Consider the following 57,671-nt stretch of genomic DNA (forward strand, 5'->3'; position numbering starts at 1 on the left):
ACGGACTCACCCGTGTCCACACCTACGAGCATCCTAACAGCCTCGGGCTCTTTTTCGCGATCGTCACGGAGTACCTCGGCTATCGGATGTTCAACGGCGAGGGGAAGGTGATGGGGCTCGCACCCTACGGCGACGATAACCCGGCAATCGAACGCGCGCTGTGGGAACTGATCGACACCGGGGCCGACTACGACGTCACCGAACTGACGAAGAGGTGGGGCACCGGCCACGGCGTCGCCCTCCTCGAGGAGACCTTCGATCGGCCGCGCAACGAGACGCCGGGCGAGTTCGACCAGTGGGAGAAGGACCTCGCGCACACGGCACAGAAATTGCTCGAGGAGACTGTCGTCGACATCGCAGAGTCTGTGGTCGAGCAACTGGGGACATCGAACGTGGCCCTCGCCGGCGGCGTCGCGCTCAACTGCAAACTGAACAAGCACGTTCGCGAGTCGCCGCTGGTCGATGACGTCTTCGTCCAGCCGGTCGCCCACGACGCGGGGCTCGCACTCGGAGCGGGCTGGTCCCAGCAACGGCCGGCCGCAGTCGACCGACAAACGACCGTCTATCTCGGCCCCGAGTACGAGACCAGCGAGATCAGGGAGCTCCTCGAGACGAACAAGATCGCGTACACGGAACCGGACGATCTCGAACGGTACGTCGCTGAACGGATCGCGGATGGCCAGCTCGTCGGCTGGTTCCAGGGTCGCATGGAAATGGGGCCGCGAGCGCTCGGCGCCCGGAGTATCCTCGCCGATCCGCGCACGGCCGAGTCACGGGATCAAGTCAACCGATTCGTCAAACACCGCGAGGAGTGGCGACCGTTCGCGCCGTCGATGCTCGAGGGCGCGGCCTCCGACTATCTGGTCGACGGCGGCCCGGCACCGTTCATGATCGACGCGTACGATGTCGACCCCAAGCAGACCGACGACCTGGAGGCCGTCTTGCACCCGGCCGACGACTCGACGCGCCCCCAAACCGTCCGCGAAGACCAGCACCCGCGCTATCATCGTCTCATCTCCGAATTCGGCGATATCACCGGTGTGCCGGTCATCCTCAACACCTCGTTCAACGACCACGCCGAACCGATCGTCCGAACGCCGACGCAGGCGCTCAAAGACTTCTACGGGATGGGACTCGACGTCCTCGCGATCGAGGACGTCGTCGTCGAGAAGACCGAGAGGTAACCCGGACTGATCTGGACTGTCCCAAACTAATTTTGCTCTCCGAGGCTGTCGTACCGGCCTATTCCTCAGTTCCAGCGTGCGTTTCGAGGACGTCGACGAGCGTGTCGGCAGACTGGAAACCGTGGTCGAGTCGGTTGACTTCTTCGCCGTCTTGCAGGACGACGAGCGTCGGGACGCGTCGCACGGTGAACTTGTCGGCGAGGTCCGGAACGAGTCCGGCGTTTACCGTCGCCACCGCACCGGGCGCACTGCGCGCAACGACGCCGAGCACCGGTTCCATGGAGGCGCAGATGCCACAGCCGGACGTGACGAACTCGAGGAGCACGAGATTGTGGCTCTCGAGCAAGTCGTCGTACTCACTTGTTGCCTCTAACTTGATCGGTGTCTCCGGCGCGTTCCCTCCACCGTCCGTCGTTTCGTGTACCGTGTCAGTCATCAATATCTCTACGCACCGCAGGTATTTGAGTATTGTGCAATAAAAGCAATATAATGTGTCGCCACCGTTATTTTGCGTTGCTCACCGAAGAACGGCCGGAGACAATGACCGACGGCACCGATCCCGAGGGTGCAACAGCCGATCCCGGACGTGAGATGGGACAGGACACGTCAGAGCTGAGTACGGTCTTCGGCGACGTCTATCGTGGCGAGTTGGATCGTGAAACGACCTGGCGATCCCGACTGGATCAGACGACGACCTGGAGCGTCACGATTATGGCTGCGATCCTCACGTGGACGTTCTCGAGTCCCGACAACCCACATTACATTATCCTCGTTGGCGTACTGGCTGTCGGTCTGTTCTGCTGGATCGAGGCTCGCCGGTATCGCGACTACGACGTCTACCGCGCACGCGTCCGACTGTTCCAGCAGGATCTGTTCGCGAGCGCACTCGACCCGTCCTTGGATGCCGAACGCAGTGAGTGGCGAACCGAACTGGGTGAGGACTACAGACACCCGACGTACAAGATTACGATGTTCGAGGCCGTGTCGAACAGGCTTCGACGCATCTACTTCGCGCTGTTGCTCGTTCTCGGTCTGGCGTGGCTCTTTCGCGTGACGGCGTTCGTCCCGGACGCCGCTCTCCCCGACGCTGCAGCAGTCGGAACGGTCCCCGGAGCTGTCGTTCTCGTGATCGTCGGCGCGTTCTACGCGGCGTTGTTCGCAGTGATGCTCTGGCCCCACGAACGCGAGGCCGAAGGGGAGTTTCGTGACGTGGAGGCTGGCGAATGGAAGGACACAGAGTGATCACGTTACGTGGTGATCGTCGGTCACGCCCGTGACGCACACGTCGGACACGACCGTCGGTGACGAACGTAAATCAACCCCACTAGCAGTGTGACCGAGACCACGCCGAGCAGGGGCCGCAGCGGATCGACGTACGTCATAAGCGCGGACGAACCGAACAACGCCAACAAAATAGCGTTACAAACCGGACAGCTGACTGCCAGGAAACCGCCGATCAGGCCGCCAAACGCCAGTCGGTCCGAATGGGCTTCGTCATCGTTCTCACCGTGGCGATGATTGTGGTCGTAATCGTGAGCCTGAGTGGAATCGTACTGGTCCGGTTCACCGTTTCCACCCCGTTCGTCAGGTTCACCTTCGCTGGCGCTGTGAACGTCCGTTGCGAGTCGTTGAGCGACGTAAATGCCCGCCAGAATCGCAGTCAGCGTGAGAAACAGGTAATCGAAGCCCGTCCGCGGGACCATCCGAACGAAGAGCGGGTTCGGGATAAGTTCGGTGACGAGCCCGAACAGGGCGAACACACCCGTCGACGTAGCGGCTCCCCAGGCGACTGCCCGCCGGTTTGTGCCGAGTAATCGGTTGCGTCTCCCACCCGTCATCGTGCTCCCTCCGGCGAGAGAACACACTGTTCGGGATGGCCCGCACGTCCGAGAAAGAACCCCAGGAGCGCGAGACCGCCGATCTGGAGGAGCGTACCGTCGAATGGCAACAGCGTGAGCCCACCGGCGAACCCGAGAAAGGCGAGCAGTCCCGCGCCACAGCTCGCACAGCCGGATGCGACGAGACCCGGAAGGACGCCGGACACGCTCGTCGCGCCCGAGAGCCCGACGAGCCGGAGTTGTGCGACGGCGTTGACGACGGCGATACCGGTTAGGAACGCGTAGGAGACAATGATCGCGAGCCCCGTGATGCCGTCGGTCAGGTAGACGGACTCCGTCAGGGAGACGAGGACGTAATCGAACCAGTGGAGTCCATCGCCCAATAACTGTAGCGCGAACTCCGGCATCGTACTTAGGATCAACAAGCTGTAGGTACCGACCGTGACGAGGACGAAACCGGCCGTCCCGCGCCAGGATTCGAACGGATACCGTATCGCATCCGAAAGGTTCTGGCCGAATCTAGCGACCGGGTCGGTCCAGTTCATAGCCCCTCCATCCAGTTCGAGAATCGATCTCTTCCGACCACCTCGAGCCTGAACTGCGGGGTCGAATACGATGGAATGGTCCGACTCGACCAGCCAGTCGACACCTGGAACGGGACGCGTGTACTCGGTACCACGAGTAGGTGTCTCGTCGCACGATTCCCACAAAGGTGCAACTCCGTTTTGCTGACCCAGCAAATCGACGCGTCGGTTACGTGGAAAGGATGTGAACCAGGAATCGAACACGAATGTCGCTCGATCAGACGACCCGTCGTGCCGTACTCGCCGGTTCGACCCTCGCGCTCGGTGGCGGTGGTGCGTACTATCTCTCTCGCTCGGCCGATACTGACGGCGGCTCCCTTTCGCCGACGATGCACGCGAGCGAAGAAAGGTCGGCCCTCGGCGTCGACCTGGCGGGAAAACCGATCGTAGGCGATCCGGACGCACCGCTCGATATTTACTACTGGACCGACTTCCAGTGTCCGATCTGCGAACAGTTCGAACGGGAAGTGCTTCCCGAACTCGTCGCAGACTACATCGAGTCCGGGGAGGTACGGCTCGTCTTCATCACGCTCCCTTTCTTCGGCCCGGATTCGATGACCAGCGCTGTCGCCTCCAGATGCGTCTGGGAGCAGGTCCGCGAGTCGGATCCAGCTGCCTACTGGGACTGGCACGCTGCGGTCTTCGACGAACAGGGAGAGCGCAACTCGGGGTGGGCTGGGGCGGACAATCTGCTCGAGATTACCGACTCGGTCCCAAACGTCGACGCCGACGACCTCGCAGCCTGTCTCGAGGACGACCGCACGGCATTCGAAGCCGACGTTGAAGCCGATGCAGCGCAGGCGCGGTCGTTCGACATCCGCGGGACGCCGACGTTCGTTGTCTTCGACCCGGACGCCGAAGCAGCCGGAACGCTGGTCGGAGCCCAACCACCGGAGCGGTTCGGGGATGCGCTCGAGCAGATCCGAGAAGCGTAACTCGAGGGCGTCCACGGCCGAAGCGTCGAACGGATGCAGCAACGGTCGGTGTTCCGTTCGTTCGGTTTTCTTACGTCGGTCAGCACCAGACTCCTCGCCACCTTGCACTCGATAGCAGCGCACGTATTTTTGTCACTATGGGACCACGATCATGTCCGCTCAATCTGAACGTTGGTTCGGACTTCGAAAAACGGCGAAGCCGCTCGTTCAAGCGGGCGTCGTCCTCGGAATCGGTCTTGGTGGGTTCTTCGACGGGATCGTTCTCCACCAACTCCTCCAGACGCACCACATGCTGTCGGCCCGAACGGACACGACCGACCTCGGCCAGTTGCAACTGAACGTGCTCGCTGATGGGCTCTTCCACGTCGGCACCCTTCTGTTCACGATCGCCGGAATCGTATTGCTCGTGCGTGCGTGGCGTCGATCGGACGTTCCCCCGTCGTACAGGACGCTCGTCGGATCGGTGTTCGTGGGGTGGGGCAGCTTCAACCTCGTCGAGGGGGTCGTGAACCACCACCTCCTCGAGTTGCATCGCGTCTGGCCCGACGGGCCCGGTGGGGCACTCGTCTGGGACGTCGGGTTCTTGCTGTCCGGCGTCGTCTTTCTCGTCGGCGGCTACGTCGTCGTTCGCACTGACGAAGCCGTGGCGCCGTCGTCTCACGGTGGGAACGAGACGACCGATAGCGAACACGTGGACACGACCGATAGTCGGTCCGAATGACCACTGTCGCGGTGGGTGGTTTTTACCGACTGTACAGACTCGGCCGGTTCGGTGAGATCTGGCGGTTCGGACGGGAGTTTCGGATCAGTGGTCCTCCTGTGTCGAACGATGCCCAGGGAACGATGGCTGGGATGACTGACAGTCAGGTTGTATTATGTATTGTATAGTATTGGGAGCTACGGAAAATACTTTAGCCGTACCCGACCGATTGTCCGTGTATGGCCAATACGTTCGTCGGTATCGGTGGTGACGCAGCGGGAATGAGTGCTGCGAGCAAGGCAAAACGAGAGAATCCGGAGTTAGACGTCGTCGTCTTCGAGAAAGGGGAGTGGGTATCGTACGCAGCCTGCGGGATGCCGTACTACGTGAAGGGAGCGGTCGACGAGTTAGACGACCTCGTCACCATATCGCCCGACGAGTTCCGGAGCGAGCGAGATATCGACCTGCGAACGAATGCAGAAGTCGTCGCCATCGATCCGGACGCTGCGGAGGTAACGGTCGACGCCGACGGCGACACCTATGAACAACCGTACGACGACCTCCTGATCGCAACCGGCGCGAGCGCGATCGAACCACCGTTCGACGGACTAGAACTCGACGGCGTCTTCACTATCCACGATATGGACGAAGCTGACGCCATCGAAGACTACGTCACGCAACACGAGCCCGAGACCGCCGCGATCGTCGGCGGCGGATACGTCGGAATCGAGATGGCCGAGGCGCTGTCGGCCCGCGGCGCCGACGTCCACCTCTACGAGATGCTTCCCCACGTCCTGCAGCCGTTCGGCGAACCCGTCGCGTCGGTCGTCGAGGACCACCTTCGCGAGCACGGGGTCGAACTCCACCTCGAGACTGCCGTGTCCGGATTCCGCGGCGACGACCGCGTCAACGGCGTCACACTCGAGAACGAATCCGTCGCTGCCGACATCGCGATCGTCGGCGTCGGTGTGAGCCCGAACGTCGAACTCGCTGCCGAGGCCGGTCTCGAGCTCGGTCCAACGGGTGCGATCGCGACGGACGAGTACGGCCGGACGAACGTCGAGAACGTTTACGCGGCCGGAGACTGTGCGGAAGCGCGCCACGTCGTGACCGGCGATCCGGACCGCGTTCCGCTGGCGTTGACGGCGAACCGTGCGGGGCGAGCGATCGGACAGACGGTCACCGGTGATCCGACACCCGTCGGCGACATCGCGGGGACCGCGATCGTGAAGGCGTTCGATCTCGGGGCCGCTCGAACGGGCATCGTCGACGAGGAACGGGCACGAGAGGCGGGCTTCGATCCCGTTTCGGTCTCGATCTCGGCCGCGTCACGTGCTCACTACTATCCCGACGGATCGGAGCTCACGGTGACGCTGGTCGCCGATCGCGAGGGCGAACGGGTACTCGGCGGCACCGTCGTCGGTCGCGAGGGTGCCAAGCGAATCGATACGATCGCGATGGCGCTACACGGCGGGCTGACCGTCTCCGAACTACAGAACGCGGATCTGGCATACGCACCACCGTTCAGTCCCGTCTGGGATCCGATCCTCACCGCAGCGAAAGTTCTCGATGGCAAACTCGAGTAAGCTGGGCGATTCTCTCCACGCGTTCGTCGGCTGCTCGAGGATTCGGCCACACTGTGCGAAACGCGATTGCATCTTGATATCGCGGCGGGATTTTCCGTAGATTCCAGTTATGAATACGATTAGTCAGAATTCGTGTCTCTATTTTGAAAGAGACCCTGTCGGTGTGTAACTTCAGGGGCAACCCAAATTCGACGGTCCTCGGTGTAGACTTAGAAGTCAGGCACCGTCCAATCGTAGTAGTCGGCGACAATATCTATCGCCCCGTATGCGACCGCCAAGGTTATCGCTGTCCCAATCAAGAAGAGAATCAGTGCGATAGACAGGATATACGTTAGCGTTCCAGAGTCCATACTACCCATCGGGTGCTCACTGATAAAAACATGGTGACACTCCACCTCTGGAATAGCACAGGCCCAATTGTCCAGTTTTGCAGGCCAGTTTCAGCCCGCTTTCCCACCCGCTATATTCACTACACATCTGTCACTCTGCGTGATACTGGAACGGTTTCGAGTGCTCGGTTCTGCCAGTCTGTTCGATCACACTAGGGAATCCCACAGAATAATCGCGTCGCCGTCGACGGCATCTCTGACCGACTCGACAGCTGGCTCGTTCCTCCCGTGCTGGTACTTGTTGGTAGCTACGGATCGTAACTGGAGTCGTCGTCGTGTGAACTCCTGCCTCTCCGCGAATGAAGACCCTCGAGCGTGAGTGGCGCCACGGAACCGTCGATGTCCAGTCGTCCTCCACGAGCCGACGCAGTTCGGACTATCGAGACGCGGATGAACTGAGTGCAGAGTGCGTCTCTGACAGGTCCCTCGCAGTCTCTCGAGCACGAGGGTAATAGGTTATAGTATTGGAACCACAATACACATCCATGAGTCCACAACAGTCCGACTCGTCGGTCGACAGTATCGGAATCGTTCTCGAGACGGCAGATCCAGAGCGCGCCTGGAACGCGCTGCGTCTGGGGAGTACGGCAGTCGAAGACGGACACGACGTCTCGGTGTTCCTGCTGGGCGACGGTGTCGAGGCCGAGGAGATCACCGACGACCAGTTCGACGTTCGAGACCGAATGGAAGCGTTCGTCGACGCTGGCGGCGACCTGCAGGCGTGTGGGACGTGTCTCGAGATTCGCAACAGCGAAGAGAGCGAATACTGCCCGATGTCGACGATGTCGGATCTGCTCGAGATCGTAACCGAGTCCGATCGCGTGTTGACGATCGGGTAGGGAACGGTGTGTCTCGCCGCGAGCGAATTCGTCCCGAGGTCGGCGACAAGAGGAATCGACGACAGCAGTCCGTATCAGTACCGACGAGAGTGAAGTACCTCGGGGTCAAGCCCCGAGGCTTCCCCGTCTTGGGGCCGCACCGCGCCCGCAGGCGAATTTAATTCCCCTCGACCTTCCCTGACAGGTCGGCTGGAATTAACACCCGAACACGCCGATGTGTCCGTGAGGGTCGGCCGCTCCACCACGGCCCGACAACTCCCGTCTCACCCACCATAGCAGCAGGGTTTTGAGAGGAGCCGCATTTCCAAACTGTCGAACGACCAGCAAAGGAATTGAGGTCTTCAATTCCATGCTTTGGGGGTTGTTTTCTGGCCGTTACAACCCTATTTATCGCCAAGTGTATTAAATACCATCCTATCGGAGTGAAAGTGAAAATGAGCGTACGGCCTTCACCCTCGGGGTCAAGTGGTTCGAGACGCGAAGCGTCTCGTCATCAAGCGAGACCGGAGGTCTCGCGGAAATCGCGGAGTCTGGCGGGGCGTACGTCCCGCTGACCTCGCGGGAACTTCGTTCCCGCTTAGCTTCGCTCCGCTCAGTCACGGAAGATCATGTCTTCCGTACGACCCCGAGGCACTCGGCCTGCTCTATCTGTAGACGCGGCTCAGTTTGCTCCTGTCACGAGCGCCGCCGATGGACGTCCGGTGTCCGTCGCCCGGTCGTCGGCGAAGAAGCGCTCAAAGACTTTTTGCTGGCCGGCTCGGAGGTGCTGAAGGTACGTCGACTGGCAGACACCCATCCGCTCTGCGAGTTCCTCGCCACTGGACTCGCGAGGCCACTCGAAGAACCCGCCGAAGTGAGCCAGTTGCAACGCCTCGAGTTGGCGATCGGTGACGCTATCTTCGACTGTGGAGCGGAACTGACCGCGAGTTTCGAGTTCCCGGTCACGTTCGCACTGCCCCACGAGGTCCGCCCCGGGATGGGACTCGGAGACGGCCTCGACGACGCTGCGGACGTCGGCCGTCTCGGCGAGTTCGGCGACCAGCGTGCTCTCGGTTCCGTCGGCGGTCAGTGACCGGACGCTGGCACCGTATCGTGCAAGCGTGGCAACCACGGTGGCGTCCGTCACGGCGAGACGCACCAGCGACTCGTCGCCGTCACGTAACACCTGTGCGTCCGCGATGCCGTCTGCACCCGCGACGTAGTCGAGGACGTCGTCGCCGCTGACACCGCGGACCGTGACGAACTCGAGGAAGCCACCGTCGGAACCCTCTGTCACGCGCTCGAGGTCGAGTTCACACTCGAGCGTCTCGGCGAGCGACAGCAGCGGATCGTCGCTGGGCGTCAGATCGAAGGTGAGTTCGGTGACGCGGTCGGTGATCAGCGACCGCTGGCTCTCGGCGGCGGTGATCACGTACGCGATCGTCTCGCCGAGTTCGTCGAGGACGTCGGGGTCGAGTGCGTCCGTGGCGTTGTCGTCGTCGGTATGAAGCACGAGCGCCCCGTACTGGGCGTCCCGATAGGAGAGCGGAATCGCGACCGTCGCGACCGCGTCGGTGGCGGCGTGGCACGCACAGTCCGTGCGATCCGCCCGGCAGGCACGAGCGACGTGCGTCGTGTCGGTCTCGAGCGCTCGCTCGACAACCGTCTCGCGGTTGCCATCGTTGACTGCGGTAACGACGTTCGTGAGGGCGTCCTCGTCGATGCCGACGCTCGTGTTCGCACGGACGGTGTCGGTCGCGGCGTTCCGGGCCGCGAACCACGCCGACTCGTAGGGGGCGGCGTTCGCGAACTGCTCGCAGGCGACGGTTTCGACCTCGGCTTTCGACTCCGCCCGGAGCAGTTCTCGGTTAACGTCCCGAATGACCTCGTTGGTCGTGTTCAACAGCTCGAGGCGGTCGTGCTGATCGCGGATCCGGAGTTCGCGCTCCTTGCGGTCGGTGATGTCGGTTTCGACCGCGACGAACTGCTCGACGGTTCCCGTCTCGTCGGTGATCGGGGCGATCGTGACGTCGGCCCAGCAGAGTTCGCCGTTCTTGCGCCGGTTAACGAGCTCGCCGTCCCAGACGTTGCCGTCGGTGATCGTTCCCCAGAGATCGTCGTAGAACGCGTCGTCGTGCTGGCCGGAACTCCACAGGTCGGGCGTCTCCCCGACGACGTCCGCAGAGTCGTATCCCGTCACGGTTTCTGTCGCGGGATTGGCGTACTCGATCCGGCCGTCGGGATCGGTGAGAAAAATGGCGTGCCCGGCGTGTTCGACGGCTTTGCGGAAGCTACGGAGCCGCTCGTTCGCAGCTGCCAACTCCGTCGTGATACGGTTCTCCTCCTCGACGTACTGGGAGAGATAGTAGACCGTCGCGAGGGCAAAGCCGCTCACGATAAGTCCTGGAAGTTCGGAGAGACCGTCGCCACCGACGGTCTGGAGCGTCCAGAGCTGGCGCAACGCCATGAGACCGAGCATCACGGTCAGGAAGGCAAATCGTCGGTCGCCGCTCCGGCGGAGCAGCAGAATCGAGTAGCCAGTCCCGACGAGACGGAGCAGGACCGAGGCGACGAGCAACAGGCTCATTGCGTCCACCTCGAGCGGCGGGATCGTGGCGTCGGGACTGGGAGCATAGTTGTACGTACCAGTCACCACCAGATATGAACTGGCCGTATTCCTACGCGGTTGGAATCAGCGGTTGTGGGCCACAACTCGGCTCAATTCAATAGATCTCGTCTTCGGGATCGAGCTGGCGAGAGCGCTCGACCGACGCGGTCCCCAACAGTATGGGTAGTCAGTCTAAGCGGGGAATCGAGACCGGAATCCGACCCCAACAGTATGGGTAGAACGCTCAGTCCCCTGGGGACCCTCGGTATACATGTATGACCTCGAGACACCACATCCTGCGACGGTCGCCGGCCGGTGATCGGCGATGAGCGCCGATGGACCGATGCCGGGTGTTCCGGAGACAGGGTCGGATGCCGAGACGTACGACGCGATGGTCGACGTCGAAGCGACCGATCCGCGGGACGAACTCGCGAAGACGACGTATCGGACCGACCTGGGCGTCAAGATGGCCGAGGACGCACGCAAGGTCAGCAACGGCGAACTCTCGAGCGAGGCCTACTGGACGAAGTACGACGCGGAGGCGGCCGCGGAGTTCGGCGACGCCTACCGTGAGACGCCGAACCCGGCCGTCGACTGCGCCGAGGGGACGATCGGCGACGAGACCGCCGAGTCGCTCGGCTGCTCGGTGGGGACGATGGCGAGCATCGCAGAAGGGCTCGAGGAGTCGGACAGGAAGGGAGAGACGGACGACGAGGACGACACGCGCTGGGGAATGGTCATCGACCTCCAGAAGTGCATCGGCTGTGAGTCGTGTACGGTCGCGTGCAAAGCCGAGAACCGGACGCCGCCGGGCGTCTCCTACAACGTCGTGTTAGAGCGCGAGGAGGGGGAATTCCCGAACGTCACGCGGACGAACGTTCCGCGCCCGTGTATGCAGTGTGAGAACCCGCCCTGCGTGCAGGTGTGTCCGGTCAGCGCGACCTACAAGATGGACAACGGCGTCGTCAACATCGACTACGATCGGTGTATCGGCTGTCGGTACTGCATGGTCGCCTGTCCGTACGACGCACGCTACTTCGACTTCGGAGAGAACTACGACGGCGAGTTCACAGAGGAGGGAGCGGTAACCAGCCCCGAGTACGGAATGGACCGCGGGCCGCGCGAGGACGGCGAGTCGCCGGTCGGCAACGTCCGCAAATGTAACTTCTGTCACCACCGCTTAGAGCGCGGCGAGGAACCGGCCTGTGTCGAGACCTGCGTCGGTGACGCCCGCTACATGGGCAACCTCGAGGATACGGACAGCGAGGTGAACGAACTGGCGTCTTCCTCCCGAGCGTTCCAGCTCAAGGAGAAGGAGGGCACCGACCCGAACGTCTACTACCTCAAGTGACCATGTCGACGAAAACACACACCCTGACGGGCAGGCTGGGACGAGGGCGCCTCCGGATCGCCTGGTACGTCCTCCTGATCGGCGTAATGGCAGTCGGATCGTACGGCGGCTATCTCCGGCTGACCGAGGGCCTCCAGTCGACGAACCTCTCGAGTTCGGTGCCGTGGGGCGCGTGGATCGCCTTCTACATCTACTTCGTCGGCCTCTCGGCGGGCGCGTTCCTCGTGAGCACGCTCTCGAACGTCTTCGAGGTCGAGGGAATGCACGAGATCGAACGTGAGGCGCTGTTCGTCGCGATCGTCTCGATGATCGTTGCGCTCACGTTCGTGCTGATCGACATCGGCCGAATGGAACGGCTCTGGCACGTCTTCGCCTGGCGCCAGCCGCTGTCGGTCCTCTCGTGGGAGGTCCACGCGTACCTGCTCTACATCGGCGTCCTCGCGGGCGAGCTGTACTTCTCGATGCGACGGGACCTCGTCGAGACGAGCGACGACGCAGACGGTCTGACGGGACGGCTCGCCGGCCTGCTCACGCTCGGGCGGACGGAGACGAGCGACGACGCGATCGAGACCGATCGAACGTGGCTCAAGCGACTAGGTATTCTGGGGATCCCACTCGCGATCATCTTCGTTCACGGCGGCACCGGCAACCTGTTCGCCGTCGCCGCCGCTCGAGAGTACTGGTTCAGTGCGCTGTTCCCGGTGATCTTCATCACCTCGGCGGTCGTCAGCGGAATGGCGCTGGTCGCGTTGCTGTACGTGGTCCGGGCGCGGCTCTCCCATCGGGCCCTCGATCCGGCCCTGCTCGAGCGCATGGCCACGTTGCTCGCCGGTTTCATCGCCCTCGACGCCTCGCTGAAGGTACTCGAGGCGTTCATCGGGCTCTACAGCCTCCATCCGGGCGAGGTTCAGGCGTGGCTGACGATCATGACCGGCGAGATGTGGTGGTCGTTCTGGATCGTGATGGTCGGGATGGGATGGATCGTCCCGCTCGTCTTGCTCCACCGCAGCGAGTGGCGACGGAAGCCAACGGTCGTCGCCGCCGCGGGTGCGAGCGTCGTGCTGGGCGTCGTCGGAACGCGGTTCAACATCGTCGTTCCGGCCCAGCTCGAGCCCGCGCTCGAGGGACTATCGATGGGATATTACGTCCCCTCGACGCCGGAGTGGCTGCTCTCGATCGGCGTGATCGCCTTCGGCGTCCTGCTGTACACGATCGGTACGGAGCTGCTGCCACTCGTTCCACGAGGTGAGGATCATGACTGATACGAATACGACTGAAACGAATCCGGAGACGGACACGGACACGCCAGACGCGGACGGAGAAGCGGCTATCGAGCGACGAGACTTCGTCAAGGCAGTCGGCGGCATGGGGGCGCTCTCGCTCTCGGGCGGCATCGCGAGCACCCTCCTCGATGTCGACTGGTTTGGCGGCGACGGCAACGGCGTTGGCACCGAGTACGGCGAGTACGAAGGTTCGGACGTCATCCACACGACCTGCGGGCAGTGTAACACGTTCTGTCCGATCAAGGTTCGGCTGGCCGACGACAGCGGCAGTGGCGAGTACAGTTCGCTCGTGCGTAAACTCGCGGGCAACCCGTACTCGTTCCTCAACACCCAGCCGTACGCACAGGTGCCCTACGGCAGCGATCCCGAACAGGTCGCGACGGGCGACCTCGAGGGGACAGGCGAGGTCGACGTCAGCAAGTGGTCGCTCTCGGGCGGCCGGATCTGCCTGAAGGGCCAGGCCGGCATCCAGACGGCCTTCGACACCTACCGGGTGCGAAAACCGATGAAACGCGTCGGTCCACGGGGGAGCGACGAGTGGAAGACCATCTCCTGGGAGCAGGCCATCGAGGAGATCGTCGACGGCGACGACGAACTCGGGCACGACGGCCTCCGCGATATGTGGGGCTACGCGCCCGAAGACGAGGTGATGGACGACTGGGAGGCCGTCCAGGAGGGCGAGTTGAGCCACGAGGCGTTCGACGAGCGCTACGAGGACGTCCTGATCGATACCGACCACCCGGACCTGGGTCCGAAGGCCAACCAGATCGTCGACGTCGGCGGCTTCCGGCGCAACTTCATCCGGAATCGGCTCTGGCATCAGGGGCTGGGCTCGACCAACAGCATCCACCACGCCGGCACCTGCGGCGTCTCCGGCGTCGTCGGCTTCAACCGCTCCCACGACGGCCAGAAACAACGGCAGTACCCCGACGTCGAGAACTGCGAGTACCTGCTCGTCTGGGGGACCAACCCGATGGTCGCGAACAAGGGGCCGACGTGGCTCGCTCCGAAGCTCACGAACGCGATCCAGGATGGGATGCGGATGGACGTCGTCGATCCTCGGCTCTCGAAGACGGCCGAGAAGGCCGACACGTGGGTGCCGGTCAAACCCGGCGCTGACGCCGCGCTCGCACTCGGGATGGCCCGCTGGATCGTCGAGCACGAACGGTACGACGAGGAGTACCTCCGCAATCCCGGCGAGGACGCCGCAGCCGACGACGACGAGCCGACCTGGAGCGACGCGACCCACCTCGTCCTCGTCGACGAGGACGACCGTCCCAAGGCCCGCGCGGCGGATCTGGGCCTCGAGGCGGACGACCCGGAGTCGTTCGTCGTCATCGATGCCGACACCGGCGAGCCGGCGCCCGCTGACGAGGTCGAGGAGGCCGTCCTCGACGTCGAGATCACGGTCGACGGACGGGAGGTCGCGAGCGTCTGGACGCTGTACCGCGAACGCGTCTTCGAGTATAGCCTCGAGGAGTACGCCGAGATGGCCGGCGTCGACGTCGACCTGATCGACGAACTCGCCGACGAGTTCACCAGCCACGGCAAGCGCGCGGCGATCATGGCCTACCGCGGGCCGAGCAAGCACACGAACGGGTTCTACACCACGCGCGCGATCTCGACGCTGCAGCACCTGATCGGCAACTACGACTGGAAGGGCGGGCAGATCTCGCCCTACGCCGGCTACGAGACGATGAGTGGCCGATACGAGCTCGGACAGGTCCCTGACGGCCACGAGCCGTGGGGAATCCCGATCCTGCGTGGTGGCGTCAACTACGAGGACACCTCGCTGTTCGAGCGCGACGACGGCTACCCCGCGAAGCGACCGTGGTTCCCCGTCGCGCCGCCGATGGCAACCCAGGAGCTGTACGGCAGCGCGGCCGACGAGTACCCCTACGGCGTCGAGGCGTTGTTCATCCGGCCGTACTCGAACAACCACATCATGGCTGCGGCCGGGGGCGACAAGATCCCCGAGGTGCTCGAAGACGAGGACGCGATCGGCCTGATCGTCTCCTCCGACACCGTGCTGGGCGAGATGAGCCGCTACGCCGACTACGTCCTCCCGGAGCCGACCTACCTCGAGCGCTGGGAGAACTTCGGCACGTATCCGAACAAGCGTCTGGCCGACGAGAAGATCAGCCAGCCGACGATCAAGGTCGTCCCCGACGCGCGGCCGTTCGAGGAGGTGTTGATCGACATCTGGAAAGAGCTGGACCTGCCGGGCGTCGGTGAGGACGCGATTCCGGACGCCGACGGCGACCTGTGGTCGCTCGACAGCTCCGAGGACTTCTACGTCAAGCTCGCGACCAACATCGCCTACGACCGCGAGCCCGTGCCCGACGCCGACGACGAGGAACTCGAGCTGTTCCGGACGGCCCGCGAGAAGGGGCTGGGCGAGCACTTCGACCTCGAGGACTGGCGCGGGGCGGTGACCGACGAGGAGTGGCGCAAGGCCGTCACCGTGCTCAACCGCGGCGGCCGGTTCGAGGAGCCGATCGACGGCTACGAAGCGGCCTTCGCCGAGCGCGGGCACGACTACGACTACGCCGGTCGCCACCCCGAGACGAACGCCTACGACGGCGACCACCTGCGCTATCAGCTCGGCACGCGGGTCAACTTCTACGACGAGGTCGCCCCGACCGGCCGCCACGCCTACGACGGCGAGCGGTTCGATCCACTCCCTCGCGTCGAGGACGTCGTCCACTACAACGGCGAGGTGCAGGTACCGGTCACGAGCGACGACGACCCCGAGCGGCCGCTCCAGTTGACCAACTGGAAGCCCCGCACCCAGGGGATGCACCGCACGACGGGCTCAGCGTGGCTCCGGGAAACGAAAGGCGAAAACGCGGTCTGGATCAACCCCGCGGACGCCGACGAGCGCGGTCTCGAGAACGGGGACCGCGTCCGGCTCGACGCTGGCCGCCGATCCGTCGAGGCGACTGTCCGCGTTACGGGCGGGATCCGGCCCGGCGTCGTCGGCACTGCCTGGGGCTTCGGCCGTCAAGGCGGCGGTGCGACCGACACTGAGGTCGATGGCGAGCGGACGCCGGCTGCGACCGAAGGGGACGGTCATGCCGACCACACGTCTAACACGCCCGGCGAGGATACAGGTGGCTACGCCACGGGCCGTGACGCCGGCTTCGCGGTCAACCACGTTCAGCCGCTCGACGCCGAACTCGGCGACGTCGGGCTGAGCGACCCCGTCGGCGGGAGCAACGCACAGTTCGCAGCCTACGTGGAGCTCGAACGGGTGACCGATCGATGAGCACGACCGACACACCGACCGCTGCGGCGGTCGCCGACGCTCGTGCCGACCTGTACGGGCTGCTTGCAGCGGCCCTCGACGGCGAGACAGACGTCCTCGCGGCAGCGATGCGCGACGGCTCGCTCGTCGACGTCGCGGCGACGCTCCCGGTCGGGGTCGACGCGGCTCCCCTCGATCGCGAGGATGTCGACGAGGAGGCGTTATCGATTGCCTTCGATAACCTGTTCGTCGTCCCGGGACCGCGGTACGTGCCGCCGATGGCCTCCGCACACCGCGACGACCCCTCGGAGTCGTTCGAATCCGACTCGCCGTTCCACGAGGAGGGTACGGCCGGCGAACTGCTCGGCGACCCTGCGTCGACGATGGCATCGCTGTACGAGCGCGCGGGATTCCGGCCCGACCGCGGGGACTTCCCCGACCACGTCGCCGCACAATTGGCGTTTCTCGAGGCGACTGCGCGAGCGGCGACACAGGCGCTCGAATCCGGCGACGACGACCGCGCCGCACAGTTCCGGTCGCTCCAGCAGAAGACACTCTCTCGGCTCGGGTGGCTCGACGCGTTCCACCGACACGTCGCGGACGCCGACACTGACGGGGCCTATACGGCACTCGTCGCACTCACTCGGACCGTCGCGGCCTGGCACGCTCGAGACCTCGAGTGATCGGGAGATCGAGTGGCAGTGACTGGAATCGAAGCCCGCGTCGGTACTACATCCGCGGCGGGACGAGCATCACGTTCCCGTTCGCTCGAGCGACGAGATCCTCGGAGACGCTGCCCAGCAGCAGTCTCCGAAGCCGACTGTGACCACGCGAGCCGACGAGGATCGTCGTCGGATCGACGGCGTCTTCGACGGCGAGGATTTCGTCGGCGGGGTCGCCCTGTCGAACCTCGATTCGCGTCTCGATGTCCCACGCCTCGAGCTGGTCGGCTAGCTCCGCCAGCCGTCCTTCGGGGTCTGTGTCTTCCGCGAGTCCCGGATCCTTCGGCGTCTCGACGTGGACGAGTGTCGCCTCCTGGGTCGCGTGACGGAGATACGAGAACGTCTCGAACGCGCGCTCGGCGTTCTCGGAGAAGTCCGTCGCGTACAGCATGCGCTGGAAGAGGTGTTGTCTGACGACGGCCGGGTCGTCGGCCTCGCGCTCGATTCGGTTGACGAGCAGCGGCGTTTCGGTCGTTCGCGCAAGGTTGCGCGCCGTCGAGCCGATAACGCGGTTCTCGAGCGGGCTCTTTCCGCGCGAGCCGACGACCGTGAGACTCGCGCCAATCGTCTCGGCGATGCCCCGGATCCGCCGATGGGGTGTCCCGCGAACAACGTGCGTCTCGACGTCGAATCCCGCGTCCCCGATGACGCGTTCGTAGTTCGAAATCGCGTTTCGACGGCGCTTTTCGAAATCGATGCCGGGCATGCCCGCGTGGACGTTCGAGGGAATGACCGTCACGAGGTGCATCTCGTCGACGCCGATTCGACCCAGACACTCGAGGCAGGTCTCGTTCTCGATAGTTGCCTCGCTGGCGGCCGAGAGGTCAGTGGCGAGTACCGCTTTCATACTCGTCGTACGCGCCGACGATATAATATTGTTTGGGTATCCCAATACCAAGAGTGGGGTGCGGAGGGAACGGCCGATCGCGGCGGAGACATCTATATCGCGCCTTCGTGCCGTCTGACCGGGTTGCCAGCCGAAGTCTCTCGTGATCGTGGGTAGTGGTTGCACTGATACGCACACGAGCTGAAAGACGTGCGTCGATAGCGAGTGCGGCGGACAAACATAACGCGGGCGACACGCTGTTCCGGCGTAAATCGGGCCGATATCGATCCGCCGATATCCGCATAACGTACTCGAATATTCTCGTTGGATAGCCGTCGCATAGTCTGCAGTAATATTGTACACGAGTCCCAAAAGCGTTATACATGCCCTCCGGGTAGAGGATAGTGAGCAGAAATCCATGATCCGCACACAATCGAACGTCGACGGAGGCTCGGACGCATGATCGAATCCGTGGCGCTTCCCGCACCGGTACAGGCGACGCTCCTCGTGGGCGTCATTCTCGTCCAGGCGATCGCTCTCTACGCGGGCTATGGCGTCCTCGAGCGAGTTGCAACACCGCTGATCGAAACTATCACGGACGCCTAATCAATGGAGATACTGGGACTCAGTCCGGCCCTGCTGGCGCTGTTCGTGAGCTTCGGCTTCATGGTCGGGGTGCTGTTCGGCTTCTTCGGGATGGGTGGCTCCTTCCTGATCACGCCGACGCTGTTGCTCCTCGACTACCCTGCCCCCGTCGCGATCGGCAGTGGACTGGCGTTTTACTTCGGCACCTCCGTGATCGCCGTTCTGAAACACTACGACGTCGGCCAGGTCGACTACAAACTCGGCGCGATCCTGTTTGTCGTCCTCTCGATCGGGATCGAACTCGGCAGTCGGCTCGTCTTCGGCCTCGAGGCGCTGGGGATCGCCAACCTCGTGACGGGCGTCGCGTACGTCGTCCTGCTGGCGGGGATCGGAGCGCTGTTCCTGCGCCGAGCCGCAAACCTGGACGACGAGGACGCGGACGACGAGGACGTCGACGACGAAATACCGGCGATCGGCCAGAAGATTCAGTCGTACACCGTCCCGCCGATGATCTCGCTGACGTCGGGTGGCCGGGCGTCGCTGTGGACGATTTCGGGCGCCGGCGGGAGCGTCGGCCTCGTCTCGGGACTGATCGGGGTCGGCGGCGGCTTCATCCGCATGCCCGCGATCTACTACCTGATCGGGACGCCGCTGACCGCTGCAGTCGGGACCAGCCTGTTCGCCGGGCTGTTCTCGGGCGCGTTCGGAACGTTCACCTACGGGATGTCCGGCAGCGTCGACCTGACGGTGGTCTCCCTGCTGCTGGTTGGGAGCGCACTCGGCGCACGTATCGGCTCCGCAGCGACGACGATCGTCGAGGAAGACGACGTGATCGTCTACTTCGGGCTGATGATGGTGCTCGCGAGCGCCGGTATCGCGCTTTCGGAACTCGCAAACTGGCTGGGCACGGGTGCGCTCGATCTGGTGAGCGTCTTCCTGCTCGTCGGCTCGTCGTTCGCCGTCGCCTTGATGATTCTCTATCAGGTCGTCAAATCGTTCGACGGAGACGACGCGGGCGTCCAGCCCGCTGCCGACGGAGGTGACTGATACCCGTGGCAGCTCGACGGTACCGTTTCGAACTGCCCGCGCTGGGCGCGCTGCTAACGCTGTATCGTGAACGGAACTCCCACAGCGACACCTACACCCATACCCATACCCATACCCATACCCACACCGACAGCCGGCCATGATGCTCGTTGCCACCGTCGCACTCGTACTCGCCCTCGGCGTCGCTTCCCGCGTCCTCGCGGATCGACTACGGATTCCGAGCGTCCTCTTCCTGATCGTCGCCGGGATCGCCATCGGGCCCGAGGTACTCGGACTCGTCTCACGGGAGACCTTCGGCGGCGGCCTCTCGGCGATGGTCGGCGTCAGCGTCGCGATCATCCTCTTCGAGGGTGGCTACCACCTCCATCTCGACAAGCTCCGGGAGAGTCCGACCGCCCTGACCCGGCTGGTCACCGTCGGCGCGGCGATCACCTGGCTCGGCACGGCCGCCGCCGTCGTCGTCTTCCTCGAGACGAGCCTCGAGGTCGGCCTGTTAGTCGGCGCGCTGTTGATCGCGACCGGCCCGACCGTGATCGGGCCGATCCTCCAGGTCGTCACCGTTCGGGACCACGTCGCCAGCGTCCTCGAGGGCGAGGGCGTGATCAACGACGTCACCGCGGCGATCCTGGTGGTCGTCGTCTTCGAAGTCCTCGTCGCCGGGAACGGGACGCCGGCCGCACTCGTTGGTGATTTCGCGATTCGGCTGTTCGTCGGCCTCGTGTTCGGCGCGCTCGTCGCCGGCGTCGTCTGGCTGGTGCTCGATCGCGCACGATCCAGACCCTGCGCGGCACCGCTGCACGCACGGTTGATCGTCCTCGCCGGTGTCGTCGTCGCCTACGCCGGCGCCGAGACGATCGCCAGCGAAACGGGTATCGCCGCCGCCGCGATGGCCGGCTTCGTCCTCGGGAACGTCGAGCTCCCCTACCACGAGGACGTGATCGACTTTCTCGACGACCTCTCGGTCGTCGTCCTCTCGTTTATCTTCGTCGCGCTGGCGGCGTTGATCGACTTCGCGGACATCCGCGCGCTCGGGCTGGCCGGCCTCGCCATCGTCGTCGCGATCACGCTGGTGCTTCGCCCGGCCGTTATCTACCTCTCGACGACGAGCGAGCGGTTTACGCACAACGAACGGCTCTTCCTCAGCGCCGTCGGCCCGCGCGGAATCATTCCCGCAAGCGTCGCGACGCTGTTTGCCGTCGAGTTGCAGGCACTCGGCCGGACACAGGAGGCTCAACTGCTCGCCGGGACCGTCTTTCTCATCATCTTCGCGACGGTCGTCCTCCAGGCCGGCCTCGCACGACAGATCGCGGACTACCTCGAGGTATCACCAATGCGTACGATAATCGTCGGCGGGGGACGGGTCGGCCTGTCTCTCGCAGAACGGCTCGAACAGGACGGAGAGAACGTACTACTGATCGATCTCGACCCCGATGCGGTCGAGAAAGCCCGCAAACGCGGTCTCACCGCGCTTGAGGGCGACGGCACCGATGCCGACGTTCTCGAGCAGGCGGGCGCTGACGACGCGAAAACGGTCATTGCAACCACGCCCGACGACGACGTCAACCTGCTGGTCTGCCAGCTCGCGAAGACGACATACGACGTCGAGAGCGTCGCCTCTCGGGTCAACCAGCCTGACAACGTCGACGCGTTCGAATCGCTCGGCGTCCACGCGATCGACCTCTCGATGGCGACCGCGTGGTCGCTCGAGAACGTCCTCGAGCGTCCGTCGCTGTCGGCGTGGATGAACGAACTCGGCCGCACCGGCGACGTCCAGGAGATCGAGGTGACGGCGACGGACCTCGTCGGGAAGACGATCGCCAATCTCAACGCGGAAATCCCCGACGGCGTCATCGTCGGGTTGCTCACCCACCGGAACGGCGCGACGGAAGTTCCGACAGGCGATCACGAACTCCGGGAGGGTGACCGTGTGACGTTTCTCGGCCAGACCGACGCCGTCGATCGCGCCGTCAAGCGGTTCCACCCACACGACTGAAATGAAAGGCGTACCGATACACCGATGCAGACACTGTTCATATCGCGGTCGCACCCGAAATAACTGCCTGTGTTGGAAGCTTCAGTCAGCGTCCTCGTCGCTCGCCAAACTAGTATTGTACGATACGCACAAATCTTATGCCAGCGCGCCGCTTACGTTCGAGTATGACTAGGCAGTCGTCGATAACCGATCAACTGGAACGTGATATTGCCTGTGAAGGGCTGCTCGAATGCTTACACGGGCTCAAACCACTCGACAGGGATTGCTACCGCGTGATGGTCGAGAGCAACGACCCGCTCACCATCGACGAGGTTGCACACCGGATCGACCGCGAACGCTCGACCGCGTACCGCTCGATCCAGCGGTTGCTGGGACGTGGCCTGCTCGAAAAAGAACAGATCAACTATGATCAGGGCGGCTACTATCACGTCTACTCCCCGACTGATCCCGAGCAGATTGCGACTGGTATGCGACGCCAACTCAATGACTGGTACGCGAAGATGGGCCAGCTCGTCCAGGAGTTCGAGGACAAATACGACTCCATCGACGAACCGACGCCAGATGAGGCGTTCTGACTGACTCCATGTCCAGTCGCGAACGTCCGCCCGAAATTCCTCGGGAACGGCTGGTTGAAACGACGCTCGACCTCGTCTCCTTCGATACGTCGAACCCGCCAGGTGATACCCGCGAAATCGTCGACTGGATCGAATCGGCACTCACCGACCTCGGTCTCGAAACCGAACGGGTGGCGACCGATCCGACGAAACCGAACCTGCTTGCGACGCTCCCCGGCGAACGATCGACGACGCTGCTTTACAGCGGACATCTCGATACGGTCCCGTACGATCCCGACGGCTGGTCGTACGACCCGCTCGGCGAGCGCATCGATAATCGCCTCTACGGGAGAGGGACGACGGACATGAAAGGCGGAGTTGCCGCAATGCTCGAACTCGCCCGCACTTACGTCGTGGCCGACCGACGCCCGCCCGTGACGCTCGCGTTCGCGTTCGTCAGCGACGAAGAAGTGGCCGGCGACGCCGGATTACAGGCGGTACTCGATGCAGGCCGACTCACGGCCGATGCCTGCGTGATCGGCGAACCGACCGGTCCACTGAATGCCCCGTCGATCACCGTCGCCGACAAGGGTAGCCTCTGGTTGACGCTCGAAGCTACCGGTGAGGCGGCCCACGGTTCACGGCCGATGCTCGGCACTAATGCGATTGATGCGCTCTGGGACGCCCTCGAGACGATTCGGGCACGACTCACAGACTATCCCATCACAGTCCCCGCGCCGGTCGACCCGATTCTCGAGGAGTCGATCGACTACTACGGAGAGTCAATGAACGAGGACACAGCCCGACGCCTGTTCGATCAGCCGACAGTAAACCTCGGTACGATCGAGGGCGGGGAGACCGTCAATAGCGTCCCTCGGTTTGCTCGCGCGGAGCTTGACATTCGGCTTCCTGCAGGGGTAGACACGGAAGCCGTGCTCGAGGACGTCAGGGAGTGGCTCCACGAGGCCAAGGACGTCTCGATCACCGACGCCAGTTGGAGTGTTGGAACGTACGAAGCACCCGAGTCACCGCTCGTGGACGCAACGACGACTGCAGCGACTGCAGTTCTCGATGGCCGAGTCTATCGACGGAGCGCAACCGGCGGTGGCGATGCGAAGCGACTCCGCAACGCTGGGATACCTACTGTCGAGTTCGCCATCGGGACCGATACGGTCCATGCCTGCGACGAATACACGACGGTCGACGCACTCGAGACGACGGCAGCGGTGTACGCTCGGCTACCGAACGCACTCGCACGCCGAGACGTCGGCGAGTGATCGGCCCGGAACCGACACGCTTTGATCGTCCGTTCTCCGTCCGACCCCGTTCCTGTCGCTGCTCGAGGGCAATCGTTCGCCGACGCTGAACGTCGTGATGATCAGTCGTGTGAAAAACGAGTCTCTCCCGTCGGAGAATGCCACTGGATTGCCTGTTTAGGCGAATGGAACCATTTCCGGTAGCGGGAGCACGGGTACCATGAACAGGCCTGCGATGGTGACCAGCCCCATGAGGATTGGGACGAGGACGAGTGCGTAGTTCGTCTTCTCGAGAACGCGACCGAAGTCACTACCCATGCTGGACAGCGACGGCGTCGTACTCTGGCGAAGAATCACCAACTCGAGAGCGAACAGGATGACCGTTGCTGCGGCAGACACCATACAGAACGGGCAGATCTCACCGATGACGCCCAGTTGCAGGTAGACGAAATACGCCGAGAACGCGACGCCGCTGGCTGTGATCGGCGTCAGGATCTTGATGATCAGGGGGTGGCGCGTATCGAACCACCAGAGTGCGAGTCCGATCGTCGTCAGGTAGTAGAATCCGCCGAGAGTCGCGAGCGGGATGCCCAAGACGTACGCCCACTGACTGGTGATCACTTCGATGCTTCCCTGGACTGGTGCATCGGATGGTATTGCAGGGATTGCGAACAGGTGGATTGCCGTCAGGATGACCGTGACGAGCCAGCCGAGAACCGCGACGAGCGTGAATACTCCGAACAGCTCCGTTACCCGCGGAGAGTACTCCCACTCGTAATCGAACGCCATTGATCGGGATGTTTCTGTTGACATGCAATACTGTGTTGAACGGAGGGGTACAATAGTGTTGTGCGTTGTCCCCAATTCTGTGGAAACACACTGAAGAGGATCGCTGTAGCTCCCAGTACTCGACCGGTACCGAGAGAGTGCCGGTAGTACAAATCGCAGTTGTATGGGAATTACAGCCGCTATCCAGACTTTTGTACTAGGGGTGTTGGCTGACGTAGCTGTCAGCACAGATGTTTTTGCCGCACTGTATTGTATAAATAACCCAAATCTATTGTGCGGCCAGCGCTTTCCATTCGACATGGAGTTGTCCACGACAGGGCTGATTCGATGCTAACGCCGACAGAACTCCGAGCTGATATCCCAACACTACAGGACGCGACGTATCTGAATTACGGCGCACATGGGCCGAGTCCGCGGTACGTAGTCGAGGCTGCAACGGCGTTCGTTCAACGACACGAGTACGACGTGCCTGCGGTGGGCGACCCGTACGAAACGGCGTTCGGCGAGTTTGACGAAACGAGAAACCAGGTCGCTTCGTTTATCGGCGCACAACCGGACGAGATCGCCCTTACAGAGAGTACGTCCGCCGGAATCAACGCAATCGCCGGCGCGATCGACTGGCAACCCGGCGATATCGTGGTTCGTACCGACCTCGAGCATCCGGCCGGGATCCTCCCCTGGCAACGCCTCGAGCGGGAGGGTGTCGAGGTCCGGACCCTCGAGACCAGCGATGGGCGTCTCGATCGCGAGGCATACACCGAGGCAGTTGCCGACGCGAGACTCGTCTCGTTCAGCGCCGTCACCTGGACCCACGGAACGAAACTCCCGGTATCGGAACTCGTCGACATCGCGCACGATGCGGGCGTACTCACGCTCGTCGACGCCGTACAGGTTCCGGGACAGCTGCCGATGGACATCGCCGAATGGGATGCAGATATCGTTGCCGCTGCCGGGCACAAGTGGTTGCTCGGTCTCTGGGGGAGCGGCTTCCTGTACGTCGATCACGACGTCGCCGAGAAGCTCGAACCGCGGGCGGTCGGTTACCGAAGCGTCGAGACGCCCACGGCAGCCGAACCAACTTTCGCTGCTGGTGCTCGGCGCTTCGAGGTCGGGTCTGCGAATCCGGCCCCACACGTCGCGCTGCAGGAGGCCATTCAGACGGTCTCAGACGTCGGTCTTGACACTATCGAACGCCGAATCCAGAACCTCGCTGATCGATTGGCATCGAACGTCCCCAACAACCGCCTGCTCAGTCCGGCGTCCCCCGAGTCAGGTCTCGTAACGATAGACGTTGATGCACCCGACGAAACCGTCAGTCGCCTCGATGACGAAGGGATCATCGTCCGAGCGCTTCCGTCTCCGAACGCAATTCGGGTCTCGGTTCACGCCGTCAACACGGCTGCCGAAATAGACGCGGTTCTCGAGGTGCTTGCCGGTGAGTGGTAATAACGCTAATAGCCGGGCAACCAGCGACGACACATTTCGGCTGTTGGAGTCAATCGTCTGGCTTCACCGCTGAGATTATCGTTTATTAGACTTGCGCAATATTCACACAACCCTTATACCAGCGCGGCCCCTATCCCGAAATAGGATAATGGCTAATTCGATGGCAGAACAACTCCAGCAGGACATGGAGTGTGAAGGGTTGCTGGAGTGTATTCACGGTCTCAAGCAACTGGACAAGGACTGTTTCCGGGCAATGGTTGAGAGTGACGAGCCACTGACGATCGACGAGGTCGCGGACCGAGTTGACCGCGAACGCTCGACCGCCTACCGATCGATTCAGCGGTTGCTCCAAGCGGGATTCATCCAGAAGGAACAGATCAACTACGATCAGGGGGGATACTATCACGTCTACTATCCGACCGATCCGTCCCAGATTGCCGACGACATGCAACGCAAGCTAAACGACTGGTACGCGAAGATGGGCCAACTCATCCAGGAGTTCGAGGACAAGTACGAATCCGTCGACGAGAGCGCAGTTGCTGCCGAGAGTTGAACGGGTCCCTGCCGTTGTCCGATTATGCATTGTGACCTTCGAATAGGCAAATATCGTGTTAACACGACCCGTGCGAAGTCAAAATCAATAATGAGGTGTGGAATCCGGGAAAACGAGTTGTCTTGTGAACTTGTGTTGCGGTTCGTGAAGGTTAAATAACATCGTCAGGATCGTGGATGTCTGCCATACGCTGGGCTTCAGCAGCGTACTGCTCTCGCAGATCGGAATCGTTGACGGTGCCGAGGTTATCAGAGTCGGCGTCAACGGCGGCAGTCGTGTCGCGAACGTCGGTGAAAGAAGTGAGTGCGCGCTCCTTACGGAAGTATCGCTCTCCGTCGGCGGTGGCGTACGTGAGGATAATCAGGTTTTGCTCGTCGTCGGAGTACGTCCGTTCGACGAGCCACACGCGAACGCCCTCGTCGGAATCGGTTGTCATATGTTCTCATTTTGGAGGCGGACAGAAGTGGTTTCTCCCACTGTCCTACTGTTATTCATGAACGCAGGTTTCGCTACTTGTACTGTTTGTGAACCGCCTCCGGGTCAAGCCCCGAGCCACTCGCCTTGTTCCCTCTGTAGATTGTTCCTGAATTCAGTGGCCACAAAACAAGTATCTCTTCTGTACTGAAGGGATCTGACCCCTCAATTCACACCGACGATTCTGGATCAGGTTCCTCTAGTTCGTCCTGTGACCTACTGCGTTCGATTGTACTGACTTGCTCGTTCTTCGTGGTTGATGACCTCACCCTTCAGTAGATTTTGCCAATAATTCAGTCTCAACGAACGACTGTAACGCCCGACGTGTATTCTCATCAACTCGATAGCTTCGTCATCTGAGATCCATTTTTGGCCTCGGACAAATGGCTCTCGGTGCTTGCCTCTTTCACGATTTGTCTGATCGCCGGGTTAGTTATCGTTGATCCACGACCGATGCCCAACCCCTATACTATATTGTGCAATACACACAAAACCTTTAAACACTGCCGGGCTCTACAGTGGAGTGATGGCAACTGACGCATACTCCGAATCGAACGACGACCCGCTTCACGTCGAGGGTGGAGACCACCTCGAGGCGATCGTCGACGAGTACGATGTCGTGCTCGTGGATTTCTACGCCGACTGGTGTGGCCCCTGCAAGATGCTCGAACCCGTCCTCGAAGAGTTGGCGCGTGAGACCGAGGGCGTGATCGCGAAGGTCGACGTCGACGAACACCAGCAACTTGCAGGTGCGTACGGCGTTCGCGGGGTACCGACGCTCGTGCTCTTCGCGGACGGCGAACAGGTCGAACAACACACCGGCGCACTGCCGGCGGACCGACTCCGCGACCTGATCGAGGGCTACACTGAATGAACGAGGACACGAACGCACTCGTCCACGACGTGGTGATCGTCGGCTCTGGCGTCGCCGGCCTCTCGGCTGCGGTCTACGCCGCACGGGCCGATTTCGAGCCGCTCGTGCTCGAGGGCCCGGAGCCGGGCGGCCAGCTGACGCTGACGACCGACGTCGAGAACTTCCTCGGCTTCCCCGAGGGCGTCGGTGGCATGGAGTTGATCCAGCGCGGGAAAGAACAGGCCGAGCGCTTCGGCGCCGAGTTCGTCCACGGAACCGTCGAGGACGCGACGCTCAACGATCGGCCGTTCAAACTCGCTCTCTCAAATGGAAAGACACTCCGAACACGCGCCCTGCTCATCGCGACCGGCGCGAGCGCTCGCTGGGTCGGAGCCGACGGCGAGGACGAACTGATGGGGTACGGCGTCTCAACCTGTGCGACCTGCGACGGCGCGTTCCACCGTGGCGACGACGTGCTCGTGATCGGTGGCGGCGACAGCGCTATGGAAGAAGCGCTCTTCCTGACGAAGTTTGCCGACAGCGTTACGATCGTTCACCGTCGCGACGAACTTCGCGCCTCCGAGGTTATGGCCGAACGCGCTCGCAACCACGACGCAATCTCGTTCCGCTGGAACACCGAACTCCTCGAAATCCAGGGCTCGCAGGACGAGGGCGTCACCGGTGCAACCCTGGTGAGCCACCCTGACGGCTATCCGAAGCAGAAACTCGAGACGAACGCGGCACACGGCGGCGTGGCAGATCAAGCGGCGAAGACGCGAGATGTTGGTGAGGTCGAACGTGAGACCGTCGACATCGGCGGGATCTTCTACGGCGTCGGTCACGTTCCAAACACGGACTTTCTCGAAGAGACACCGGTCGAACTGGCTGACACCGGTCATGTTGAAACTAGGGAGGGAATGACGACGAAGACAACTGTCGAAGGCGTCTTCGCCGCGGGTGATGTGATGGACCCCGACTACCGACAGGCAATCACGTCCGCTGGTACTGGGAGCATGGCTGCCCTCGATGCCGAGGACTGGCTCGAACAGCAGACCGTCCGTGGGGCGGCAGCGACTTCCGAAGCGATAGCTGACGACTAATCCCAGATACCAACAGTCCTGTAATGATGAACTGCCCAATGGAGGCTGATAGGATGACAGTTTGCTAGGTTTCCGCACATAGCTAACACTGGAAAGACAAAGGCTAACAACTAGCCAGTCCACCCACATCCTAGTTTTCGAAATGATATATGTCTTTTAAAGAGTAGTATATGACCTATTTATGTGCGAATAATAATAATAATAATAATATACATGCGAAAATCAACTCCCTGGTCTACAAGTAATTCTCTAAGCAGTTAGTTGAATAATTCATATACGTCTGTTCTCATATTTTGAACTACTGTGGCACACGAATTGACGCCTACGGTGGATGATGATGCTCCCGCGATGGCAGGAGCAATCGTCTATCATGCGAAAACGCTCTGTGACTAAGTTGATACACTCTGGCGACTTCTCAACCGGGTCTCGATTCCAGTTGCTGAACTCACGGATACCCGCAATCAGAATAAAGCAACCTTTAGCACCGAGTCGATGGCACGACTCTACATCTACCAGACGGTTCACGACTTCTCCCAAAGCGAACTCGCGGATCGTCTTGCGAATCGCCCAGCACTATTGAAGCGCTTCGGGATGCCCAAGCCACCGACTCAACAGAACATCTCGTATGCTTGGAGCCAGTTCAGCGAACAGACGAAAGTCACGCTTGAGGCCGCATCACGCGGAATACTCTTGGAAGCCCACGATCAGGGGCTCATCACCGACGTACTGCTACCACCACAACCCGACGAGAACGACATCGAAGACACCGAAGATCAGTCAACAGCGACACGCAAGTATGTACACGAGTATGGCAGCAAGGTCGTCGAACTCGCTCGCCGACACGGCTTCGCCGAGTTCAGATCCGACAGAGCCGACAACAGAGTTTACGAGGACGAACAGATCCTCGATCTGTTTGCCAACGCATGCCTGACACAGGGAAGTGCCCACTCTGAAGGGGAAGCAGGGTGGTTCCTCGATAAGAACGACGTCTGTGACGATTCGACGTTTCTGCGAGTGATCAAGCAGTTCTCGATGTCACCGGGTCAGGAGCTTCCAAAACCATTTCAGGAGTACAGCATCGGGGATGTTGTCGCTTTCACCGAGGAATTTCAGAAGACGCTGATGGAGTCGTTCGACGCTGCAACCGAGAACATTCTCAGCACGATTCGCCACGAAGATCCGTTCGATGACCGCCACGTGGCAGCAGCTATCGACTTCACACACGTCCCCTACCACGTCTGGCCGTGGATCGACAAGGACAGGCAAATCCCGAAGGCAGACTATCCGCCGATGGTCAGCGGGTACAAAGGCGACGGTGAAATCAAGCACGGGTATACGTTCGCGACGATTACGGTCGTCGGGAACGACGTCCCGATCATCTTGGGTATTGAACCAGTCAAAGAATGCTCTGCGTGGGAACCAGAAGATGCTCCAGCCGATTCGAAGGCGGATGTGGTCGACCGATTGCTGGCGACTGCCCAGCAGTACATCGATCTCGACGAAGTGCTCCTCGATCGAGGATTCTACAGTAACGACGTGTATGCGACGATCCACGACCGTGGGCTGGTGTACATGACGCCAGTACCGAAGTACGAAGACGATTATGAGTCGATTGCGAAAATCAAGAGCAAGGAAGGAGTTGACGCCGGTGTCAAGCATGATGTCCCGTTTGCCATCGACGGAGAACTTCACCACACCGCTAAATTCCTGTACGTGCCAGCAACTGACGAGGAGGCAGACAGCAATTACGCCGTGTTCGTGACCAACCGTGACCACGTCGCTCCCAACGAGATCATGCACGTCGCCAACAGCTACAGCCGACGCTGGGACATCGAAAACCAGTACAAGTCGGTGAAGGCGTTTCTCCCGAAGACGTCCTCGAAGGACTACCGTGTGCGGTTGTTTGGCTTTACGTTCGCAGCCCTGCTGTACAATCTCTGGCGACTCACTGATTATCTGGTGAAAGTCGAAATGGACCGTGATATTCGCTCCCCACCAGTCGTAACCGCCAAGACGTTCGTCCGAGCGATCGGAAAATATCTTCGCGAGGGCGGCTGAAGCTGCGGTTGCGGTCCGTAGGCCGCTCTTCGAGAGCTGCAGCACTCGTACTCTCTGCAAAATCTGGCATGGGAAGCCGTTGTTTGCTAGATATCACTGGTCATCGATGAACTACACCAGCCGATCCAGATACAAATGCCTCAAATCGAGCTAACTTCTCTCTGATCTCGTTTGTAGCGGTGGTAGATCCCGAAAACGTGATAACTCGGGAGAGCCGCTCGAAAGTAACAATCTCAACTCGCAGAAAGTCCGTCCTGAATAAGACCGTGGCAAACTAGTCCTTCTCGGACTGGCTTCTGGATTTTATTCTCGTACAAGCGAATCGACTATCGATTCAATCTCAGTGACATTGCGTAGTGCAGCATCGAACCAGGCCTCGTGGCGAGTAATCTGTCTGGATTGTGTTTGAACTCCGGCCACGGTGTCTCCGTTCTGGGTGCTCGAGCGCTCCCAATCGAAGACCACCCAGTGAAGGTGGAACGGATCGAGTTCCTCGCTTAGAGTTGGAAACTCGGCACGGACGTCTCGGCACAGTTCCTCGTACTGGCGGACATCATCCATCGACGGATAATCATCCAGTCCAAGGACGCGAAGCGCGTTGCCGTCGATACACATCTTCTCCGTGTAGCCGAGCATCGAAAGGATGAATGGGGCCTTGACCGTCCCGATATAATCGAGTTCGAGGGCGGTTTCGTGGGCGCGATCGACAGCGCCGTTTTGCAGGGCGACCGCGATATCTTCCCACACGTCGACCTCACCAAGGCTTTGTCGCATGTACTTCCGCTTCTGTGTGTGGTAGTTGACGCTCGCCATCGCCGTCTCGAGGTCGTCGCCAGCCACGAGACGAGCGAGTGCCTCGTCCTGTCTGTCTGCAGGTGTTCGGATACTAATGACGGCGTTCACGTAGGACAGTTTGAGGCGCGCGATTTTGCCGTCAAGACCGGTCTCTTCGAACTGGTCACTGACCGTCTCGAGATTCGTCCAGATTCGATTGTACGCGTCGGTGTGTGCCCGGTAGTGAGAGACGATCTGTTGTCGGGTTTCAGTTTCGACCCTCATCTGTTGGCTGTCCGTTCCCAACCGTACACCGACGCGTTTGATATCACTATTCCACAGGGAATACTATTTCTGCACGCATGTTATATTTTTATTAGAAATGGAGGAAGATGGTCGGTTCTATCGGACACTCTCCAGCAGCGATTTGTATATTCCAAACTGGTCACGTCATCAGCAACTTCACTAACGAAGGGGCTCCTGAGGCAACCAGAGTTCCGAAAAATACCGATGTAGGCGACCCAATTGTTAGTTTTCTATACTGTAGCTACTACTGGGGGTACAGCGGTTCAATGTACAAAGCAACCTGTCCCCCCTGTAGTCGGAAGGTAATCGTCGCTGAGAACCATGCAGTGATCATCTTATCGACAGAAGAGGGAACTGTAGCCGATGTTCCAAGAGGTGACGACGATCTCTGGCGGACGGCTTCAATTGCAATTCGGCATGGCGGCAGAGACGAGATTGCTGAGCTGTACTCATCGGTTAAGTCGACATCCAGCCAGATACGGGACAGATAACAAATAGTACACTCGATGGAGAGTCCCGTAAGATGGACGACCTTACCGGGTTCCAACGCGACCTCTTGTACGTGATTGCGGGTGCCGACCAGCCGTCGGGGCAGGACATCAAAGACGAGATCGAACAATACTACAGCTCCGAAATTAACCATGGACGGCTCTATCCGAATCTTGACACGGTCGTCAACAAGGATCTAGTTGAGAAGGGGCAACTCGATCGCCGGACGAATTACTACGATATCAACGATGCAGGGCAAACTGCAATTGAGGAACGGCGAGAGTGGGAGTCACAGTACGTGGATTAACCAATGGAGACCTTGTAGTAGTCAGTGTATTTTACGAGGTCACACTCCTGGAGTCCATCCGCAATTGTACTGTCGACAGAGACGTCGATGTTTTCGGTGAGAATCGGGAACTCTTCCTTCGCGTCTTCGGCCAGCTCATCGTAGTGACAAACTCGGGAATCAGAGGGGACATCTTCAACCGGCTCAAGTGTGAGGGTAGGGCTCATGGTATACCATACCAATTGCAGCGTCTTCAATATTTTTGTGATGATAATCTATGACCGTCAATTTGGAACCGGGTTTCTGGGGATAGAGCTTGACATTTGTCTAACAATGATATTCGCGAAATCTGTACCACTCGTAGTCGGAGGCTGCTTTGTCGAGTATATCGGGATCGATATCGAAGACCCCGGCAGCTTTCGTGTGGTCAGCTGTGAACTCGAGCGACTCGTAGACGGCAACTGCCATTTGGACCCGGTCGCTGTACTCCTCTGTGAGCGGCTCAGGCATGGACTTGGCCTCAGCCATCTCAAGGACCAGCTCACCGGTCTGGCAGGCGTCTGTCATCGGCTACCCGACCGTCATCATATGGACCACAACGAGTACCCCGGCGATCATCACAAGTGTGCTCACGACGACGTTTGCAATTGTGTTTGGGTGGATCGGTCCAGCTGACCACTCGAGGGTCACGGCAGCGCGGAGCTCGAAGAGTTCGCACGATCGGAAGTTGAGCACACGCAGATGTTACACACGGATCTCGACTTCCGATAATTACCGGCCACCACTCCTAAATACATATCATTAGTTAGAACACTCTATGACTGGTACCGAAGGCCAAGAGCGGGAACCGAGCCCTGCTATGAAGCGCGAAAAGAAGCGCAAAGATGGAGAAAAGGCCTGGCACTGGAGACCAAAACTCGGGTTGCGGCTCGGCAGGTTTGCGATCATCCCTACGTTCATTGGGGTACTGATGATGATGCAAGTGATGACTGTTGAGCAGGGTGAAGAATTCGCCATCTTAGGGATCGCAATCGTCGCAACGTCCTTCTTCCTGTTTGCACTTGTCTGTCTTGTCGGAGCGCTCTATCTACGGTCCTGATCTACCCTATAGTTTATATCGGATGCCGCGGCCAACATCGGCGATGCAAACCACACAGGCAGAAGACGTCCTCACGGTAATCGCACTGCTCCGCCTCTCGTTCGAACTCGGAGAAGCAGAACCATACATATCCGACCGAGCGTACTGGCTCGCCAAAGGGATCGCAGAAGAACTGGATTAGGTGAAATCCTCGAGCGTATCCTGCGCGTGGTCTCGAGGGTTGAACTTCCGTCGGACCTCGTCCTGCTCCTTGACGCCGACGTACTTCGAGTACTCGCACAGGGGATGCTCGAACGATCGTAGCGTGAGTTACTTCCCATCCCAGTACGGGAAGTCCAGACCGAACTCCTCGAAGAGTTCCTCCTGTTGATCGACCATCCAGCCAGCCACGACTCCTGGACCTCGTTGAAGATGATCATCAGCCCGGACGAGACACCGGGATCAATATTGACGGAATCGTTCTCCGAGAACGGCAGCAGCTCGTAATTCAGGCCGGTGACAATCACATACGCCAGAAACATCTCCACACTGTCCAGCTTGCATAAGACCCCGAATGCTTCTGTTCACTCAGTCGCTAACGAGTTCATTGCGGGCTGGAATCAGTCTCCATCCCCTTTCTCAAGTAGTACTTCGTCGGCTTGTCACGCTACCTGATGGAGAAACGTTGATTTCGAGGCATCTCCCATGGCCCGGTCGTACTCTCCTATAATTTCATCGGTACTCCACACTTCCGAATCGTCGACGGACTCGAGGTCACCGTCGTACCACTGGTAGAGATGGCGCACTGTCGCCGATTCGTTCTGATTGTCGTAGTGCTCTACTTTCGAGATCGTGACGCCTTGTCCTGGATCTTGTACGAGGAAATGTTGGCCCTCTTGCACAGCTCCGTCTGGATCTTCGACGAAGTGAATTCCGTTGACCCACAGATGCAGCGGTGAATCATCTACTAACACGAAGTCCGCTGCGGGGAAGGCGTAGTTAGCCGCCTCTTGACTTCGGTCGTTCTGGCTGATCAGTGTTCTCGGCTTGTTAGTCGATTGTTGGTTCATGTGGTTACTCAAGCTTGCATTGGTATTCAAAACCGACAGTGATAGATCTTGATCAGAAGAAAGGCCGGTAATCGCGACGAGCATACGTGAACACTACACAATTCAAGGCAGTCCAGAGGTGAGATGCCACTCTCATATTAGATCGGGAGCGTCGAGCAGCGACTCTTGATCTCGGGAGCGAGCGAAATTACCTGGGCTTTCCGACGGAGTTCCTTTCGCCGCGTCTCAATCCGGTCTTCGAGTTTGGACAACCGACGTCGTTGGCCTCTGATCGCGATGTCCATATCGGATCCCGCCTCCGCTCGCTGCTCGTACTCGGCGATAAACTCCTCGACTCGATGATCTCTCATGCTATCAACTAACTTTTTAGTCTCTAGCTTACTTTCTCCTAATAATGAATGATTCAGAGGACAGTTACTCGCTCGAAGATGTCAAGAAGAATTTGAACGTTCTCCGTGAGGTTCCAGGGCGGGTTGTAAATGCAATCGAGAATGCGGCCGAAGAACGTGTACTCGACTATCTCATCAGGGAGCAGCAGCTTGATACACTCCACGACGGAAAGCGGGGGATCGGACAAATTCGCCGAGCCGTTCTCAAGTCCGATCTCGCTTCCGAGGATCTCAAGCGTCTCGTTATCACGAGGAACGACAATACTCCAGAAACAGTTCTCGTTCCAGACGAAGTATATCGGAACGCGAAAGTCGCACTGAAGACCGGAAAACCGGTCGTTCTGTATGGACCGACCGGAACTGGGAAGACAACCTTCGCGAAGCAACTCGCTCTCGAGCACTCAATCGGCTACTCACTCAACACGGCCACTCCATCGTGGACAGCGAAAGACATCATCGGTGGGATCGGACCGAATTTGAGCGGGCATCGGCTCAATTATCAAACGGAACTCGGGTGCGTTTCCGAGGCGGTGAAACGCTCCGAGGATTTCGATATCGACTACACGGTCATTCTCGACGAGATCACTCGCGCTGACATCTCCAAGATTTTCGGCCCGCTCTACACCGCGATCGAGAATCCGCAGCAGGAACTCATCGAAACCGACGACGGAGAGCCGATTACCCTGAAAGAGAACGTGAACATCATCTGTACGATGAACATGTCTGACCGGACGGTAAATGAGTTAGACAACGCGATCACCCGTCGGTTCGCAATGATCGAGGTCGACCAGTACAGCGACGATAGCCGTCGGAGGCTCTTCGAGAAATTCATCGACGAGCACATCGAGAAGGCCAACTCGTCCGGTTCGCCACAGATAGAGGAGTCGCGGCTTCGGGAACTCTTCGAGATGGACTACCTCGGCATCAACGAAGGAAATGACCAGACGTCACAGGGCCCGATCATGCGGTTCGGTCCGATGCACTACGAAGACGTCACGAAGTTCATCGGCGAATCGACGAACGATCCGGCGTTGTACCTCGACAACCCTGGAGAAGCAGTCGGGCAAGCGTTCCGAACGTACATTGTCCCGCGCCTCCTGAACTCGGCAGCATTTCCGCAGATCGAACGGATCGAAAACCACTATCGCGAGCTCAACGACGAATTCGGGGAGTACGATCTGACCCCTGCGGCCGATCTCGCTAAGCGCGAACTCGAGGCCGAGCAGCGTCAACTGGGATCCTATGAGTAGTGACGACGGGCACTACAGCTACGGTTCCAAGACGTTCGACGTTCCAGAGCGTGGCGAGATCTGTATCGAAGACTGTCCGGAGTCGATCGTCGAGCAACTCGAGCGGGCCTCGTTCGAACGCGTCAGCCCGAACGTCTTCAGGAAAACGCAGGAAACATTCGACGAAGACACCGAATATACGGTCCTCACGGCCACCGTCGACGGGTCGATGCTCCGAGTCGAAGCACGGGACGTTGTGGGTATCGTCAGTCTCACACCGACGGCGAAGGTGCAGATCAATCCAAAGATCGACTGGGAACCGGTTTTCGACATGGTGCTCGCTGTCTACGATCAGAACCGATCGCTCGAGTATCGCGGCGTTCCGCTGGAGAACTTCCTCGCGGACGACATCGAACTCTCGGATATCTTTTTGATCCTCGCGCTCAATTACTTGGAAGGAATCGACGTCATTCACCGGAGCGGATTCATCCGCGATCTCGAAACTCGGCGGGCGGATCTCGACGATGTCCGTGGGGAGATCGACGTCGAGCAAACCCTCGTAAACCGCGCAGAAGGACGTACACAGCACCATTGTGTTTTGAAAGAGGTCGAGTACGATAACCCAGCGAACTCGCTGCTTCATTATGCCGGAACAGTGTTGCTCCGACTCTTTCGAGACCATGCCGACGAGTATAATTATCCTGGATACAATCACATCTTCTCACAGGTACATCGAGAACTACGCAAACTCGAGGATCTCGGAGTGTCCAGCTCCCCACGACGGATCGGGGAGTATCGCTCGTTCTCGGTATACGACCTCCCGAGGGAACGCCACTACTACCGGAAGGCACTGGATGTCTCGAAGGCGATCGCCACCTCGTCTCTCAGTCGGCAGCTCGAACGGGGGCAGCGTGAGTTGACGATCGACTACGTCATCAATATGGAGTCACTGTTCGAACTGTATTCGCAAGTCGTCCTCGAACAGCAACTCGAGCGGATCAAGACATACGATCATCGCAACGATCTCGTCGACGTGACCGCTGTGCGGTCGCCGTCGGTAAAGCCGTTCGACGACGAGGCCGAGATCTACCATCAACCCGATCACGCGATCCAGCGGGGCACCGAGACGCTTGCGATCCTGGACTCGAAGTACTACGCTGACGGTCACGACCCAGTCAAAGAGTCACCGTCGCGATCGCGGCTGTTCAGTTACGCGTATCTGCTTCAGGCCACGTCTCTCGGGTTCCTGTGTCCCTTGCTCGAACCCATGCGGCGGACGGTTGCACAGACGGGTGCAGAACTACAGATCGTTGCACCTGACGACGAGCGGTTCACCCTCCCATCGTACAAGGATGCTATTTACGAGTACCTCTACACTGTTCTCGTTGCGGAGTACCCGGAACTCGAGCCGTTCCGTGCGGTCGACGATAATGAACTCTGTCTCGATGGTATCGACGAGACCGATCTCGGTCGGGCCCGGGAAATGAGTAGTCCATTCGCGTTCAAAGACACGAGGGAATTTTCCCTGCGGGTTGTCAAAGCAGCGGCCGATCAACACTCGTGGAACGTGCGCAATCGGAAGGATCTAGAGCAGGATGGCGAGTGGACGCGCGAACAGATCGAGACGAGGTGCGGCGAACAATACAAACACACGACGACCTGTATTCCGGTGTTCCGTTGGGACGATGGTGCGGAGTGGATTGATCTCTACTTCCTCAATAACGGGACCGGAGACATAGAGCGAGAGCAGCCGCTTAAACTGCTCGAACGCTGAGTTAGACTCGTACCGTTCCGAGAGGATCGAGATGCAATTGGTACGTCTAGAGCAGCGTGTCAGTCTGCGTTCTACTCAGGTTCGTTGCAACAGGGTGGCGTTTGTATTACAGATACTGATATTCCGACTGTTCGTACATTATTTTCGCGCATCCATTAGCAAATGTATAGTCGCACACCGTGGTCCGTTAACAGTACCCTATGGAGGTCACCACAACCGTCGATGACGAGACCCGCCGACGGATCACTGATCACTATCGGATCGTACGCTGAGACGCATCAACAGATCTGGTCACAGCTCGAGACGATTCACGATCGGTTCAGCGCGACCGATCGGAACGGAAAGATTGCGTATCTCAAACTATCGTATATAAATGCTGTAATCAGTATCCGGACACCGGTCGACACGCATGAAGAAGCGCTACAACGGTTCATGACCGGTAGTGATCTCGAAACGGCGATGGAGTCTGTGAATTACCATCCACGGAAACGGGAGAGTATTCGCCAGATGATCAACGGTACTGACGTATGGCACGATATCTCATCTGTACTGGAGACTAGTGATCTGTATACGGTCCACGAAATAGCACTGAACCGACTCAAATTTGTTGGGACTGTGAAAGTGCCGTTCCTGTTCGCGAAGCTCGGGTACACACAGAAAATGTGTATCGACGGAAATGAAGCAAATCTTCTTGGGACGGATCGATCGCCCCAGATGAACGACATCGATCGCTACGAGCAACTCTGTCAGAAAATTCGTGATGAGTTTCCGGTATTGAGTGACGAATTAGAGCCGTTTCATCTCCACTGGGTGATTTTCGATCGACAGCGCTACCCGGATACTACTGGGTCCCAGAACGGGTCCCGACAATCCGAACCGGTTACGCACCACGACGCGTGGTTCGACGCCGCACTGCGTGACGAAAGCGAGATTCGACAACGCATGGAGACGATCGCGTAGCGTCGCATCACGGATCCGAAATCCGAACTGTGGACCAATCGACTTCAGTGCGGTCTATATTAGAACGGAGCGATCAGCCAATCTCCGTTCCCTTTCCGATCGAGTTGTGGGCCGAAGACGTCCTGTAGTGGATACAGTTCGCCGTCGTACCTCAGATCATAGGTTTTCCCGTTCCGATGGAACGACCCCTCGACGACGAATTGAACCGTTGGGTTCTGGTACTCCAAGTCAGTCGCTCGCTGATCCATCGATCGAGATAAGTTGGCGATCAAGTCAGCATTTTTCAGAGCCACGTCCAGTCCAACGACACTGACCTTGTCCGGAACGTCGTCGGTCTCAAGTTGCTGGACGAACCCCTCGGTCGGCATCTGGTGCTCGAACGTCTCGTACGCACCCTCAACGACGATGTTATACCGTCCCGGAATTTGACCTGGTCCTGCCATGGTTAGTAACTCGTGATGTCGCGATCGCCGAGGACGCGAGTGTAGGTGCCGTCACCGGTGACGTCGGCGAGTCGACCGGCAAGTTCGCGGAGATCGTCGTCAACGTCCCACTTGTCAACGTAGTTCTGGACCGCCTGTCCTTTCTCGTAGCGATACCGAAGGAACTGGAGTTTATCGAGGTTCGAGAGGTGATCGCCGCCGTCGCCGTTGGTTCGCTCCTGGATGTACGCTTGACGCTTCTCGTTGTCCCACGTGCCGAGTTCGAAGCCGTCGTCCTGGTTGTAGAGGTGTGTCTCCTTGAGGTCCTCCGGCGTGGCGTTGGTCCCGCGGCAAAGCTTGTTGACGTCGTCGAACGAGGGGCTCGATGTGTCGAGCAGGTCGATGAACACGTCCTCGACGCCGATGTCGCTGGCCTCCTGGATGATGCCGTAGATCTCTCGGACGACCTCCTTCGCGGTCATGATCTCGCCATCGCGCTGCACCTTCCCGTGGTGTTTGGAGTATTCTCGGAAACACGCGCCCATCTCCATCACGCCAATGTCGCCACGGGAGAGCTCGCGGTTCTCTTCGAGTTGCTTACGGGTGCGGCGGGCTGTGCGGTAGATGTCGCGGCGGAGCGAGTTCCAACTCGTTGAACCGCGGTCGTTTGCTGGTCGTGCAACGATGACGATATCAAACGAAACAGACTCTCCTAGAACTAATTTATTGAGATCTGCCGAAACAGGGTACGCAGCAGTCACTTCGAACCCAACTTCGCAAAGTGATTCTAACAGTTCACCCCAGGAATCCGAATCACTGTGGTGATAAGTGAAACAAAACACCCCGTCTTCCTTTAACGAATTTCTGACGGTAGCGAACGCTTGTTTGATTTCCTCCTCAAACTCCTCAACACCTTTCCCCTGTGACGGATTAGCTACAATACTGTCTGTTTTAGGAGTCTCGGTCGGTTCGAAGTGCTCGTACTCACTTTGGAGCACGACTCTGAGCCAAACGTAGAAGAAGTCAGAAAGTTCTGAATAGATGATATTGTCATAATACGGCGGATCAGAAATGACTGCATCAAATTCGTTTTCTTTATCGATGGTTCTGGCATCACCATACCGAAGTGTAGTATTTTCACCAATTGGTTTTCCAAATTCGGAAGATTCAATGCTTTCCCCATCTTCGACATACCTCTCAGTCGGTGCCGAGGAATACCTGATTCCCCGCAGAAGCTTTCTCCACGTGGATTCGAAAGTACCTCTGCCGTACTCTGTCCCCCAAACGTTATTCTCGACGAAGTCCATTTGGGGATCAAATGCATTGCTCTTAAATACCCCCTCAACCTTGTTCGCAGAGAGATTGTAGATAGTGAATGTATTCTGAAACATCAGGGAATCGGAGAAGGCGAGCAATAGGTACTCTTTCAGATTCTGATTCTCTATTTCAGAGATTGATTTCAGTAATTTCGACAGTACGAGCTTCTGCCGATCGTTAAACATATCTGACCACTTTTCGTATCCATGTTCGAACACATCACTTCCGTCGATAGACGACGACTGCGTTTTGGACCCCTCAGGAATGGGCAAGTCCGGTACGAATTGAGCCAATTCTTCTGATTCTTTCCATTCCTTCTCTGCAGCATCAGCCGACTCTAAATCGCTAGGTAGTGCTTCCCTGTAGCCCTTTACCTCGGAACGGTCTAGTCCGTCGGTGTCACAATGTTCACAGTAGTACTCCAAGGCATATAGACGCGTTCTGAATTCGCCCTGTTCCCCAATCGCGTCGGTGATGTCATACTTCTGACCACAATCAGGACAGTTGTACTTCCCACCACGTGAGACGTTCCCCTCCTTCGGAACGAAACCGTGTCCACAATCGTCGCAGACACTCTCAGACTGCCAGTCGTCCACCAGCGTAACAGTACCGCAGTCCGGACAGAAAACGTTATATTTGTCGTCGTCCTCGTAGCGTCCCTTTGCCACCCGGTAGTCTTTGAACAGCGGAACCGTATGCCCGCAGGAGACGCAGTCCAATTCCTTTACCCAAAAGTTGTACATCACGTCCGCATCGTGGTCACCATTGGGACAGGATGTCTTATAGTACTGCGTAATCTCATCAGCGACGTCTTCTTTTACCTGTGTGAAGGCCTCTTCCAACTCTTCGATATCGGTCTGGCCTGCTTCAAGTTCCTTCTTCGTGACAAACCACGCGACGGGGTTGAGGTCGTTGCCGACGGCCTCTGCGCCGAAGCGCGAGGCCTCGACGAGCGACGTCCCTCCGCCCATGAACGGATCGAGGACCTTCTTGTCCTCGACGCGGACGTCCTTTGTGTAGAGTTCCCAGAGGCTTTCGGGATCGCTCATATCGACGCGATCGATGATCGAGGTGATGTCCAGCTCCGTCTCGCCGTCACCGTCGCCCCACCCGGCGAGCGTTTCGTCCTCTTGTCCCGGTTCGAAAACCTCGACCTTCTCGGGATCGTCGAGGAGGGTGTACAGCGAGATCGTTCGGAAGACACAGCCCAGCCGGCGTGCCCACCACTTGTGCATCGTGTAGATGGGGCGATAGTACATCTTCGCCCGGCCCTCCTTCTCCGCAATCTCGTTCACGCGCTCGATTGGGAACCCCCGTTCGATCGGCAGTTCCGTCCGTTCCGACTCGTCATCTGACTGCTGAATTTCCTTGGACATCGATTTACTCGAAGCTAATTTCGATTTTCAGACTGCTCGCCCCGTCCGGCATCCGCTCGAACAGATCCTGGACCCTGGTGTACTCCTGTCCCGATCGGAGCGTCAGATTCACCTGCGTGCGCTCGACCTCTGCGGTCCCCTGCAGCGTTCCGGGCACGCCCTTCTTATCCGGGAGCATGAACGTCACGTCGCCGTAGTCGATGGCACCGCCCTGTTTCTCGTCCCGCCACTTGCGACGTAACTCCGCGACGTCGTCGCCGGTGAACTCGAATCGCCACCCATCACTGCCGCTATCGGGAACACGGAACGGATAGCCCGGCACCCAGTCGGCTGGATCGTCCGACCCTGTTGGCCCGACGACGTACGTTGGGTCGTCTTCGCGACCGAGATTCTGGAGCAGGAACGTCTCCACCATATCCTCGGTGACGGTGCTATCAAACCGATCGCAGATCTTGTTCACCGTGAACTGGCTCCCCGCCTCGAGGTCCCCGATGTACTCGAGAATCTTCGTCCCAATCCGATCGGATACCGTCGGCACGAGCTTGACGGTCGTCGGGTCCCGATCGCCCAGCGTCTCGAGGTACCGTCCACCAGCCTCCAGGACGTACTCGTCGACCAAGAAGTCGTTCACCGCCTCGCGGGCCGCGCTCTCAGTCTCGTCCGGCGGCAGGAAGACCGCCTCGTCGGCGCGGATCTCGCCGATAATCGTCTCGAGGGGGGCGTATCCGTCCTGGTCGATCTTCGTTTTGATCTGCTCGGAAAGCTGTGTCGCACCAACCTCCGCCGCACCGCTGATGTCCCGCAGCGTCGCATCCGACTGTGGCTTCTCGAGGATTTCGTTCCCACGAATGATAACGTACTGGTCCTCATGGCCCAACCGACCGATTGCCCGCATCACCACGTCGTGGCTGTCGCCGTCGATCCACACCTCGCCGTCCTCGAGCAATTCGAGTTCGAAGTCGCCGATATCGATCGCCGTGGTACCGCTACCGAAGCGCTGTCGAAGTTCCTGTTCGACGTCGTCCACGTCCCACGTCTTCACGGCGCCCTTCCGGATGAGCATCGTGTCGAGCGAACTCCCCGAAAGATCGTTACGGAATCCGCCGGAATCGCGGGCCAGCACCGGCTTGTCTTGTACCCCCTCGACGGTCGCGTTGAGGACGTCGTTCGCGCTGCCCGGAATCGGCAGTTCCGGCGTGCGCAGGAACTCCTCGTAGACGCTCTCGATCGAGATTTCGCCCTTCCGATCGAGCAGGTCCTCGGCGATCGTCCACACGTGACTTCGGAGGTCGAAGGGATCGGCAGCCGCTGCGTCAGCGATATTCGCTGCGTTGAGTTCGTCATTGTCTCCGACGAACACGTCGAGATCCATCGGCGCGGCCAGGTCAAACTCGTTCAGAAGGTCGTTTCCGTCGATGGTCTCGCCGTAGAGGAGTTGCAGCTCTTCGCGAAGCTCGTTCTCCTCCTGTGCCTTCATATCGCGGATGGATTCCCGAATTTCGTCGTCGAGGGAGTCGTCCGCGAGCACCTGGCGCGCCCCCTCGATGTATCGCGCCTTGTCGATGTAGCGCGTTCCTGACTCGATCGCCTTTTTGCCGGACGGCTGGACGAACACGAGTGTATTTCGCCACTCCCGGCCGCGCCCGTCGTTTGTGATGACGCGCTTCACCTCGTCTTGCGTCCACTGGCTGTCCTTAACGACGACTTTGATATCCCGGTCGTCGGGAACATTCTGAATGTCGTCGGTGCGGAAGCCGACGGGGCACGCACTCGATCCGAAGATCTCGCCGACAATGTCTGCGATTTCGGCCTTGGCCGATCGTTCGGAGACATCGACAGCGGCGTTCCTGATGAGGGCATTCGGATTCTGCCGATCGCGGATGGCGTACTTTCCGTTGAGTTTGTGCAAGTGCCACGCGACCCCGTGCAGTCGCTCAAGGTTGAGCACGACGTCAGAAATCAGGCTGCCTGTTTCGTACGTCCCCATAACGATTTCCGAGGTGTCTGCCCCTTCGCCTTCGCTGGGCTTGAGCGAGTAGAGCAGAATCGTATTCAGGATGCGGCGGCCGTACGGGACCTCGTTCTCGTCGATTCGGCTTTTGATATCACTTGTCGCCGCGTTGAGCCGCTCATAATTGATTTTCGCGAGTTCGTCCTCGAACTCGATGGCGTCGATGTCGCCATGTGTAATGAGATCGGTCTTATCACGCATCTCGAGGAGAACCTTCGAGAAGAGGTAAATCATCCCGCGCGTGTTCTGATTGTCGTCATCGGCGTAGTACCGGGTCTCGAGTGCATCCAGAAGAACGGGATGGAATGGGTAGAGATCGTGCATCTCCGACAGTAGGCCATCGGGGACATCGACGTGACCCTCAGCTTTGTCGTAGGCGTCGTAGTATCCGTTGACGATCTCACGCGCAGCGGACTCGTCAACGGAATCGATCAGGCGGTGTCGAAGGACCTCGCGTTTGTCCACCTGATTATTCATATTGACCTCGACAGCTTGCTCGCGATTCAGAATCTCGTGAACCTCGGACTCCTCGCGAAGCACGGAGACGATCGTGTAGAGTTCGAGATCGGAGAGTGCAGTCGATTCCAGCAGTGCCTGGAGAAAGCCTTTGTTTGCGCTTTTGCGGTCACCGCTGAGGGTATCGAACCAGTCCTCGAGTTCGTCGACGATGAAGGCGACCGTCTTGTCCCCGACAGCTTTTTCGATCGTCTTCATGTCCGGGTAGCCCCCTGACTCGTACGTATCGGGCTCGTATTCGAGCGCCTCGAAGAGGGGTTCCCAGAGGTACTCGTACTGCTCGTTTTGCATCGCAACCGTGACCGGGACGGCATCCTCCGGAAGGGAATCTGCAACACCCTCAATCTCACCATCGGCCCATGCGCTAGCAGCGTGAGGATTAGCAAAACAGTGGTAGAGAGCAACCATCTGGTGTGACTTCCCACTCCCATAGGGTCCGTAGAGAATGTGAGTACCACGGGGGTCCTCTCCGGTCAAGGAATCGCGGAGAATCGTGAGGGCTTCTCGAAGTCCGCGGGTCATCAGCGTCCGTTCGAAAAAGAGCTCGGCGTCGGATTCGAACTCGCTCTCGTCATCGACATTGTAGAGCTTTACTTGCCCATCGATTTGGCCTTCTTCTCGGAGTTCACGGCTTAACGTAACCGTGTCGCCGATCGTTCGAGACAAAGGTTTAGTCTGCGCCATATGAATGTTAAGAGAATTTGTATGTCATGGACGCATAAGCATTGTGGGACGAATTTCAACTTCATCTATAACTTTCTCTGCCTGCCTCTGACCAATCTATAACCCAGAATAAATATACAATAGAAGTGAATTTTCAAATATATGGCTGACTACGACCTCGTTGGCGTTGAGGTCACTCACGAGGATCCAGACCCGCTTCTGAAACGATCAGAGGAGAAAGAGAGCGGCGAACATCTCCATACTGTTCAAGCCCTCCGGCTTGAGGCAGGTCAGCCGGACTCCGAACTTCGGTCTCTGAAGAAACTCGATGATGAGTCTGTAAAGCTTCTCGAGCATCAAGTCGATGCGGCCTACCGAGCGCTATTTGAAATGGATGGGAAAGCACTCCTGGCCGATGAAGTCGGCCTCGGGAAGACTATCGAGGTCGGAATGATTCTCAAGGAGATGCATTACCGTGCGACCGATGACTCGGTACTCGTTCTAACGCCGGCCCAGTTAGCAAAGCAATGGCAAGGCGAATTGTTGGAGAAGTTTGGTCTCGACTTCGTTTGTAACTATGACGATGAGTTCGACGGTTTTGATTCACACGACCATATCATCGCGAGTATCGACACCGCGAAAAGCGATCGGTACCGCGAAACCGTCCTCGAGAGAGACTGGAACGTTCTGGTTCTCGACGAGGCCCACTACGTTAAAAACGAAGAAACGGATCGATATGATCTAATCGATGCTCTCACCTACGATTATGCCTTCTTTCTCACCGCGACTCCGATTCAGAACGAGCTAACCGATCTCTACAATATCATTTCGCTACTTCGACCCGGACTATTCGGTAGCAGAGACGCCTTTCACCATTATTTCGTGAACAACAGTCAGGAGACACTCGTAAACCGGGAGGAGTTGCAGGACCGTCTCAACAGAGTCATGATCAGAAACAAACGAGCCGAGACGGATATCGATTTTACAGAACGAAATATCGATACCCGTACCTTCGAGACGACGTGCGAGGAACGGCAACTCTACGAGGCGGTTTCGGACTACGTTCGTGGAGCCTATAGCGAAGATCAGGGGCAAAAGCTGGTCCTAATGCTCCTCCAGAAGGAGGTAGTTAGTAGCCCAGCAGCACTCGAGCAGACGATTGAGAAGCGACTTCACGAGCAATCAGAACTCACTCATGCCGACGAATTGGAGTCAATTCTCGATCTGATCGAGAACATCGAGACGGTCACGAAGCAGGACCGATTACTCGATATCGTCGAAGAGGCACGCGAGCACGTCGAAATGGGTCGTGTCATCGTATTCACTCAGTTCCGAGCGACGCAACGAGAAATCCTCGACCGACTGGCTACTGAGGGGTACACTACCCATGCGTTCCACGGCGGCCATTCGAGTCAAGAGAAGGAGGGGATTGTGGCGAATTTCGAAGAAGAAGGGGGTGTGTTAGTGTCAACAGATGCAATGAGCGAAGGCCGAAATCTCCAGTTCTGTAATATCATGGTCAACTACGACTTACCCTGGAACCCGATGAAAGTAGAGCAACGAATCGGGCGCATCCATCGGATCGGTCAGAAACGGGAGGTCTACGTCTTCAATATGGCGCTTGAGAATACTATCGAAGAATACGTGCTCGATCGCCTCTACCACAAGATCGATCTTTTCCAGCAAACTGTCGGCGAGCTAAGCGCAATTCTCACGCGGCTCGAAGACTCCAGTACGAGCTTCGAAGACGAAATCTTCGAACGCTTGGTCGAGGCCGATTCAGAGATCACCCTCGAGAACGATTTCGATGCGATGGCTGTCGACCTCCAAGAACAGCAAGACCTCGCGGAGAAACTCGAGGAGTTCAACAACGGCGTATTCGAGGGCTTCGATCTGGGGGCGAGCGATGACTGACGCAACGTTTGCAGTGACACAATCCAAAGTTGAGCAGTTCACGCGACAGTACCTCGAATCACTCGGCTGTTCGATCGACGACCGAGGACAGGAATGGGCCGTAGCCGTTCCCGAAGATGCGAACACCACCATCGAGCCCGGCGAATTCACGCTCGTTCGTTCGGCCGACGAGGAAGAATTGGATGAAGACGAGCGGTTCCTCCATCCCGAGAGCACGTTCTTCCAGGAATTAGTAGAGGAAGCTGCTGATCGCGCACCGATCGGCTCGATGACGCTAACCGCTGACGACGTCGATATTCGAATCCCCGAGTGGATAACCGAAAGCGACGCCGAAGTAGGCGACACCTCGTTTACTCCCTATTACGATCGAACGGCGCTAACTGTTCTGTTTCGTGTAAGCATCGAAACGGTCAGCGAGTACCAAACGCAACTCCTCCGTGCAATTTCGCTCGACATCCGCTCGAAGGAGCCGGTACCGGAGATCACGAACGAATATCTCGAGCGAACGGATATGGGGGGTGGGGACTTGCACGAACGGACTGATGAGCTGTCGGAAGAGCGACTACATGATCTTCTCACGACTGCAAGTGAGGAAGTTCAAGAGCAAGTCCAGCCCGATATCGATGAGATTCATGACGATGCATCTCGAGCCGCTGATGTCGAACTCGAGGACTACCGCCGGTTACAGGAGCAGCGGATCAGCGAACTCGAAGAGGAAATCGCGAGACTCGGGGATCGGATTACGGAGTTACGTGATACGCTACAGCAGACTGATGCGGAAGCGGATCGGATGGATGTTCTTCGACGGCGGAAACAGTGTAAAGAAGAGCATGATGAGCTCCAGGCGAAGGTACAGAATCTCCGTCGTCAACGCGAAGCCGGCTTTCCCGAGAAGCAGCAGGAAATTCGCAATCGGCATGCGCTTGATGTCACTATTGAACCCATGTCTCTCGCCCTTCTCGACTACGAGAAAGGTGAGTTAGAGATTACAATTCGCCAGGGACGGAGCGAACGCACATTCCTTGTGGCATATGGAAGCGGTGTCGGAGTTACTGAAGCGGTCGAGTGTGAAATATGCGGTCACGAACTTAGCTCCGAGAATTCTGCTCTTCTTGAGAACGGGGATATCTTCGGAGAAGGGTGCTGTGGAATGCATGGATAGTAATTTACTCGAGCATTCTGATCCTGGTAGAGAACGCTGATGCTCTGGTGTTCTACCAAGTCGTTGAGAAAGAGAGCCGGTACAAGTCCAACAAACAATTTTTGGTAATCCAAAGTGTAGAGAAGGACTCTTGAAAGGTGCTGAAGTACGCGAAGGATTGCGTGCTCGAAGAGATGAACTTGTAAAAGGGTGATGCAGAATTCAACAATCGCCTGTTGCTTGTTATGCTGTGGATCGGGTGGAGAACTACGCAAACTGGGGATATAGACGAAGTGGATTTAGGAATCACACTTGCACTCTGGTATCGGGACCACGAAGACATCCACCAGGGAATCTCAGTACTTCACAAAGCTGGTTAGTTGAGACGTCTGCTTGCTGAAGTTGTGCCTAAGAACCCACAGCAAGCAGACGGTTCAATCCACGAGGACCAGCTCCTTAACTTCCTCGTCAACACGATTGACGAGGAAGTTTCTCTCGGTCTGAGCGATAATGCTCAAATCGATGCTGAGGACATTTACGAGGTCCTCGTCGGCGCGTGCGCCGACGGGACCTCGGTCTCTACACTCTGTGAGGACAGTGAAGACTCTCCTCACCAAAACACCGTTCTGTACCACCTCCGTGAGAAATTCGACCTCGAGTCGGTTGAACAAGTTGGGAACACGCTTCTTCAGAAGACGTACTCACTGTGCTTCCTGAGCAGGTGGAGGTCTGCGCAGACCTCCACCTGCGGCCCTACTACGGTGACGAAGACGACACAGACGGCCTCTACCACTCAGAAGCGAAACGTGGAACCACCGCGTTCCATGCCTATGCTACACTCTACGCGCGTGTACAGAACAAGCGGTATACGCTGGCGGTGCGCCGTCTCACCGACGGCGACACCGCCAGCAGCGTCCTCGCCGAGTTTCTCGGTATTCTCGACGGCCTTGACGCTGAGGTCAAGGCCGTCTATCTTGACCGTGAATTCTACGATAGCAAGTGTCTCACGCTGCTTCAGGCGCATAACCACGCCTACGTGATGCCGATCGTTCGCTGGGGAAAGACGATCAAGCAGGAACTCTCGGAAGGCTGGAGCCGCGTCATCCAGCACGATCTGACGGCGAAACTCGACGGTCACAGCTGGACCGTCGAGTTTCCCGTCTACATCGACTGTGCCTACCAGAATGGGCGATACGACGAACATGGGGTGGCGCGTCACAGCTACGCCGCTGACGCGCCGTTCATCAACTCACCACGAGACGCTCGATACCACTACGCGAAACGCTTCGGTATCGAGGCGACGTACCGTCTTTCCGAGCAAAGTATTGCAACAACGACGACACAAAATCCGGTGGTACGGCTGCTGTACGTTGTGGTGAGTTTGCTGTTACAGAACGTCTGGCGGTACTTGCACTGGGAGTACGTGGCGACGCCCCGCCGTGGCGGGCGTCGCCTCTGGTCCTGGTCGTTCAAGGAGTTCATCAAGATGCTGTGCCGGGCAACATGGACGGCCCTCGCGATGCGTCGGGCCGTCCCTGCAAATCGGCCACCGGACGATCGGTTCCACCGCTAAGGCCCAACCGAGCCAGCCTTCCTGCGAGTGGCAACGCCGTCGCGTCGGCGGCTGACCGCCGCCAACAGCGACGACTCTGCTCGGTCTTCGGGCAGAACTCCCGTCAATCACTACCGATAGGATGAAACTGCGGCTTCAGCCCAAGGAGCAGGAACGCTTTGTGAGGTACTGAATATTGATTAATACTCGCGGAAGTGCTCCATATATCGATCTTGTATATCAGCCATTAGTTCCTTCCCAAGTTCAAGATCTCCTACGTCCTCTACTTTCGCATATGCCATTTTCTCACCACCCATAACGGTCACATTGAAAAACTCATTCTTATAATTGACTCTGGTTGTAAGACCTTTGATAATATAATCGCCTTCTTCTGTCTGCTCCTCAATTAATTCATGTCCCGCGATATCGTCACCGTCAAGATCGATTTTTTTAATATCGCCAGATCCTGATGCTTCAGGATTATGTAATTTCACATTATCTGTATTGTATTTCACTGGTTCATCTTCCTGTCTGTCTCTGTCTTCTGAAAATGAATCGAGAAATGCATCCATTTTTTCAGATGCTTCATTGGGGGTCATAGTCAAACTCCCACAGACATTAATTCCAAAATTCGTCTTGCGATTAAATGCAGACCTAGCCTTTTGGACAGGAACAACACCTGTATTCTCAATTATAAGTAAATCTTTTTCAGGATTAATTCGAAAACGGACAGAATGTTCTTGCACAAAGTGTCTAACGTCACCTGAAAAGTCAAGATCTGTGTTCACATCTGAATAAATATATCTACCATGGATAACCCCGTTCTGTACATTATACTGAAAACCTTCATGCTCCCCAGATGCCTCAGGGTCATAAGCAACACTGTCAAGTGTGTTTTTAACTAAATCGACATCCAGGTTTTCCGGCTCTATTATGTTGAAGTAGGTTTCTGGGACACGCTCAACATTATCTTCAACGATCTGTTTCGATCGGATTATGAATGACTCTAGTTTCCCATCATTCCATTCAATCTCTTCAGTATAATATTCTTGAACTTGATTCCATCTCGTGAATTCCTTCTTTTCATCAAAGACCCGACGATGAACCCGTTGCATCCCTAAGAGATGTAAATTCGGCTCTAGGAAATTATTTATAACATCTAAGACCTTGTCAGTACGATTGTCAGACATTGGCAGATGATAGTCACGTTTACATGATAAAGGTTCCCCATATGATCTGTTCCCATGGATTCAGATGATGACTTGTTGGATGAGATAGTTCTTTTTCGACAAAGTATAGAAGAATCTTTGACTAAATCTGAAGCACAAGAGCGCGCAGCGCGACAAGATCGCATCAATGTTGCAGTTGCAATCGGTATTGTCACTACGTTTGTTGCAATGTCCTCATCAAATCAGGAAATGCTCCCATCACTCCAATGTGGATGGGGATATAGCGATATTTCTTGCGTTCTATATTATCACGCTATCGCAGCTGCAGGATATATACCAACGAAGTTGACAGTGATGAATTTCTATCCAATGACTGAATCAGAACGACTACAGTACATCAACGAGCACATATTGCCGGTTTTGTACGTATTCCTGCTCATTGGTGGGTCTATAGCAGCGTTTTTACTTTTGCTGAGCATACCAATAGTATTTCCTTGGTTGGTCCCATTGTTCTTCATAGGAGAGGCAGTCATCGCTTTGCCTTTGGGCCTCAAATACTCGAAGAAATATACAGAGACTATGCAAGAAGTCCGGGCCGAGATCTCCGAAGAACCGCTTCGCCCCTCTGGAGGTAGTGGCGAAGCTACCCGGTCTTTGAAAATAGAAAATACAACTTCTCAGGATATTGGACGGAACGAGATTGAAATTAGTATTGAAGCACCAACTGGTGTTGACGTCAATGTGCCTACCGCCATTCCTCGAGGTGAAGGACTATTCGTCTTTCCTTACTCTGTTGCTTCTGGAGATCGAAGAGATATCACTCTTGAAATTAGGAAAGAACTTGCTGAGAAAGGGAATGATTCCCTCCACGTTAAAGCGACCTATGATGATTTCGTGTTAATCGAGAAAGATTTGCCCTTGGATCAATTCTAAAATTCAGAATCAACTACATACGGTGCAATTTCATTTAAAAAGAAATTAACGAAGTCTTCTGTTTTATAGTCCGATGGCTGATATACTTCCACATATCCGCTTTCCGATGCAGTCATTTTAATCGCCTTATCCTGATATGGGAAATCTATCCCAATTTGGTTTTTGTTAGACAAATCTAGAACACTGCCAAATTCAGAGTCGTCCAACACCTGATTTCCGTATACTACTCCTTTTTCTGCGCGTCCACCAGTCCCATAAAACCCGAGTTGCCAAATTTCTCCGATTTCTTTATCATCTGTAAATGGCTCAAGTTGGATACGTGCCCGTTCTATATGTGCTGTGGTTAGTTTTCCAATTAAATCGTAACCAAATGTACCTTGACTATTTTCTACCAAAAGGAAGTCATCAGAGATCGCTAAAAATTCACTTGATTTAGTTACCGGGTCGAGTTCCGCAGTTTCACTGATCCCTTGGGAGCTAATTTCAGCATTTGATTCTTTCTTAAGGATTTCTGTAGCAACTTTACCTGAGTAGGCCGTTTTAGAGTCACTTAATTCGTAAGTATCTCTCACATCAACTGCCCGCTTTAGTTCGTAATCCCGGTCCGTTATCGTCCATATTTCCGACTCTAAATCGCTAAATTCGCCGTGGATCTTCCCGATGACGCCAGAATTCATGTCCACCCACAATTGTTTCTCACCTACATATAAATGTACGCTATAATGTTTTATGGACGAATGGACAAACGGCACTGTCTAGTTCAGCACCTCCTCGGCTGGCGTCTTTCCATCGAGCGACTGATGCGGTCTCTGGCGGTTATAATAATGTACGAACTGTTCAACCCACTCGCGTGCGCTTGCCCGACTGCCTACCCACGAATTATGGAAACGGTCGACTCGCATTTTGAGGGTGTGAAACCACTTTTCGATGAGGTTTCGGTCGGTGTAGTCCACCCGACCGTTCAATCCTAATCGAGCGATGGCAGTCCGATAGCCGAATTGATCGACGAGAAACTCAGCATCCGAGAGATCGTGTTTCTCGCGGAGTCCATGCAGAAACGCAGCTGCCGGATCGGTACCGTGCCGACCAAACAACGCGACATCGAGAATCAACTTTGTCTCGGTGTCTATTGCAGAATACAACCAAGACCACTCGCCGTTGATTTTGACAGCGGTTTCGTCGACAGCGACTCGCGACGGCGACGCCGTCGGCGGATCGCGTCCGCTGTCAGCTAACCGATGTACCAGTTCCAGACCGCTCCGTGAGAGCGCTCAACGCCTAATTCAGCGAGAATCGTTGTTGTCTCTCGAAGCGAACAACCGGTCTGGTGGAGGCGGACGGCGAACGCCCTGACGGGCGTCGCCGTCCGCTCGTTCTCCCACGATTCTTCTAAATCCGCGTCATAGCACTCGCTGAGCAGGTCTGCGAGCATTCTAGTCCAATTCACTCAACGACCTGCTCGTTCCTCAAACTGGCTCAACTAGACAGTGCCAATTCCTCCCGAAGATCCTCACGATAGGTCCTCATCTTCTCCTTTTATATCATAGACTCTTTTTAGTGTGTCTTCATATTTTTCACCTTCCCTAATATCAATATTCTCTCTAGAAAATTTATTAATTTCAGATAGGAAATCTATATCAAGCCAGGGAGAGACTTCTAATATATTCTCGTCTTTCTCATCGTAATGAATCGCATAGGACTTTCCGTTAGACTTTATTGTTTTTATTATTTCCCATTCAGAACATGATGAAAGAATGTCTCCAGGCATGATAACTTGCTCATCATTTTGAATAGTTATTTTTGATGCACGCTGCGACATATTTGATGCGTTCATTAGGATCGTGAGTTCATGCTGTCCAGAAGAAAATTCTGGTCGCTCAATCATATCGTAATCTCCGGGGGGATGGTGATTTTCATTATCATCCTCTACCGCAACCGCTGTTTTCACGATCTCGTCAAGCAGATCAACCCAGAAGAGATCAACTTGTTGTTCCTCACCTGGTGCGATATCTCGCTCAACAGGATTAATTTCACTCCATCGTGTATGATATTTCTTCTCTTTTATTCTACTACTTTCAAGTTTTACTGTACTATTCTTAGCGGTCGCTCTTCCTTCGTTTCGGACAATAGCTTGCACACCGATGCTGTTTGTTGCTTCATCATCCGAACGTATATCGTCAAATACATGCCAACTTTCCGGATATTTAGTAATACTAACTCCTTCAAGCACTAAGTGTGGCTTTTTCCAATATTTATTCAATTCAAATACAATTAGGGGAAAGACCCCAATAACTGAACCAATTATGACGGGGTCCACACCCTCATCAACAATGAATACAATGAAAGCTACAAACAAAGTTACTGCCATAACCAATTTAGAATATTGATAATGTCTCCTTTTCACGCCATAATATCTAGAAATACCTTGGCCAAGAGAATCATAGTCTGATCTAATTTTAGATAATGTAGCTAGAAATCGTTCATAGTATGGATATAGAGAAACCACGATATAAACTGTAACTAGATAAACAATAATCGCAAGAGCTGTTGGTGGTAGGGATTGAGCCGTTGGTGCAAAAAGCTCTCTAATCCACTGGATCCAATATAAAGTGTCAAACACCATTTTCTTCCCATCGTGTCTATAAGTGGTCTACAAGAGTAACTAAGACATATCTATAAGATACCTTCGATATTTTCCCAAGTTCTTATCTTGGAGGGACAAGAAATCACTAATAATGAGGACTGACTACGAGGAGAGAGTCAATGAAATAATATTCCAATATTTAAAACCAAACTCCCATCTGTTGGCCGCACAGCGTGTTCATCGACATCTTACGAATGAAGATGTCGAGTTCGCAAGATGGTCGCAGGTCTCAGATGCTTTCGAAAAACTAGACTGGGATTCGGAAAGATTACAAGAATTTGCGACAATAGCCAAACAAGTAGTGGAAAGCTCAGATACTCGAATATCTGAATCGTATTTTAATATACTCAACTATAATGAGCTAGAAACTAGGGGAATAAAAGAAAATCTTGACCAAGAACCATATGACTCTACTGCTTCAGATGAAGAAAAAACAGGATTCCAATACATAGTTGATGATGGAGATATTTCCGGTAGATATATTCATGTCGATATTGAAACTGATGTCACCTATTCTGGGAAAGTTCATTCATTAGTAACGGAGAAGTCCGTTCCATTTCGAATTATTCCGGAAGAAAATCTATTGGTTGTTGAAAGCACTAGCGTAGTGGATATCCAAAGGATCAAATCTGTCTTCGGAAGAAAAACAAATATTTCAATTTCTGTATGTGGTTCAATACCAACGTATCCAGAAATGGGTTCGAAGAGAATATCTGACTTTCTGGATTCGCTTGGAGAGGAAGTATTGATTCACGAAATCCGCTCCATACAACTGGTGAATCCACGTGACAGCCAAAGTGCCATCTCAGAGATGTCGATCCAAGGTTCAACTGCATCAGATAACTTGTTGTCTGAACCAGAGGTTGGAGAGCGGATTGATGATGGATGGTTGGTAAAGGGTGTAGAGTTCACCGTCGAGTATGAAAATGAAATCTTCTCCGTTACAGTCTCAGGGTCAGATGTGATGGCGTATTCGAAGATAGAAAATGTCGCGGATAGAATGAAAGGCATGATGCTGATGGACGTTATTAGAGGATATTTCCTCGATAATCTCCGGTTTCAGGATACTGGCCGCATGGACTGATTTATCAGTTTGATATAGATCCTACTGAAAAACCTGAGTTGATGGCTTCGGTCGATTCTCGACATCTCCCCATCGAGATATTCCTGCCCTTCGTGGGTAATTTCGTACATATTACTCTCTTCGAAGATCGGTGCAATCAGCCCTACCTGAGAAAGCAGCTTGCACCGCTCCTCAACCCGCCCACTCGATGCGATGAGATTGACTGCTCGAGACATATGCCGTGGTGTCGACCACGGATCTTCGGAGAGATGCTCAAGGATCCGTTCATCAAGCGTGCACATCCAGCGGGCAGGCTTTCGGTTCGTCACGATTCGGAAGTCTGACTCGCAGTGGGTCCGTCGCTCGAGCCGTTGAGATAAACCTCGTTTTCGGCGTCGTACTCTTCGTTAAGATACGCTTCGCCAATATCTGATATGTCGTAGACTCCGTTCCCAATCGGGATTAAGAGCCCGTGGTCTGCGAGTTTCTGGCATCTTCGAGAAACTGGGGACTGACTGATTCGAATCCCGTCGCACTCCGTCAATTTACCTACTGGTGTTGGTCCCTCGCTACGAATGATTTCGAGAATACGGTCATCCCAAATAGTCATCCAGGTACCCGACTGCCTCATTGAATCCTAATACAGGATGCGGGAACCTATTTCCCAGTACTTACCCGAATCCGTATCTTAGATCGTTTTCTGAATTTACGATGCATTTGTGCTTACTAGATACAAAGGTGGAGTTTCGGAGCTACCAACTCGGCAGAAGATGATTCTTGTTGGTATGTGAGACCGGGCAGCGCTGGAACGCCGCCCAGAAGGTAGCTCCGGTGATCCGGAATGAATCTCGGAACTTCCGTGGGGCATACACCCCACGCACGGAAAGAGGCATCGCCAGCCAAAAGGTCTGACGCTCGCTGCGCCTGCAGTGCGAGTGTTGACGGGTACGACGCTCGACTCGAGGAACCACGTACTGCCTCGAACTCGCGTAGCCGAGGCAAACCGAATCCCTTCAGAACTCCCATTCGACGGTGAGCGACTGACATCCGACCTCGAATCGCGTACGTCCTCGTGAAGGTGAGTGGACAGAAGGGGACGATCGGCCGTACGTTCACGTCGGGCCGGTCTACCGCGACGAGGACACCGCGCAGCAGGAGGCCGAGCAGAGGCAGGAGTTGTGGGAAGAGGCGGACGAAGAGAGGCGAGAGGAGGAAGGGTACGAATCGTTTGATGTGATCGACTTCTCGGTACACGAGGTCACGTTGCGAGGAGAGTTCCCGGAGATGGATGAGGGTAGATGGGAAACACGTCGTGCTGCTGCCGATGCGTTCACCGCCGGTCTGATCGCTGACGAAAGCGAGGATGGAGAATAGAATCGAGCGCTGATAATCGAAACCCAATTCCGGCGAAGTATCGAGTTAGAGGGTCTGATACCGTTGAAGCATTTATGTCGGGGGCGTGTCTAATACTAGGTGCCGTGAACGCAAACGGCAGTAACAATGTAAGCATCGCCGAAGAGGTAGTCGAAGGCGACATCGTCCGAGTACGAGCGCGGGACAAAACGATCGTCGCCGAAGTCGAAGGCGTCCTGACGCTCCCAATGAGAGAGTCGGTCTGGCTCAGCCCGCCCGACGCGTCCGAGCGGTACGCCATCACGCACGGTGGCGAACTCGTGCTGTATTCAGACGAGGTGGGCGCGGCCGCCAAGTACGGCCCCGTCGAGGAGCTCGAGATCGCCGAAGCATAGCCCTCATAACTTGCATTCGTTCTTTTGGCTTAAAGTGGTAAAACCGGATCAACGAAGACGGGTTCGAC

Annotated in this window: 50 protein-coding genes and 3 pseudogenes (1 of these 53 only partly in view); 33 read left to right on the forward strand and 20 right to left on the reverse strand. The window is 57.2% G+C overall.

What is annotated here, in order from left to right:
- On the forward strand, window positions 1-1,184 hold the 3' portion of the coding sequence (locus CV102_RS17345; protein WP_148859258.1) for a carbamoyltransferase family protein. The gene continues 538 nt to the left of window position 1, outside the view; the window shows 1,184 of its 1,722 coding nt (coding positions 539-1,722); its start codon lies beyond the left edge, outside the window; the stop codon is at window positions 1,182-1,184.
- Between the two features lie 58 nt (window positions 1,185-1,242).
- On the opposite strand, the gene CV102_RS17350 is transcribed toward CV102_RS17345, so the two are convergent.
- Window positions 1,243-1,620 (reverse strand): thioredoxin family protein, encoded by a 378-nt coding sequence (locus CV102_RS17350; protein ID WP_148859259.1) that lies wholly within the window; start codon window positions 1,618-1,620, stop codon window positions 1,243-1,245.
- A gap of 104 nt (window positions 1,621-1,724) precedes the next feature.
- On the opposite strand from CV102_RS17350, the gene CV102_RS17355 reads away from it, so the two are divergent.
- On the forward strand, window positions 1,725-2,426 hold the full coding sequence (locus CV102_RS17355; RefSeq protein WP_148859260.1) for a DUF2270 domain-containing protein: 702 nt from the start codon (window positions 1,725-1,727) through the stop codon (window positions 2,424-2,426).
- 23 nt (window positions 2,427-2,449) lie between these two features.
- Here the strand turns inward: CV102_RS17355 and CV102_RS17360 are convergent, their stop codons facing one another.
- Together CV102_RS17360 and CV102_RS17365 are read right to left on the reverse strand one after the other, a co-directional pair.
- A complete protein-coding gene (locus CV102_RS17360) occupies window positions 2,450-3,022 on the reverse strand; it encodes a hypothetical protein (RefSeq protein ID WP_148859261.1) in 573 nt (190 codons plus the stop codon).
- Window positions 3,019-3,567: a hypothetical protein gene (locus CV102_RS17365; RefSeq protein ID WP_148859262.1), complete on the reverse strand. Its 549-nt coding sequence runs from the start codon at window positions 3,565-3,567 to the stop codon at window positions 3,019-3,021. Before CV102_RS17365 ends, CV102_RS17360 begins: the two co-directional genes overlap by 4 nt.
- A 245-nt stretch (window positions 3,568-3,812) precedes the next feature.
- Here CV102_RS17365 and CV102_RS17370 point away from each other — a divergent pair, with 245 nt between their 5' ends.
- The 4 genes from CV102_RS17370 (at window position 3,813) to CV102_RS17390 (ending at window position 8,055) form a co-directional block, all read left to right on the forward strand.
- On the forward strand, window positions 3,813-4,541 hold the full coding sequence (locus tag CV102_RS17370; protein WP_148859263.1) for a DsbA family protein: 729 nt from the start codon (window positions 3,813-3,815) through the stop codon (window positions 4,539-4,541).
- Between the two features lie 151 nt (window positions 4,542-4,692).
- On the forward strand, window positions 4,693-5,262 hold the full coding sequence (locus tag CV102_RS17375; protein WP_148859264.1) for a DUF2243 domain-containing protein: 570 nt from the start codon (window positions 4,693-4,695) through the stop codon (window positions 5,260-5,262).
- Window positions 5,263-5,480: 218 nt separating this feature from the next.
- Complete coding sequence (locus CV102_RS17380; protein ID WP_148859265.1) at window positions 5,481-6,827, forward strand: FAD-dependent oxidoreductase; 1,347 nt, start codon at window positions 5,481-5,483, stop codon at window positions 6,825-6,827.
- Window positions 6,828-7,701: 874 nt separating this feature from the next.
- On the forward strand, window positions 7,702-8,055 hold the full coding sequence (locus CV102_RS17390) for a DsrE family protein (protein WP_187433018.1): 354 nt from the start codon (window positions 7,702-7,704) through the stop codon (window positions 8,053-8,055).
- A 661-nt stretch (window positions 8,056-8,716) separates the two neighbouring features.
- On the opposite strand, the gene CV102_RS17395 is transcribed toward CV102_RS17390, so the two are convergent.
- Window positions 8,717-10,687, reverse strand: coding sequence for a bacterio-opsin activator domain-containing protein (locus CV102_RS17395; RefSeq protein ID WP_233710725.1), 1,971 nt, complete (start codon window positions 10,685-10,687; stop codon window positions 8,717-8,719).
- A 280-nt stretch (window positions 10,688-10,967) separates the two neighbouring features.
- On the opposite strand from CV102_RS17395, the gene CV102_RS17400 reads away from it, so the two are divergent.
- From CV102_RS17400 to CV102_RS17415, 4 genes are read left to right on the forward strand one after another with little or no spacing between them, the layout of a single operon-like run.
- Entirely contained in the window at window positions 10,968-11,993 is a 1,026-nt protein-coding gene (locus tag CV102_RS17400) for a 4Fe-4S dicluster domain-containing protein (RefSeq protein ID WP_148859266.1), read from the forward strand.
- A gap of 2 nt (window positions 11,994-11,995) precedes the next feature.
- The gene (gene nrfD, locus CV102_RS17405; protein ID WP_187433019.1) at window positions 11,996-13,255 is read left to right on the forward strand and encodes an NrfD/PsrC family molybdoenzyme membrane anchor subunit; all 1,260 of its coding nucleotides are present in this window, start codon (window positions 11,996-11,998) and stop codon (window positions 13,253-13,255) included.
- Window positions 13,248-16,544, forward strand: coding sequence for a molybdopterin-dependent oxidoreductase (locus tag CV102_RS17410; protein WP_148859267.1), 3,297 nt, complete (start codon window positions 13,248-13,250; stop codon window positions 16,542-16,544). The genes nrfD and CV102_RS17410 overlap by 8 nt, the downstream gene beginning before the upstream one ends.
- Window positions 16,541-17,206 carry a molecular chaperone TorD family protein gene (locus CV102_RS17415; protein WP_148859268.1) on the forward strand — a complete coding sequence of 222 codons (666 nt, stop codon included), beginning with the start codon at window positions 16,541-16,543 and terminating at the stop codon, window positions 17,204-17,206. Before CV102_RS17410 ends, CV102_RS17415 begins: the two co-directional genes overlap by 4 nt.
- A 46-nt stretch (window positions 17,207-17,252) precedes the next feature.
- On the opposite strand, the gene CV102_RS17420 is transcribed toward CV102_RS17415, so the two are convergent.
- A complete protein-coding gene (locus CV102_RS17420; RefSeq protein WP_148859269.1) occupies window positions 17,253-18,092 on the reverse strand; it encodes a universal stress protein in 840 nt (279 codons plus the stop codon).
- Window positions 18,093-18,530: 438 nt separating this feature from the next.
- Here CV102_RS17420 and CV102_RS26095 point away from each other — a divergent pair, with 438 nt between their 5' ends.
- The 5 genes from CV102_RS26095 to CV102_RS17440 all read left to right on the forward strand — a co-directional run bounded on the left by CV102_RS26095 (window position 18,531) and on the right by CV102_RS17440 (window position 23,527).
- Window positions 18,531-18,677, forward strand: a complete 147-nt coding sequence (locus tag CV102_RS26095) for a DUF7512 family protein (protein ID WP_187433020.1) — start codon at window positions 18,531-18,533, stop codon at window positions 18,675-18,677.
- Window positions 18,678-18,680: 3 nt separating this feature from the next.
- Window positions 18,681-19,703: a sulfite exporter TauE/SafE family protein gene (locus tag CV102_RS17425; protein ID WP_148859270.1), complete on the forward strand. Its 1,023-nt coding sequence runs from the start codon at window positions 18,681-18,683 to the stop codon at window positions 19,701-19,703.
- Window positions 19,704-19,845: 142 nt separating this feature from the next.
- The gene (locus CV102_RS17430; RefSeq protein ID WP_148859320.1) at window positions 19,846-21,696 is read left to right on the forward strand and encodes a cation:proton antiporter domain-containing protein; all 1,851 of its coding nucleotides are present in this window, start codon (window positions 19,846-19,848) and stop codon (window positions 21,694-21,696) included.
- Between the two features lie 164 nt (window positions 21,697-21,860).
- Window positions 21,861-22,271, forward strand: a complete 411-nt coding sequence (locus tag CV102_RS17435) for a helix-turn-helix domain-containing protein (RefSeq protein ID WP_124190019.1) — start codon at window positions 21,861-21,863, stop codon at window positions 22,269-22,271.
- Window positions 22,272-22,279: 8 nt separating this feature from the next.
- Window positions 22,280-23,527, forward strand: a complete 1,248-nt coding sequence (locus tag CV102_RS17440; RefSeq protein ID WP_148859271.1) for a M20 family metallopeptidase — start codon at window positions 22,280-22,282, stop codon at window positions 23,525-23,527.
- 156 nt (window positions 23,528-23,683) lie between these two features.
- Here CV102_RS17440 and CV102_RS17445 read toward each other — a convergent pair whose 3' ends face one another.
- Entirely contained in the window at window positions 23,684-24,319 is a 636-nt protein-coding gene (locus CV102_RS17445; RefSeq protein ID WP_187433021.1) for a vitamin K epoxide reductase family protein, read from the reverse strand.
- Between the two features lie 303 nt (window positions 24,320-24,622).
- Here CV102_RS17445 and CV102_RS17450 point away from each other — a divergent pair, with 303 nt between their 5' ends.
- Complete coding sequence (locus CV102_RS17450; protein ID WP_148859272.1) at window positions 24,623-25,741, forward strand: aminotransferase class V-fold PLP-dependent enzyme; 1,119 nt, start codon at window positions 24,623-24,625, stop codon at window positions 25,739-25,741.
- Window positions 25,742-25,889: 148 nt separating this feature from the next.
- Window positions 25,890-26,294: a helix-turn-helix domain-containing protein gene (locus CV102_RS17455; RefSeq protein ID WP_148859273.1), complete on the forward strand. Its 405-nt coding sequence runs from the start codon at window positions 25,890-25,892 to the stop codon at window positions 26,292-26,294.
- Between the two features lie 151 nt (window positions 26,295-26,445).
- Here CV102_RS17455 and CV102_RS17460 read toward each other — a convergent pair whose 3' ends face one another.
- Window positions 26,446-26,730: a hypothetical protein gene (locus tag CV102_RS17460; RefSeq protein WP_148859274.1), complete on the reverse strand. Its 285-nt coding sequence runs from the start codon at window positions 26,728-26,730 to the stop codon at window positions 26,446-26,448.
- 564 nt (window positions 26,731-27,294) lie between these two features.
- On the opposite strand from CV102_RS17460, the gene trxA reads away from it, so the two are divergent.
- The 3 genes and pseudogenes from trxA (at window position 27,295) to CV102_RS17475 (ending at window position 30,779) form a co-directional block, all read left to right on the forward strand.
- On the forward strand, window positions 27,295-27,642 hold the full coding sequence (gene trxA / locus CV102_RS17465; protein ID WP_148859275.1) for a thioredoxin: 348 nt from the start codon (window positions 27,295-27,297) through the stop codon (window positions 27,640-27,642).
- Entirely contained in the window at window positions 27,639-28,721 is a 1,083-nt protein-coding gene (locus tag CV102_RS17470) for an NAD(P)/FAD-dependent oxidoreductase (protein WP_148859276.1), read from the forward strand. The genes trxA and CV102_RS17470 overlap by 4 nt, the downstream gene beginning before the upstream one ends.
- Window positions 28,722-29,069: 348 nt before the next feature.
- Window positions 29,070-30,779: pseudogene (locus CV102_RS17475) on the forward strand (transposase).
- Window positions 30,780-31,082: 303 nt separating this feature from the next.
- Here the strand turns inward: CV102_RS17475 and CV102_RS17480 are convergent.
- The gene (locus tag CV102_RS17480; RefSeq protein WP_148859277.1) at window positions 31,083-31,619 is read right to left on the reverse strand and encodes a hypothetical protein; all 537 of its coding nucleotides are present in this window, start codon (window positions 31,617-31,619) and stop codon (window positions 31,083-31,085) included.
- A 763-nt stretch (window positions 31,620-32,382) separates the two neighbouring features.
- Between CV102_RS17480 and CV102_RS17485 the strand changes: the two genes are divergently transcribed.
- Window positions 32,383-32,655 carry a helix-turn-helix transcriptional regulator gene (locus CV102_RS17485; RefSeq protein ID WP_148859278.1) on the forward strand — a complete coding sequence of 91 codons (273 nt, stop codon included), beginning with the start codon at window positions 32,383-32,385 and terminating at the stop codon, window positions 32,653-32,655.
- Here the strand turns inward: CV102_RS17485 and CV102_RS17490 are convergent.
- The gene (locus CV102_RS17490) at window positions 32,652-32,861 is read right to left on the reverse strand and encodes a hypothetical protein (RefSeq protein ID WP_148859279.1); all 210 of its coding nucleotides are present in this window, start codon (window positions 32,859-32,861) and stop codon (window positions 32,652-32,654) included. The two genes, CV102_RS17485 and CV102_RS17490, sit on opposite strands and share 4 nt — an antisense overlap.
- Window positions 32,862-32,961: 100 nt before the next feature.
- Entirely contained in the window at window positions 32,962-33,201 is a 240-nt protein-coding gene (locus CV102_RS17495; RefSeq protein WP_148859280.1) for a hypothetical protein, read from the reverse strand.
- A 250-nt stretch (window positions 33,202-33,451) separates the two neighbouring features.
- On the opposite strand from CV102_RS17495, the gene CV102_RS17500 reads away from it, so the two are divergent.
- Entirely contained in the window at window positions 33,452-33,733 is a 282-nt protein-coding gene (locus CV102_RS17500) for a hypothetical protein (RefSeq protein WP_148859281.1), read from the forward strand.
- 43 nt (window positions 33,734-33,776) lie between these two features.
- A complete protein-coding gene (locus tag CV102_RS26395; RefSeq protein ID WP_222863709.1) occupies window positions 33,777-33,914 on the forward strand; it encodes a hypothetical protein in 138 nt (45 codons plus the stop codon).
- Window positions 33,915-34,374: 460 nt separating this feature from the next.
- Here CV102_RS26395 and CV102_RS17505 read toward each other — a convergent pair whose 3' ends face one another.
- Both CV102_RS17505 and CV102_RS17510 read right to left on the reverse strand, forming a co-directional pair.
- A complete protein-coding gene (locus CV102_RS17505) occupies window positions 34,375-34,866 on the reverse strand; it encodes a hypothetical protein (protein WP_148859282.1) in 492 nt (163 codons plus the stop codon).
- 53 nt (window positions 34,867-34,919) lie between these two features.
- A complete protein-coding gene (locus CV102_RS17510; RefSeq protein ID WP_222863710.1) occupies window positions 34,920-35,132 on the reverse strand; it encodes a hypothetical protein in 213 nt (70 codons plus the stop codon).
- A 41-nt stretch (window positions 35,133-35,173) separates the two neighbouring features.
- On the opposite strand from CV102_RS17510, the gene CV102_RS17515 reads away from it, so the two are divergent.
- The 3 genes from CV102_RS17515 to CV102_RS17525 all read left to right on the forward strand — a co-directional run bounded on the left by CV102_RS17515 (window position 35,174) and on the right by CV102_RS17525 (window position 39,134).
- Window positions 35,174-36,421, forward strand: coding sequence for an AAA family ATPase (locus CV102_RS17515; RefSeq protein WP_148859283.1), 1,248 nt, complete (start codon window positions 35,174-35,176; stop codon window positions 36,419-36,421).
- The gene (locus tag CV102_RS17520) at window positions 36,414-38,174 is read left to right on the forward strand and encodes a 5-methylcytosine restriction system specificity protein McrC (RefSeq protein WP_148859284.1); all 1,761 of its coding nucleotides are present in this window, start codon (window positions 36,414-36,416) and stop codon (window positions 38,172-38,174) included. Before CV102_RS17515 ends, CV102_RS17520 begins: the two co-directional genes overlap by 8 nt.
- 222 nt (window positions 38,175-38,396) lie before the next feature.
- Window positions 38,397-39,134 (forward strand): hypothetical protein, encoded by a 738-nt coding sequence (locus CV102_RS17525; RefSeq protein WP_148859285.1) that lies wholly within the window; start codon window positions 38,397-38,399, stop codon window positions 39,132-39,134.
- Window positions 39,135-39,193: 59 nt separating this feature from the next.
- Here CV102_RS17525 and CV102_RS17530 read toward each other — a convergent pair whose 3' ends face one another.
- Genes CV102_RS17530 through CV102_RS17540 form a run of 3 tightly spaced genes read right to left on the reverse strand, consistent with a single transcriptional unit; the run spans window position 39,194 to window position 45,460 of the window.
- Window positions 39,194-39,577: a hypothetical protein gene (locus CV102_RS17530; RefSeq protein ID WP_148859286.1), complete on the reverse strand. Its 384-nt coding sequence runs from the start codon at window positions 39,575-39,577 to the stop codon at window positions 39,194-39,196.
- Between the two features lie 2 nt (window positions 39,578-39,579).
- Complete coding sequence (locus CV102_RS17535) at window positions 39,580-42,249, reverse strand: DUF1156 domain-containing protein (protein ID WP_148859287.1); 2,670 nt, start codon at window positions 42,247-42,249, stop codon at window positions 39,580-39,582.
- 4 nt (window positions 42,250-42,253) lie between these two features.
- On the reverse strand, window positions 42,254-45,460 hold the full coding sequence (locus CV102_RS17540) for a DUF499 domain-containing protein (protein ID WP_148859288.1): 3,207 nt from the start codon (window positions 45,458-45,460) through the stop codon (window positions 42,254-42,256).
- Window positions 45,461-45,601: 141 nt separating this feature from the next.
- Between CV102_RS17540 and CV102_RS17545 the strand changes: the two genes are divergently transcribed.
- The 3 genes and pseudogenes from CV102_RS17545 (at window position 45,602) to CV102_RS17555 (ending at window position 50,067) form a co-directional block, all read left to right on the forward strand.
- A complete protein-coding gene (locus tag CV102_RS17545) occupies window positions 45,602-47,353 on the forward strand; it encodes a DEAD/DEAH box helicase (protein WP_148859289.1) in 1,752 nt (583 codons plus the stop codon).
- Window positions 47,346-48,515, forward strand: coding sequence for a hypothetical protein (locus CV102_RS17550; protein WP_148859290.1), 1,170 nt, complete (start codon window positions 47,346-47,348; stop codon window positions 48,513-48,515). The genes CV102_RS17545 and CV102_RS17550 overlap by 8 nt, the downstream gene beginning before the upstream one ends.
- Before the next feature lie 383 nt (window positions 48,516-48,898).
- Window positions 48,899-50,067 (forward strand): annotated as a pseudogene (locus CV102_RS17555) (ISH3 family transposase).
- 179 nt (window positions 50,068-50,246) lie between these two features.
- Here the strand turns inward: CV102_RS17555 and CV102_RS17560 are convergent.
- Window positions 50,247-51,236, reverse strand: coding sequence for a hypothetical protein (locus CV102_RS17560; protein ID WP_148859291.1), 990 nt, complete (start codon window positions 51,234-51,236; stop codon window positions 50,247-50,249).
- 54 nt (window positions 51,237-51,290) lie between these two features.
- On the opposite strand from CV102_RS17560, the gene CV102_RS17565 reads away from it, so the two are divergent.
- Window positions 51,291-52,148, forward strand: coding sequence for a hypothetical protein (locus CV102_RS17565; protein WP_148859292.1), 858 nt, complete (start codon window positions 51,291-51,293; stop codon window positions 52,146-52,148).
- On the opposite strand, the gene CV102_RS17570 is transcribed toward CV102_RS17565, so the two are convergent.
- From CV102_RS17570 to CV102_RS17580, 3 genes and pseudogenes are all read right to left on the reverse strand, one after another.
- On the reverse strand, window positions 52,145-52,825 hold the full coding sequence (locus tag CV102_RS17570; RefSeq protein ID WP_148859293.1) for a hypothetical protein: 681 nt from the start codon (window positions 52,823-52,825) through the stop codon (window positions 52,145-52,147). The genes CV102_RS17565 and CV102_RS17570 overlap by 4 nt on opposite strands.
- 78 nt (window positions 52,826-52,903) lie before the next feature.
- Window positions 52,904-53,580: pseudogene (locus tag CV102_RS17575) on the reverse strand (IS6 family transposase).
- A gap of 78 nt (window positions 53,581-53,658) precedes the next feature.
- Complete coding sequence (locus CV102_RS17580) at window positions 53,659-54,771, reverse strand: hypothetical protein (RefSeq protein WP_148859294.1); 1,113 nt, start codon at window positions 54,769-54,771, stop codon at window positions 53,659-53,661.
- A gap of 112 nt (window positions 54,772-54,883) precedes the next feature.
- Between CV102_RS17580 and CV102_RS17585 the strand changes: the two genes are divergently transcribed.
- Window positions 54,884-55,876: a hypothetical protein gene (locus CV102_RS17585; protein ID WP_148859295.1), complete on the forward strand. Its 993-nt coding sequence runs from the start codon at window positions 54,884-54,886 to the stop codon at window positions 55,874-55,876.
- Between the two features lie 304 nt (window positions 55,877-56,180).
- On the opposite strand, the gene CV102_RS26705 is transcribed toward CV102_RS17585, so the two are convergent.
- Entirely contained in the window at window positions 56,181-56,486 is a 306-nt protein-coding gene (locus tag CV102_RS26705; RefSeq protein ID WP_148859296.1) for a PhiH1 repressor, read from the reverse strand.
- A 545-nt stretch (window positions 56,487-57,031) separates the two neighbouring features.
- On the opposite strand from CV102_RS26705, the gene CV102_RS17600 reads away from it, so the two are divergent.
- Entirely contained in the window at window positions 57,032-57,229 is a 198-nt protein-coding gene (locus CV102_RS17600; protein WP_148859297.1) for a hypothetical protein, read from the forward strand.
- A 104-nt stretch (window positions 57,230-57,333) separates the two neighbouring features.
- Window positions 57,334-57,603 carry a hypothetical protein gene (locus tag CV102_RS17605; RefSeq protein WP_148859298.1) on the forward strand — a complete coding sequence of 90 codons (270 nt, stop codon included), beginning with the start codon at window positions 57,334-57,336 and terminating at the stop codon, window positions 57,601-57,603.
- The last annotated feature ends 68 nt before the right edge of the window (window positions 57,604-57,671 follow it).

Source organism: Natronococcus pandeyae (assembly GCF_008122205.1).
GTDB classification, from domain to species: Archaea; Halobacteriota; Halobacteria; order Halobacteriales; family Natrialbaceae; genus Natronococcus; species Natronococcus pandeyae.

Bases quoted from the DNA above. Each gene is read 5' to 3' on its own strand.
- CV102_RS17520 (WP_148859284.1), top strand. From the start codon at position 36,414: ATGAGTAGTGACGACGGGCACTACAGCTACGGTTCCAAGACGTTCGAC.
- CV102_RS17450 (WP_148859272.1), top strand. From the start codon at position 24,623: ATGCTAACGCCGACAGAACTCCGAGCTGATATCCCAACACTACAGGAC.
- CV102_RS17530 (WP_148859286.1), bottom strand. From the start codon at position 39,577: ATGGCAGGACCAGGTCAAATTCCGGGACGGTATAACATCGTCGTTGAG.
- CV102_RS17390 (WP_187433018.1), top strand. From the start codon at position 7,702: ATGAGTCCACAACAGTCCGACTCGTCGGTCGACAGTATCGGAATCGTT.
- CV102_RS17440 (WP_148859271.1), top strand. From the start codon at position 22,280: ATGTCCAGTCGCGAACGTCCGCCCGAAATTCCTCGGGAACGGCTGGTT.
- CV102_RS17460 (WP_148859274.1), bottom strand. From the start codon at position 26,730: ATGACAACCGATTCCGACGAGGGCGTTCGCGTGTGGCTCGTCGAACGG.
- CV102_RS17350 (WP_148859259.1), bottom strand. From the start codon at position 1,620: ATGACTGACACGGTACACGAAACGACGGACGGTGGAGGGAACGCGCCG.
- CV102_RS26395 (WP_222863709.1), top strand. From the start codon at position 33,777: ATGCAAACCACACAGGCAGAAGACGTCCTCACGGTAATCGCACTGCTC.
- CV102_RS17510 (WP_222863710.1), bottom strand. From the start codon at position 35,132: ATGAGAGATCATCGAGTCGAGGAGTTTATCGCCGAGTACGAGCAGCGA.
- CV102_RS17430 (WP_148859320.1), top strand. From the start codon at position 19,846: ATGCTCGTTGCCACCGTCGCACTCGTACTCGCCCTCGGCGTCGCTTCC.
- CV102_RS17505 (WP_148859282.1), bottom strand. From the start codon at position 34,866: ATGCTCGTCGCGATTACCGGCCTTTCTTCTGATCAAGATCTATCACTG.
- CV102_RS17360 (WP_148859261.1), bottom strand. From the start codon at position 3,022: ATGACGGGTGGGAGACGCAACCGATTACTCGGCACAAACCGGCGGGCA.
- nrfD (WP_187433019.1), top strand. From the start codon at position 11,996: ATGTCGACGAAAACACACACCCTGACGGGCAGGCTGGGACGAGGGCGC.
- CV102_RS17495 (WP_148859280.1), bottom strand. From the start codon at position 33,201: ATGACAGACGCCTGCCAGACCGGTGAGCTGGTCCTTGAGATGGCTGAG.
- CV102_RS17370 (WP_148859263.1), top strand. From the start codon at position 3,813: ATGTCGCTCGATCAGACGACCCGTCGTGCCGTACTCGCCGGTTCGACC.
- CV102_RS17500 (WP_148859281.1), top strand. From the start codon at position 33,452: ATGACTGGTACCGAAGGCCAAGAGCGGGAACCGAGCCCTGCTATGAAG.
- CV102_RS17425 (WP_148859270.1), top strand. From the start codon at position 18,681: ATGGAGATACTGGGACTCAGTCCGGCCCTGCTGGCGCTGTTCGTGAGC.
- CV102_RS17570 (WP_148859293.1), bottom strand. From the start codon at position 52,825: ATGAATTCTGGCGTCATCGGGAAGATCCACGGCGAATTTAGCGATTTA.
- CV102_RS17435 (WP_124190019.1), top strand. From the start codon at position 21,861: ATGACTAGGCAGTCGTCGATAACCGATCAACTGGAACGTGATATTGCC.
- CV102_RS17545 (WP_148859289.1), top strand. From the start codon at position 45,602: ATGGCTGACTACGACCTCGTTGGCGTTGAGGTCACTCACGAGGATCCA.
- CV102_RS26095 (WP_187433020.1), top strand. From the start codon at position 18,531: ATGATCGAATCCGTGGCGCTTCCCGCACCGGTACAGGCGACGCTCCTC.
- CV102_RS17540 (WP_148859288.1), bottom strand. From the start codon at position 45,460: ATGGCGCAGACTAAACCTTTGTCTCGAACGATCGGCGACACGGTTACG.
- CV102_RS17585 (WP_148859295.1), top strand. From the start codon at position 54,884: ATGAGGACTGACTACGAGGAGAGAGTCAATGAAATAATATTCCAATAT.
- CV102_RS17365 (WP_148859262.1), bottom strand. From the start codon at position 3,567: ATGAACTGGACCGACCCGGTCGCTAGATTCGGCCAGAACCTTTCGGAT.
- CV102_RS17525 (WP_148859285.1), top strand. From the start codon at position 38,397: ATGACGAGACCCGCCGACGGATCACTGATCACTATCGGATCGTACGCT.
- CV102_RS17470 (WP_148859276.1), top strand. From the start codon at position 27,639: ATGAACGAGGACACGAACGCACTCGTCCACGACGTGGTGATCGTCGGC.
- CV102_RS26705 (WP_148859296.1), bottom strand. From the start codon at position 56,486: ATGAGGCAGTCGGGTACCTGGATGACTATTTGGGATGACCGTATTCTC.
- CV102_RS17565 (WP_148859292.1), top strand. From the start codon at position 51,291: ATGGATTCAGATGATGACTTGTTGGATGAGATAGTTCTTTTTCGACAA.
- CV102_RS17355 (WP_148859260.1), top strand. From the start codon at position 1,725: ATGACCGACGGCACCGATCCCGAGGGTGCAACAGCCGATCCCGGACGT.
- CV102_RS17415 (WP_148859268.1), top strand. From the start codon at position 16,541: ATGAGCACGACCGACACACCGACCGCTGCGGCGGTCGCCGACGCTCGT.
- CV102_RS17490 (WP_148859279.1), bottom strand. From the start codon at position 32,861: ATGAGCCCTACCCTCACACTTGAGCCGGTTGAAGATGTCCCCTCTGAT.
- CV102_RS17535 (WP_148859287.1), bottom strand. From the start codon at position 42,249: ATGTCCAAGGAAATTCAGCAGTCAGATGACGAGTCGGAACGGACGGAA.
- CV102_RS17445 (WP_187433021.1), bottom strand. From the start codon at position 24,319: ATGTCAACAGAAACATCCCGATCAATGGCGTTCGATTACGAGTGGGAG.
- CV102_RS17580 (WP_148859294.1), bottom strand. From the start codon at position 54,771: ATGGTGTTTGACACTTTATATTGGATCCAGTGGATTAGAGAGCTTTTT.
- CV102_RS17400 (WP_148859266.1), top strand. From the start codon at position 10,968: ATGAGCGCCGATGGACCGATGCCGGGTGTTCCGGAGACAGGGTCGGAT.
- CV102_RS17485 (WP_148859278.1), top strand. From the start codon at position 32,383: ATGGACGACCTTACCGGGTTCCAACGCGACCTCTTGTACGTGATTGCG.
- CV102_RS17550 (WP_148859290.1), top strand. From the start codon at position 47,346: ATGACTGACGCAACGTTTGCAGTGACACAATCCAAAGTTGAGCAGTTC.
- CV102_RS17375 (WP_148859264.1), top strand. From the start codon at position 4,693: ATGTCCGCTCAATCTGAACGTTGGTTCGGACTTCGAAAAACGGCGAAG.
- CV102_RS17420 (WP_148859269.1), bottom strand. From the start codon at position 18,092: ATGAAAGCGGTACTCGCCACTGACCTCTCGGCCGCCAGCGAGGCAACT.
- CV102_RS17410 (WP_148859267.1), top strand. From the start codon at position 13,248: ATGACTGATACGAATACGACTGAAACGAATCCGGAGACGGACACGGAC.
- CV102_RS17455 (WP_148859273.1), top strand. From the start codon at position 25,890: ATGGCTAATTCGATGGCAGAACAACTCCAGCAGGACATGGAGTGTGAA.
- CV102_RS17560 (WP_148859291.1), bottom strand. From the start codon at position 51,236: ATGTCTGACAATCGTACTGACAAGGTCTTAGATGTTATAAATAATTTC.
- trxA (WP_148859275.1), top strand. From the start codon at position 27,295: ATGGCAACTGACGCATACTCCGAATCGAACGACGACCCGCTTCACGTC.
- CV102_RS17380 (WP_148859265.1), top strand. From the start codon at position 5,481: ATGGCCAATACGTTCGTCGGTATCGGTGGTGACGCAGCGGGAATGAGT.